General features: G+C 69.5%; 53 protein-coding genes and 3 pseudogenes (1 of these 56 only partly in view). 27 read left to right on the forward strand and 29 right to left on the reverse strand.

The features are described from left to right. From OG714_RS54495 to OG714_RS54520, 6 genes are all read left to right on the forward strand, one after another. Positions 1-228, forward strand: the 3' portion of a protein-coding gene (locus OG714_RS54495) for a hypothetical protein (protein ID WP_406132277.1). 24 nt of this gene lie to the left of the window's left edge; 228 of the gene's 252 nt are visible here — the last part of the coding sequence; the start codon falls outside the window, past its left edge; it ends in the stop codon at positions 226-228. Positions 229-729: 501 nt separating this feature from the next. Beyond that, on the forward strand, positions 730-990 hold the full coding sequence (locus OG714_RS54500; RefSeq protein WP_331732099.1) for a hypothetical protein: 261 nt from the start codon (positions 730-732) through the stop codon (positions 988-990). Between the two features lie 437 nt (positions 991-1427). Beyond that, the gene (locus tag OG714_RS54505) at positions 1428-2726 is read left to right on the forward strand and encodes an integrase (protein WP_331732102.1); all 1299 of its coding nucleotides are present in this window, start codon (positions 1428-1430) and stop codon (positions 2724-2726) included. Next, entirely contained in the window at positions 2723-4456 is a 1734-nt protein-coding gene (locus OG714_RS54510) for a hypothetical protein (RefSeq protein WP_331732105.1), read from the forward strand. The genes OG714_RS54505 and OG714_RS54510 overlap by 4 nt, the downstream gene beginning before the upstream one ends. Next, positions 4453-6597 carry an integrase gene (locus tag OG714_RS54515; protein WP_331732107.1) on the forward strand — a complete coding sequence of 715 codons (2145 nt, stop codon included), beginning with the start codon at positions 4453-4455 and terminating at the stop codon, positions 6595-6597. Before OG714_RS54510 ends, OG714_RS54515 begins: the two co-directional genes overlap by 4 nt. Then, positions 6594-7010 (forward strand): hypothetical protein, encoded by a 417-nt coding sequence (locus OG714_RS54520; protein ID WP_331732110.1) that lies wholly within the window; start codon positions 6594-6596, stop codon positions 7008-7010. Before OG714_RS54515 ends, OG714_RS54520 begins: the two co-directional genes overlap by 4 nt. Before the next feature lie 317 nt (positions 7011-7327). On the opposite strand, the gene OG714_RS54525 is transcribed toward OG714_RS54520, so the two are convergent. The 3 genes and pseudogenes from OG714_RS54525 to OG714_RS54535 form a co-directional block, all read right to left on the reverse strand. Further along, positions 7328-8047, reverse strand: a complete 720-nt coding sequence (locus OG714_RS54525; protein WP_331732113.1) for a hypothetical protein — start codon at positions 8045-8047, stop codon at positions 7328-7330. 490 nt (positions 8048-8537) lie between these two features. Next, positions 8538-8744 carry a hypothetical protein gene (locus OG714_RS54530; protein WP_406132279.1) on the reverse strand — a complete coding sequence of 69 codons (207 nt, stop codon included), beginning with the start codon at positions 8742-8744 and terminating at the stop codon, positions 8538-8540. Positions 8745-9009: 265 nt separating this feature from the next. Continuing rightward, positions 9010-9120, reverse strand: a pseudogene (locus tag OG714_RS54535) (DUF6420 family protein); the annotation flags it as partial. A gap of 683 nt (positions 9121-9803) precedes the next feature. Between OG714_RS54535 and OG714_RS54540 the strand changes: the two are divergent. From OG714_RS54540 to OG714_RS54550, 3 genes are all read left to right on the forward strand, one after another. Further along, positions 9804-10091 (forward strand): hypothetical protein, encoded by a 288-nt coding sequence (locus tag OG714_RS54540; RefSeq protein WP_331732120.1) that lies wholly within the window; start codon positions 9804-9806, stop codon positions 10089-10091. A 46-nt stretch (positions 10092-10137) separates the two neighbouring features. Continuing rightward, on the forward strand, positions 10138-10689 hold the full coding sequence (locus OG714_RS54545) for an RNA polymerase sigma factor (RefSeq protein ID WP_406132280.1): 552 nt from the start codon (positions 10138-10140) through the stop codon (positions 10687-10689). A 238-nt stretch (positions 10690-10927) separates the two neighbouring features. After that, the gene (locus OG714_RS54550) at positions 10928-11839 is read left to right on the forward strand and encodes a hypothetical protein (RefSeq protein WP_331732126.1); all 912 of its coding nucleotides are present in this window, start codon (positions 10928-10930) and stop codon (positions 11837-11839) included. Between the two features lie 261 nt (positions 11840-12100). On the opposite strand, the gene OG714_RS54555 is transcribed toward OG714_RS54550, so the two are convergent. The 3 genes from OG714_RS54555 to OG714_RS54565 all read right to left on the reverse strand — a co-directional run bounded on the left by OG714_RS54555 (position 12101) and on the right by OG714_RS54565 (position 14072). Then, positions 12101-13018, reverse strand: a complete 918-nt coding sequence (locus tag OG714_RS54555) for a recombinase family protein (RefSeq protein ID WP_331732129.1) — start codon at positions 13016-13018, stop codon at positions 12101-12103. A gap of 246 nt (positions 13019-13264) precedes the next feature. Then, positions 13265-13732, reverse strand: a complete 468-nt coding sequence (locus OG714_RS54560) for a hypothetical protein (protein ID WP_331732132.1) — start codon at positions 13730-13732, stop codon at positions 13265-13267. 16 nt (positions 13733-13748) lie between these two features. Beyond that, positions 13749-14072, reverse strand: a complete 324-nt coding sequence (locus OG714_RS54565) for a helix-turn-helix transcriptional regulator (protein ID WP_331732138.1) — start codon at positions 14070-14072, stop codon at positions 13749-13751. Between the two features lie 147 nt (positions 14073-14219). Between OG714_RS54565 and OG714_RS54570 the strand changes: the two genes are divergently transcribed. Then, positions 14220-14411 (forward strand): hypothetical protein, encoded by a 192-nt coding sequence (locus OG714_RS54570; protein WP_406132281.1) that lies wholly within the window; start codon positions 14220-14222, stop codon positions 14409-14411. Between the two features lie 136 nt (positions 14412-14547). On the opposite strand, the gene OG714_RS54575 is transcribed toward OG714_RS54570, so the two are convergent. Further along, positions 14548-15681 (reverse strand): DNA ligase, encoded by a 1134-nt coding sequence (locus OG714_RS54575; RefSeq protein WP_331732141.1) that lies wholly within the window; start codon positions 15679-15681, stop codon positions 14548-14550. Positions 15682-15727: 46 nt separating this feature from the next. Further along, the gene (locus OG714_RS54580) at positions 15728-15961 is read right to left on the reverse strand and encodes a hypothetical protein (RefSeq protein WP_331732144.1); all 234 of its coding nucleotides are present in this window, start codon (positions 15959-15961) and stop codon (positions 15728-15730) included. A gap of 288 nt (positions 15962-16249) precedes the next feature. Here OG714_RS54580 and OG714_RS54585 point away from each other — a divergent pair, with 288 nt between their 5' ends. The 4 genes from OG714_RS54585 (at position 16250) to OG714_RS54600 (ending at position 25957) form a co-directional block, all read left to right on the forward strand. Further along, positions 16250-19687 (forward strand): DNA polymerase III subunit alpha, encoded by a 3438-nt coding sequence (locus OG714_RS54585; RefSeq protein WP_331732713.1) that lies wholly within the window; start codon positions 16250-16252, stop codon positions 19685-19687. A 324-nt stretch (positions 19688-20011) separates the two neighbouring features. Beyond that, complete coding sequence (locus OG714_RS54590; protein ID WP_331732147.1) at positions 20012-23701, forward strand: hypothetical protein; 3690 nt, start codon at positions 20012-20014, stop codon at positions 23699-23701. Between the two features lie 56 nt (positions 23702-23757). Continuing rightward, positions 23758-24348 carry an RICIN domain-containing protein gene (locus tag OG714_RS54595; protein ID WP_331732150.1) on the forward strand — a complete coding sequence of 197 codons (591 nt, stop codon included), beginning with the start codon at positions 23758-23760 and terminating at the stop codon, positions 24346-24348. A 565-nt stretch (positions 24349-24913) separates the two neighbouring features. Continuing rightward, a complete protein-coding gene (locus tag OG714_RS54600; protein WP_331732153.1) occupies positions 24914-25957 on the forward strand; it encodes a DNA polymerase thumb domain-containing protein in 1044 nt (347 codons plus the stop codon). A 200-nt stretch (positions 25958-26157) separates the two neighbouring features. On the opposite strand, the gene OG714_RS54605 is transcribed toward OG714_RS54600, so the two are convergent. The 3 genes from OG714_RS54605 to lexA all read right to left on the reverse strand — a co-directional run bounded on the left by OG714_RS54605 (position 26158) and on the right by lexA (position 28564). Next, positions 26158-26913 (reverse strand): class I SAM-dependent methyltransferase, encoded by a 756-nt coding sequence (locus tag OG714_RS54605; protein WP_331732716.1) that lies wholly within the window; start codon positions 26911-26913, stop codon positions 26158-26160. A gap of 406 nt (positions 26914-27319) precedes the next feature. Beyond that, positions 27320-27679 (reverse strand): hypothetical protein, encoded by a 360-nt coding sequence (locus OG714_RS54610; protein WP_331732156.1) that lies wholly within the window; start codon positions 27677-27679, stop codon positions 27320-27322. 210 nt (positions 27680-27889) lie between these two features. Continuing rightward, positions 27890-28564, reverse strand: coding sequence for a transcriptional repressor LexA (lexA, locus tag OG714_RS54615; protein WP_331732159.1), 675 nt, complete (start codon positions 28562-28564; stop codon positions 27890-27892). Between the two features lie 208 nt (positions 28565-28772). On the opposite strand from lexA, the gene OG714_RS54620 reads away from it, so the two are divergent. Then, positions 28773-29522 carry a hypothetical protein gene (locus tag OG714_RS54620; RefSeq protein ID WP_406132283.1) on the forward strand — a complete coding sequence of 250 codons (750 nt, stop codon included), beginning with the start codon at positions 28773-28775 and terminating at the stop codon, positions 29520-29522. Positions 29523-29537: 15 nt separating this feature from the next. Here OG714_RS54620 and OG714_RS54625 read toward each other — a convergent pair whose 3' ends face one another. Both OG714_RS54625 and OG714_RS54630 read right to left on the reverse strand, forming a co-directional pair. Then, entirely contained in the window at positions 29538-30032 is a 495-nt protein-coding gene (locus tag OG714_RS54625) for a GNAT family N-acetyltransferase (protein WP_331732165.1), read from the reverse strand. Then, the gene (locus OG714_RS54630) at positions 30029-31480 is read right to left on the reverse strand and encodes a hypothetical protein (RefSeq protein WP_406132285.1); all 1452 of its coding nucleotides are present in this window, start codon (positions 31478-31480) and stop codon (positions 30029-30031) included. Before OG714_RS54630 ends, OG714_RS54625 begins: the two co-directional genes overlap by 4 nt. Before the next feature lie 183 nt (positions 31481-31663). On the opposite strand from OG714_RS54630, the gene OG714_RS54635 reads away from it, so the two are divergent. Further along, entirely contained in the window at positions 31664-32155 is a 492-nt protein-coding gene (locus OG714_RS54635; RefSeq protein ID WP_331732171.1) for an NUDIX domain-containing protein, read from the forward strand. Here the strand turns inward: OG714_RS54635 and OG714_RS54640 are convergent. After that, positions 32136-32837: a PIG-L family deacetylase gene (locus tag OG714_RS54640; RefSeq protein ID WP_331732174.1), complete on the reverse strand. Its 702-nt coding sequence runs from the start codon at positions 32835-32837 to the stop codon at positions 32136-32138. The two genes, OG714_RS54635 and OG714_RS54640, sit on opposite strands and share 20 nt — an antisense overlap. Positions 32838-32936: 99 nt before the next feature. On the opposite strand from OG714_RS54640, the gene OG714_RS54645 reads away from it, so the two are divergent. Further along, complete coding sequence (locus tag OG714_RS54645) at positions 32937-33989, forward strand: hypothetical protein (protein WP_331732178.1); 1053 nt, start codon at positions 32937-32939, stop codon at positions 33987-33989. 23 nt (positions 33990-34012) lie between these two features. On the opposite strand, the gene OG714_RS54650 is transcribed toward OG714_RS54645, so the two are convergent. From OG714_RS54650 to OG714_RS54675, 6 genes are read right to left on the reverse strand one after another with little or no spacing between them, the layout of a single operon-like run. After that, the gene (locus tag OG714_RS54650; RefSeq protein WP_331732180.1) at positions 34013-34954 is read right to left on the reverse strand and encodes an aldo/keto reductase; all 942 of its coding nucleotides are present in this window, start codon (positions 34952-34954) and stop codon (positions 34013-34015) included. Then, positions 34951-35868, reverse strand: a complete 918-nt coding sequence (locus tag OG714_RS54655) for an NAD-dependent epimerase/dehydratase family protein (RefSeq protein WP_331732184.1) — start codon at positions 35866-35868, stop codon at positions 34951-34953. The genes OG714_RS54650 and OG714_RS54655 overlap by 4 nt, the downstream gene beginning before the upstream one ends. 28 nt (positions 35869-35896) lie before the next feature. Next, entirely contained in the window at positions 35897-36517 is a 621-nt protein-coding gene (locus OG714_RS54660) for a hypothetical protein (protein ID WP_331732187.1), read from the reverse strand. Further along, positions 36510-38066, reverse strand: a complete 1557-nt coding sequence (locus OG714_RS54665; RefSeq protein WP_331732190.1) for an AMP-binding protein — start codon at positions 38064-38066, stop codon at positions 36510-36512. The genes OG714_RS54660 and OG714_RS54665 overlap by 8 nt, the downstream gene beginning before the upstream one ends. After that, entirely contained in the window at positions 38066-39187 is a 1122-nt protein-coding gene (locus tag OG714_RS54670; protein WP_406132286.1) for a hypothetical protein, read from the reverse strand. The genes OG714_RS54665 and OG714_RS54670 overlap by 1 nt, the downstream gene beginning before the upstream one ends. Before the next feature lie 11 nt (positions 39188-39198). Beyond that, positions 39199-40173 carry an ADP/ATP-dependent (S)-NAD(P)H-hydrate dehydratase gene (locus OG714_RS54675; protein ID WP_331732196.1) on the reverse strand — a complete coding sequence of 325 codons (975 nt, stop codon included), beginning with the start codon at positions 40171-40173 and terminating at the stop codon, positions 39199-39201. Positions 40174-40292: 119 nt separating this feature from the next. On the opposite strand from OG714_RS54675, the gene trpD reads away from it, so the two are divergent. Both trpD and OG714_RS54685 read left to right on the forward strand, forming a co-directional pair. Continuing rightward, a complete protein-coding gene (trpD, locus tag OG714_RS54680) occupies positions 40293-41357 on the forward strand; it encodes an anthranilate phosphoribosyltransferase (protein ID WP_331732199.1) in 1065 nt (354 codons plus the stop codon). 129 nt (positions 41358-41486) lie between these two features. After that, positions 41487-42107: a hypothetical protein gene (locus tag OG714_RS54685; protein ID WP_331732202.1), complete on the forward strand. Its 621-nt coding sequence runs from the start codon at positions 41487-41489 to the stop codon at positions 42105-42107. 209 nt (positions 42108-42316) lie between these two features. Here the strand turns inward: OG714_RS54685 and OG714_RS54690 are convergent, their stop codons facing one another. After that, positions 42317-43111 (reverse strand): class I SAM-dependent methyltransferase, encoded by a 795-nt coding sequence (locus tag OG714_RS54690; RefSeq protein WP_406132288.1) that lies wholly within the window; start codon positions 43109-43111, stop codon positions 42317-42319. Positions 43112-43627: 516 nt separating this feature from the next. Between OG714_RS54690 and OG714_RS54695 the strand changes: the two genes are divergently transcribed. Together OG714_RS54695 and OG714_RS54700 are read left to right on the forward strand one after the other, a co-directional pair. Further along, positions 43628-44944 (forward strand): XRE family transcriptional regulator, encoded by a 1317-nt coding sequence (locus OG714_RS54695; RefSeq protein ID WP_331732208.1) that lies wholly within the window; start codon positions 43628-43630, stop codon positions 44942-44944. Positions 44945-45179: 235 nt separating this feature from the next. Continuing rightward, positions 45180-45704 carry a hypothetical protein gene (locus tag OG714_RS54700; protein ID WP_331732210.1) on the forward strand — a complete coding sequence of 175 codons (525 nt, stop codon included), beginning with the start codon at positions 45180-45182 and terminating at the stop codon, positions 45702-45704. A 47-nt stretch (positions 45705-45751) separates the two neighbouring features. Here OG714_RS54700 and OG714_RS54705 read toward each other — a convergent pair whose 3' ends face one another. The 5 genes from OG714_RS54705 to OG714_RS54725 all read right to left on the reverse strand — a co-directional run bounded on the left by OG714_RS54705 (position 45752) and on the right by OG714_RS54725 (position 48869). Beyond that, entirely contained in the window at positions 45752-45997 is a 246-nt protein-coding gene (locus tag OG714_RS54705) for a hypothetical protein (protein ID WP_406132289.1), read from the reverse strand. A 318-nt stretch (positions 45998-46315) separates the two neighbouring features. Continuing rightward, on the reverse strand, positions 46316-46744 hold the full coding sequence (locus OG714_RS54710) for a DUF6415 family natural product biosynthesis protein (protein WP_331732217.1): 429 nt from the start codon (positions 46742-46744) through the stop codon (positions 46316-46318). Continuing rightward, on the reverse strand, positions 46741-47472 hold the full coding sequence (locus OG714_RS54715) for a methyltransferase domain-containing protein (RefSeq protein WP_331732220.1): 732 nt from the start codon (positions 47470-47472) through the stop codon (positions 46741-46743). The genes OG714_RS54710 and OG714_RS54715 overlap by 4 nt, the downstream gene beginning before the upstream one ends. Positions 47473-47781: 309 nt before the next feature. Beyond that, positions 47782-48606, reverse strand: a complete 825-nt coding sequence (locus OG714_RS54720; protein ID WP_331732223.1) for an ATP-binding protein — start codon at positions 48604-48606, stop codon at positions 47782-47784. Next, a complete protein-coding gene (locus OG714_RS54725) occupies positions 48603-48869 on the reverse strand; it encodes a hypothetical protein (protein WP_331732225.1) in 267 nt (88 codons plus the stop codon). The genes OG714_RS54720 and OG714_RS54725 overlap by 4 nt, the downstream gene beginning before the upstream one ends. 132 nt (positions 48870-49001) lie before the next feature. Here OG714_RS54725 and OG714_RS54730 point away from each other — a divergent pair, with 132 nt between their 5' ends. Further along, positions 49002-49766, forward strand: a complete 765-nt coding sequence (locus tag OG714_RS54730) for a GntR family transcriptional regulator (protein WP_331732228.1) — start codon at positions 49002-49004, stop codon at positions 49764-49766. 560 nt (positions 49767-50326) lie between these two features. Here the strand turns inward: OG714_RS54730 and OG714_RS54735 are convergent. The 3 genes and pseudogenes from OG714_RS54735 to OG714_RS54745 all read right to left on the reverse strand — a co-directional run bounded on the left by OG714_RS54735 (position 50327) and on the right by OG714_RS54745 (position 52884). Beyond that, a complete protein-coding gene (locus OG714_RS54735) occupies positions 50327-51061 on the reverse strand; it encodes a transcriptional regulator (RefSeq protein WP_331732728.1) in 735 nt (244 codons plus the stop codon). Between the two features lie 316 nt (positions 51062-51377). Continuing rightward, positions 51378-51521, reverse strand: a pseudogene (locus OG714_RS54740) (helix-turn-helix domain-containing protein); the annotation flags it as partial. Positions 51522-51708: 187 nt separating this feature from the next. Continuing rightward, on the reverse strand, positions 51709-52884 hold the full coding sequence (locus tag OG714_RS54745) for an RNA-guided endonuclease InsQ/TnpB family protein (protein WP_406132290.1): 1176 nt from the start codon (positions 52882-52884) through the stop codon (positions 51709-51711). Positions 52885-53072: 188 nt separating this feature from the next. Between OG714_RS54745 and OG714_RS54750 the strand changes: the two genes are divergently transcribed. The 5 genes and pseudogenes from OG714_RS54750 to OG714_RS54770 all read left to right on the forward strand — a co-directional run. Further along, positions 53073-53747 carry a haloacid dehalogenase-like hydrolase gene (locus tag OG714_RS54750; protein ID WP_331732231.1) on the forward strand — a complete coding sequence of 225 codons (675 nt, stop codon included), beginning with the start codon at positions 53073-53075 and terminating at the stop codon, positions 53745-53747. 230 nt (positions 53748-53977) lie between these two features. Beyond that, on the forward strand, positions 53978-54130 hold the full coding sequence (locus tag OG714_RS54755; RefSeq protein ID WP_406132291.1) for a hypothetical protein: 153 nt from the start codon (positions 53978-53980) through the stop codon (positions 54128-54130). A 525-nt stretch (positions 54131-54655) separates the two neighbouring features. Further along, complete coding sequence (locus OG714_RS54760) at positions 54656-55657, forward strand: DUF6192 family protein (RefSeq protein WP_331732237.1); 1002 nt, start codon at positions 54656-54658, stop codon at positions 55655-55657. A 5-nt stretch (positions 55658-55662) separates the two neighbouring features. Then, positions 55663-56100, forward strand: coding sequence for a RacP protein (locus OG714_RS54765; protein ID WP_406132293.1), 438 nt, complete (start codon positions 55663-55665; stop codon positions 56098-56100). Positions 56101-56200: 100 nt separating this feature from the next. Beyond that, a pseudogene (locus OG714_RS54770) lies at positions 56201-57001 on the forward strand (IS5 family transposase); the annotation flags it as partial. Positions 57002-57671: the final 670 nt, after the last annotated feature.

The raw sequence follows: 57671 nt of genomic DNA on the forward strand, positions 1-57671 counted from the left end.
GCCGAGTCGATCGTCGCGTACGCCATCGCCATCACCGACACGTCCCGAGCTCGACTCCATTCCCGATGTCGACTTCTACTCCGGGACGATCTACGTGATTCCAACGTCCTGCTGCCGCCCGAGGTCACCGAGGCGATGCTCATCCTCGACAACGCCATCGCCGACGGCGGCACCTCGGCACCGGGGTGCGGTACGCCGAACTGGGTGCGTCCGGTGAACAGGTCCTGATAGAGCCCATGGTCAACGACGTCGCACTGCACGTACCGACGGGGACGCGGCACTCATGGGACGACGGGACAGTGAAGCGCTTGAGCCCCGAACCGCACGGCGTCGACCTTGCGCGTACGGCGCCCGGGGCGGTGTTCGTGCAGCTGAAACACGTGGTCCGGGATACCCGGCTGTCCGCCGGTGTCGTGCCGGGCACGGACACCTCTTTGTCAGTCCCGGCCGGTAGCGTCATGGGTGTCAGGACTCTGTGCGCTCCCAAAGAGCCCTGGAAGTGCGGACTTTGCTTGGCGGCAGCCGCATCCCAGGGCTCTCGGTCGTCCCGAGTCCCCCACCCCTCGTGTACGGGCAGTAGGAGAAACCCTTGACTGACATTCTTGAAGCTACAGCACAGGTAGGACAATCCCTCCGACCTGCGGAAACGGATACGAACGCCCCCGCCGGGTCGAGCGGAGCGCTCGCCACCGACGCAGCCGTCGCTCCGGTGGGGATGCCGGCCTCCCGATGACCGTCTTCCTCATCACTCCCGGCCTGTTGCTCATCTTGATGGTGTCGGGGGCCGTCGGCGTCGCCGTGTACCTCCAGACGAAGAGGCGCAGTACCGAGGTTCCGGGCGCCGGCGACCTGGGCACGGCGATCATGTCGGCCGCGGCCGTCGCGGCGGTCTTGGTGTCGATCGGGATGGCGGCCGTGCCTTCGGGGTCGACCGACCCGCCCAACGGCGGCTCGGTTCCCACGTGTTCGTCCCTCTCCCGCGAATGCTGATGGCGTCTCGTAGTCCTTCCGTGCGGGTGTTGGTGGTCGCGTCACCAACACCCGCACAACGGGTACACGGCCGCCGGTGATGACGTCGACGCGAAGAAGATGCTCGCCTACCGCGGCTGGTGGGTCACGAACTGCGTAGTCGGGTGACCGTGACCACTTCCCTGATGATTGAGCGAGTTCAAGCGTCAGGGGAGATCGTTGTTAGGCACGTGGCAAGTGGTGCGGGTACCGGAGCCGGGCCTGTGGGGTGAGCTGCCCTCGGAGGGGGTCCTGGGGGTGCGGGATCTGCCGGAGGCGGTGGCCGGGATCGGTCTGAAGCCGGGCGATCCGGTGTTCGTACGGCCGGACGGGACGGTTGATGCGGATCTTCTCGATTTCGTCCGGTCGGGCACGTTCAGGAACTTGGAGCGGAGTCGAAGCGCAACTATTCGACGGATATGCGGCTGCTGCTGGATTTCCTGTCCTCGCGGGATGTCCCGTGGCGGCGGGCGACGCAGCAGGATCTGGATGACTTCCGGGACTGGCGGTGCGATGCGCCGCAGAACCCGGAGCGGATCAGCGGAACGAAGTGGGACCGGGAGGCGGCGGCGTTCACCAAGTTGTTCCGGTGGGGGAAGGTGAGCCCGCTGCCGGTGGACGTCTCGCGGCGAGAGGACCGGGCGGCCGATTCGGTCAGCTCGCGGGTGTCGTGGCTGACGCCGCGGACGTGGGGTCTGTGGTCCGACATCGGCCTGCGGGGCCACTCCCGGGCTGGGATGCCGGCTCCGGGGTGGGAGTCGCGGACGGAGATGCGGAATACGAGCTTCGTGCAGTTGCTGCTTTCCTCGGCTCTGCGGAGGCAGGAGGGTGGGTCGCTGCTGACGTTCGAGCTGCCGACCCGGCGTCTTCGGCACGGCCGGTACTGCCACGGCCGGATTGCCGGGGCAGTGACCCGGTCGAAGAACAGCCGGGTGTTTTACGCCTCGGTCGACGCGGTCGGTCAGGTCGAGGCGTACATCCAGTCCGAGCGGGCGTTGGCCGTCCAACGGGCCCAGGCCGCGGGCCGCTACGAGCGGCTGGAGGAGATGCGGCTGATCACCCGGGTGACAGGCGGCCCGCGGACGAAGGTGGAGTGGGTCGACCGGAACGGCGTCCTGGGCGGGCGGGAGCTGAGCCGTCTGGGCTGGGTCGAGCGGCAGTCGTTGTTCCTGGAGGGGCCGGACGGGCCGGAGCCGGCGTATCTGTGGCTGTCCGAGCAGGGCCTGCCGATGGCTCCCGAGCGGTGGAGCGGGGTGTTCCGGGCGGCGAACCTGCGCTGCGAGGAGGTCCTGCTCACCGCGGGGGAGCGGGCGTTCACCCGGGATTTCCGGCTGGCGGAGGTGCGGGGCAAGAGCCCGTACGCCACCCCGCACTCCACCCGGCACTCGGCGGCGCTCTACCTGCTGGTGCTGCTTAACGAGCTGTTCGAGTCCCGTTACGGGCTGTCGAAGGCCGAGCGGCGGGACTTCGCCCTGCTGTTCGGTGATCCGTGGTGGCTGGTGAAGACGATCCTGGGGCACGCGGACGTGGAGACCACGAAACGGCACTACCTCGCGCCGGTCGCGCACCTGCAACTGGAGTCGATCCTGGCCATGGCCGAGACCGACAGCGGCCAGGACCAGCAGGTCGGGGACATGGACGGGATCTTCGCCCGGCTTGCCCGGGAGACGGCCGGGATCCAGGACATCGACGCCCTGCTGGGCACGGCGGCCTCGTGAGCGGGCGTGGACGCAAGGCCGTCCTGCCGCCGGCCGGGCATCGCACCGAGCCCCCGCTGGCGCCGGGCGGCTTCGTCGTGACGGTCACCAACAAGGCCGGCTACGGGAAGGAGTTCGACTTCACCGGGTTGCCGGTCGCGGGGCCGGTGCAGCAATCGCTGGCCGCGGCGTTCGCCGCCCTGTCCCGCGGCTGGACCTGCCACAAGACCGCCGGGTCGTACTGGGGCAGGATCAGGGTGTTCGCGGCGTTCGTGTCCGGGCTGGAGGAGCCGCCCGGTGACCTGGACGCACTGACCGCCGCCACCATGCGGGACTGGCGGGAGCGGCACATCGGCACCAACACCGGCAGGGGCACGCTCCGATCGGTCCGCCTGATGCTGCGGCGGGATCCCCGGCTGGCCGTCGGCCCGGTGGCGGAGGAACTGGCCCGCCGGATATCCGGGCCGACGCCGAGGAGGCAGTCCTACGGACAGGCCGAGCGGGACCGGGTCGTGCTGGCCGCCCAGCGTCAGTTCCGGGCGGCCTGGCTGCGGATCTGCGAGAACACGCGCCTGCTGGACAGGTGGCGGGCGGGCGGGGTCACCGTGGGCAGTCGCGAGTGGAGGATCGGGAGGATCCTGGACCACCTCGCCCGCACCGGCGATGTCCCCCTGACCCTCTGCCCGAGCGGGCGGGCCCAGGCGACGCATTACACGCTGCTGGGCGGCCGCGGTGTGGAGAGGACCTGGGGCAGGCTGTTTGCGACCCGTGGGGAGCTCACCGCGCTGGCGGTGCTCCTGACCGACAGGTTCGGATGGAACCTGTCCCTCTACGACCGTCTGCCGGCGCCGACCACGGCACCGTCGGCCGGCGAGACGGCTTCGGTGACCTACCAGGTCCAGATCGAGAAGCACCGTGCGGGCGGCGGACGGTGGTTCTCCACCGAGAACATCACCGATTCGGGGGCAGACTCGCCCGGCCGGCTCATCACCCAGGCGCTGGAGGTCACCGCTCACGCACGCGCGCTGGCCAACATACTGAAGCCGGGCAGCGATCTGCTGATGGCCGCCCGCGCCTACCAGCGCGAACAGCAGCACCGGCACCTGGACCGGCCCGCCCCGGTGGGGCCGCTGGCCTTCGGGGTCTCCGAGCGCATGGCGCAGCGGTGGGCCCACAACCACGCGCTGGGCGGGTCACCGTTCCAGCGGGCCCGCCGCACGACGGTGACCGACCAGGGCCGGCCCCTGCAGCACACCCGGGGCACCCACGAGAGCGTCTACGTGCTGCCCGACCACCGGGTCCAGCATGCTTCGCGCGAGGTGTTCGAGGCCGGGGCCCGCGAGGCCCTGGAGCAGGCCCACACCGTCGTCTTCGGCGGGACGGTCACCGACGGGCCGGACCCAGGCCATCAGCAGACGGCGACGGTGGACTGCCAGGACGAGCAGACCAGTCCCTGGCCGGCTCCCGGAGGCGGCTGCGCAGCGGACTTCCTGCTCTGCCTGGCCTGCCCCAACGCGCACGTCCATCCCGGCCACCATCCCCGGCTCGCCCACCTGCACCAGCAGATCCTGAGCCTGCGCTCCGCCCTGGACGACCGCACCTTCGGCGCCGGTTGGAACAGCCACCTGCAGCGGCTTCAGGACCTGCGCGGCAGAATCGGCCCGGCCGCCTGGAGCGCCGCCCTGGCCCGCGTCACCGAAACCGACCGCACCGTTGTCCAACTCCTGGTGAACAAGGACCTCGCCCCGTGACCAGCCCCGCCGCTGAGAACGACCCCTACCTCCTGGCACTGCCCGGCCCCGGCAGCCCCGTGGTGCTGCCCCGGTGGATCAGCGACGGCAACACCCACCCGGGCGCCCGCTACGCCGATCCGGTATGGCCGTTGGCCCCGCTCATCGACAACCCCGGCACGCGACTGGTCAAGATCCACTGGAAGAACTGCCCGGCATCCCTGCTCGGCGAGGTGAAACTGGCGGCCTGGACGATGATCAACGGCCAGCTGCGGCCCACCTACCTCCAAGACCGCGGGGCCGCGGCCCGGCCTCGGGCGTCTGCCGGGGAGACGCTGGTGACCTGCGGTGAGTGGATGCGGCTGGCGCGCTGGCTGCATGAGCGGCGCATCACCAGTCTCGGCGAGTGCACCGAGGAGGTGTGGCGGGTCTACCTGTCCGACCGCTGGAAGGGCGGCGTCTCCCGCGGCCACGCGGAGAAAGTGTGCGGCTGGCTGTCGGATCTGTGGGCGTTCGATCAGCTCAGCGCCCGCCCCGCAGGCGTCGCCCGGCCGCCGTGGGAGAACGAGGGCATCGATGACTTCCTGCCCGCGACCGTCACGGCCGCAGGCAGGGAGAACACCACGGAGCCGCTGGACCCGCAGGTCCTCGGTCCGCTGCTGGTCTGGGCGATCCGGTTCACCGACGACTTCGCCGACGACATCCTCGCAGCCTGGGCCGAACGCCGCCGCCTGACCGCGCTGGCCACGCCCGGCGGGGGTACCCCGGAAAGCCGGGCGGCCCTGGAGGAGTTCCTGCTGCCCCTCATCCGGTGCGGCGGGGCGCTTCCCACGGTCCGGATGCACGGCAGGCGACGGCTGGCCAGCACCTACATCTCCGCTCTCACCGGCGCGAGCTTCGGCCAGATCGACGGGTTCGCCGCAGACCACCGGCTCTCGGCCCTGGTCGGCGAACGGCCAGGATCGTGTCCGTTGCAGGTGGAGGTCACCGGACGGATCGGCGGGAAGCCCTGGCGCGAGCACAGGGACTACGGCGAGGCCGCCGAACTGATGCGGCACCTGGGAACAGCCGCAGCCATCTTGTGCCTGTATCTGACGGGTATGCGCCCGCAGGAGGTCCAGGGCCTGCGGGCGGGCTGCTGCCCCGACCCCGAGCCCGCCGCCGATGGCGCACTCGGACGGCACCTGATCCGCAGCCGGCACTACAAGAACGTCTCCGACGACGACGGCAACCACGTCTCAGCGGGCGCCGAACGCGAGATCCCGTGGGTGGCCATCACTCCGGTCGTCCGCGCCATCCGCATCCTGGAACGCATGGTCCCCCCAGGCGAACTCCTCCTGTCCGGCGCCCATCATGACGTCGCTCTCCAGCGCGGCTACCCCGGAGCCTTGAAATATTCCGCGCTGAACAAGCGGATCGAGGATTTCACGGCCTGGGCGAACCGCGAGGCCGAAGCCCGGGGCCTGTCCGGGCAGGCAATCCCCCCGGACCCGCACGGCAGAGTCGGTCTGGTGCGGTTCCGCCGCAGCCTGGCCTGGCACATCGCCCGCCGCCCGGGCGGACTGATCGCGCTCGCGATCCAGTACGGGCACATGCGCACCGTCCTGGACGCCCGGACCTCCAGCGGCTACGGATCCCGCAGCCGCGGCGGTATCCACTCCGTCCTCGACATCGAGACCGCCCTCGCCGCCGCCGACACCGCAGCCAGGCTCCGCGATCAGACAGCCGCCGGCGAGAAGATATCCGGCCCGGCCGCCCGCCGGGCCCTGACCGCCGCCGCGACAACACCCCGGTTCGAGGGCAGGATCGTCCCCGCGACGTTCGCGAAGAAGGCCGCGGCATTCCTCGCCCGCGACGGCATCGTGCTGTTCGACAACCCCGAAGCGCTGCTGATCTGCGCGTTCAAACGGGAGAACGCCCTGTGCGAACCCGACCCGGGGGCGAACGCGCCCAGGCAGTACGACTGCCGGCCCGGCTGCGGGAACGCCGTCCGCACCGACACCCACGCACGCCTCTTGCGGGAACGCGCCGCCGAACTCGACCAGCTCGCCGCCGCAGCACCCGGCCCGCTCGGAGCCCGGCTCACGGCCAACGCCGACCGCCTTCGCGAAACGGCCGCCGCCCACGAGATGACCGCCCAGACCGCAAAGGCCCTGACATGACCCAACAGCCCCGGCACGACGACGAACGGACCCGCATCCACGAAGCGATGAACCGGCTCCTGGCCGGACGGCCCACCGCCTCCGACGGCAGCCTCACCATCGTCGCGCTTGCCGCCGAAGCCGGTGTCCACCGCATGGCCCTCATGAAGCGGCACGCGGACCTGAAGAACACCTTCTACGAACGCGTCCGCACCGAGACCCCACAGACCCCGGAACCCGAGAAACGACTCCGGGAAACCGTCACCCAGCTCAAAAAGACGATCAAGAACCAGAAGATGGAGATCGACGAACTCCGCCAGCAAGTCACCCGCCTCACCCTTGCCAGCGCCGTCCTCGCCCAAACGAAGGACAGCCCGCCACCACCCACCCCGGCCGCCGACAATGTCATCCCGTTCCGGGCACCCACCACCTGACACCCCAGGAATGGACGAGGATGCGGCGCATCGACCGCTCGGCCGAGCACGGCGCCTTCCAGCGACGAGGATGCCCAGCGGCGGCGAGGGGCTGCACCATGAACCTCAAGGCTCCGGGTGGTACCGGCCTTGGTACTGGTGGGCTCGCCTATTCAACTGTCGTCAGTTCCTGAGCGAGCCCACCAGTACCAAGGCCGGCACCCGCCGATCCCTTCGCCCAGGACAAGGGCGACATCACCGACGCTCTGCCGCTGTGCGCGCCCTGCTACGCCGCGATCACCCCGCTCGCCGAACCGCCCGCCGACTAGACCAGACACTTACTTCTTGAGGTTGGACACGTGGAGTCCGAGGGCCAGGCTTGGTGGTTTCTCCCACGTCGGAGGCTGCTCGCCGAGGTGCTGCGCTGCACCATCGGCGGTGAGCCGGACGACAGCCCGGAAGAACTTGACGCAGTCGTCGGCGTCGGTCAGTCGGAGCGTCGGAGCTGCCTTGAGCTTGGCGGACGACTGGGGGTCCCGGACGGCTTCCAGGATCGGAAGCGGGGTGATGGTGTCGTGCCCGTGGGCGACGTCGTGCCGGACACGGAGCCATTGGAAGATCACCTTCTCAACGTGCCAGGGTTCCACCAGAACGTCCTGCTTCCCCTGGCCTCCTCTCTGGTTCCAGGTCCAGTGGGGTCGGGGGTCGTATCCGGCTCTTTTGAGGAGCGACTGGACCTGTCCCGGTTGTGGAGTGGAGAACTTCTCCAGGGCGGCGTTGAAGTCGATCTCCCACTGGTCCATGGCCGCGAGTAGGAGGTGAGTTCCCGTTGCCGCCTTGCGGGCTTCGGTGAGGGCTTCGTCCCGCAGGGACTTGGCGACGTCCTGGATGAACGCCTGCCAGGACGCGACGGCGAGGACTATGGTGCCGCGGTTCACTGACGGCTCGACGCTCCGTTTGCCGGGGCCGCCGCTGCCTGCGGCCCTGTGCACTGCGATCAGGTTGTCGCAGTGCTTCATCGCGCTGGAGTAGTTGTCGACCGCGTTCTGGATGTCCATCTCCGTCAGCTCTCCTCTGCCGTGGCGGGTCCCTGGCAGAGCTGATTGTCACTCAGCTGGGCACGGGGCGAAGGGGGATCTTGCGGAAGATCCGTGCACCGCAGCGAGGGCACCCCGACCAGGACCGGAGGCGTCTCAACGAACCCCAGCGGCAAAGTGGATATAGACGATCATGATCGTTCTCGGCGCCAACCGCTGTACCGATGTTCCATGAGGCCGTAGACCTGTTGCCCCCAACGGGTCCAACTGGTGTCGACCTGGTCCGCGAATCACGGACCGCGCCACGTCCTTCAATCCGAAGGTGGCGGTGACCAGCGGGACGGCGAAGGCCTTCACCGCTTCCTGGTGGGAGGCCCCTTGGTTTCGAAGGCGCCGAGCCTGCCGCCGAGTCGGACCGGGCTCCCGGCACCTCTTAACCCACGTTTTTGAGATCTTGGTCTTCGGGAGCCAGATCCAGGCGGACGCGCCGCATCATGTCGGGACATCGTGGTCACTTCTTCTGTCCCTCGTCCTCGACGTCCCCGGCGGCCTGCTCCACCATCCGTTCGATGTCCGCGTCGATCCGCTGCAGTTCGTTGACCACGAGGCCCCACGCCAGGCCGCGCAGCTCCTCCGGCACCTCGTCGTCGATGAAGTCTGCGAGCCGGGATATCTCCGAGCGGGCCCCCTCCTCGTCGGCCTCCGTCGGGCTACTCATCGCATCCCACACCAACCGGCCCACCGCGAGAGTGCCCCGGCCTATAGCCCCGAACACCGCTCCGAAATCAGGCACTGCCCCCTCCTCACGCTTCGTTTCCCCGTTGCCGCGCATCCCGGCGGTACATCGTTTCTCATCGCTGACCTGCTGGACGCTCCTTAACCCACGTTTTTGAGATCTTGGTCTTCGACGATCCCGGGGCCGGCGGGAACATACGGCGTGCTGTGCTGACGACAGAGCATTACCCCTGTTGGCACTAACAGACCTAACTGGTACTGACCTGGTCTTCCTCGCCACTCTCGCGGACAGGACCAGACAGTGCTTCAGCCTCCTGCAGGAGCCGGTCCACGAGGGTGAAGTCCCCCAGCTCGACCGCGAGCGCAGCGCGCTGTCACCAGCCGCAAACGACGTTCTGCGGTCCTGGAGCCCGGAACGTAGGACCGCTGATCAGCGGGAACGGAGCGAGTCATCGAACCGGAATCAAGATCAGCCAGATGTCGCTACTGACCGTTCCGACCCTCCCCGAGGGCCTGGTGGGCCGTTGAGACCTGGGCTGAGCTGGGATTTCAGCAGCCTGTCTGTGAATGAGCCTGCTCCGGGACATATGTCGTTTGATACTTCATCAGGATCGGAAGCCATGTGCCGAGCTCACCCTTACCGAGCGTTAGTAAAGAGAAGGCAAAAATCCATCGGCGGGGTAAGGCATGGCCGCCGCCCATCAGAGGAGAGGGGTGGAAGGAAGGGCGGCAATAAAACCCCTCTCCTCCCAGAGGTGGACGCAGCTTGCAGTCGGGCTCCCGGCAAAGAGTCACCGAGGACCAAGCCGCCGGACAACCACCGCATGGCCTGGCGCACTTGCCAGACGGTAATGGCCGTCGGCAAGTGCGTTTGGCATGCCCGATTCCGTTACGAAGTCACAGATGCCACCCGCCCATTGCGCAACTCTCCGTGACTGTGCAGATTTGATGCGCGGATCTCTGTCGGTGACTCGCCGGGAGCCCAGAGACCGCACCGGTTGTCCCTTTTGTCCACCTCCAGCGAAATCGGGGTATTCGCCCTATGTCCGAGACAAGCACCACGCCACGCGGCTTGATCCGCCAGGCAAGCAAGTGGACCACCGCCACGGCCGTGGTCGCCACGGAGGCCGTGCAGAATTTCGTGGCCCCCGAGTCCACGGTTGGCGTGGTCAACGAGCACCTGCACACCGGCGCGTACTGGAGCCTCGGTCTCCAGATCGTGACCATGTGCGCGGTGAAGGCGTACAAGTCCCTCAAGCTGCGCGGCTCGGTCACCTTCTCGTGGGGTGACAGCGGCGGCACCCCGACGACCGGTGAGCATGGCTCCTGAGCGTTTGGAGGAACGGCCCGGGACCCCGCTCGGCCGCGGGGCCCCGGTGTCCGGGCTGAACGCGTTCCCCGACGATCAGCCGAGTACCTCGCAGGACGAGTCCATTGCGGTCTCGGAATTCGAGGAGGTCTTCCGCGACCAGTACAAGGTGATGGTGTCGTACGTCGTCCGGCGGGGAGTTCCGGCAACTGACGCTGACACGGTTGTGAACAACGCGTTCTTGGGCCTGTGGAAGTTCTGGAAGCAAAGGGGCCGGCCTCATAATCCGGCGTCGCTCCTCCAGCTGGTGGTGAAACGACGGCTGATTGATTACGTCCGGGAGGAGCACCACCACGCCAAGTTCGCCATCAGCCTGGGCCAAGAGGCCATGACCAAGGCGGTCAGTACCGAAGACTCCTCAAGGTCGTTGGAGGTGGCGGAACAGCTCGGCGAGCTCCTTGCGCTGCTGCCGCACCGGCAGCGCGAGGTACTGACACTGCGGATGGATGGACTCTCAGAGAATGAGATCGGTGCCCGCTTGGGCATCGAGCCGAAGACCGTGTCGGCTCACCTATTTCGGGCTCGGCGTACGGCCCGCGAATTCCTCGGAGTGCGGTGACGGCTGCCGCGTGCGATACGCGCGGCCCGGCGTCGACTCGGTTGCCCGACACGTCGACGCACGTGACCTTCGCCGTTTGCGGCTGGTGACAGCATTCTTACCGGCATCCAACTTGGTCTCTGCGGAGCGATGGCCGGGCGTTCCTTCGTCACGGCCTCGGAGTCCTATCTCCGACACCAGCCGCAAAGCAGGTCGTAAGTAGCCGGAGAAATCGCTGCGAAGCTCTACCGTTCGCCGGATGGTGAGCGAAGACCAGTGGACGCCTCTGTCTGACCGCGATGCTCCTTCTGCTCGTGCCCTGAAGGACGGCGTTCCCGCCGGCCTGGAGACCCCGCTCAGGGGATGGATTGAGAGCACCGCCGAGCAGTACATGGATGTCATCGAGCGGGTTGCCGTTCGGACCGACGTGGATCTACACCCCGAGTCGTACCCGTACCAGTACGAGGGCATTGACATCGTCGCGCGCCTGGCCTACTGGACTCCCACCAAGAAGCTCCTGGACATCACCGACGCGTTGCTCAACCTGGCGCCCATCAGGAGCTTGCGGGATCAACCGGAGATCGCGAGTCTCGCGCCGTGGCAGGCCGCAGATACGCCGCACGACTTGACGCACTGCATTCCGCTGCAGCAACTCCTTGCCGACGCCGGCTCGCTCTATACGATCCGGGCCGACGGGCGGGCCCTGGTACGGCGTCTCGGCCCAGCAGTGGTGGCGGTCACCGACGAGGCCGCCAAGGCGGCGGACCAGCCCGAGCGCGGTTCGGCTACCCGTCACCTGAGGCAGGCCCTTGATGCCGCGTACGCGCTGCATCCCGATCCGGTGAAGGCGTACAGCGAGGCGATCAAGGCGGTGGAGTCGGCTGCGCACGCCACCCTGCAACCCAAGCACGATCAGGCGACGCTGGGCACGATGCTTGGCGAGTTCCGTCAAGTACGGGCCAAGTTGACCGTGCCGATCGCCGGGAAGTCCGGAGCCGAGGGCCTGGCGGTGGTCGAGAGCATGATGGCCCTGCTGTGGACGGGCCAGACCAGCCGTCACGGCAACCTGCAGGAGACTCGGGAGGAGACCGTGCAAGAGGCGGTCATGGCAGTACACCTTGCCGCGAGTCTTGTGCAGTTCTTCGCGTCGGGGGTCGTGCAGCGCTCCTGACCCGCAGGCCGTTCGCCTGCGGGTGCAGTTCCCCATCCAGCCCATCTTGGGAACAGCCACAGGGAACCCCAACCCGCGCGCATGGAACGGTCTCACGAGTTCCACGGATGTTCCTTTCCGCAGTTCAGCACGGTGCGGTCCCGGTCTCACGGCAGGCACGCGAAGACCCCGTCCGCGAATCACGGACGGGACCGGTCGGACCTGTTGGAACTAACGCGGCCTCGGGGAACATCGGTACAGCGGTTAACACTAAGCCGTTGATCATGGTCCGGTCGGGGTGAGGGTGCCGACGCGGTTCTCGTACTCACGGCGGGCCTTGCGCTGGGCCGGGACCGCCGCGGTGCCGTCGAGGGACTGGCAGCGGTCAAGGATCTGGCGGTGGACGGCGGGCACGGCGGTGATGCGCAAGGTGTAGCCCTGGCCGCGTCGTACGGTCACGCCCTGGTCGATCGCGGCCCGCTCGGCGGGCTCCAGGTCGGTCGCACGCAGGAAGTCGCCGACCTTGCCCGGCATGTCGAGGGTGACCGGCAGCTCCGGGGCCGGGGTGTCCTCGTGGCCAGCGGTGTGCTCGGGCATGAGGTCGGCGACGGCGGTACGGATGGCGCCCCGGCTGACGTGGTGGTCGCGGGCCAGACCGGCGATGGACCGGCCGCCCAGAAACGCGGCGCGCACAGCGGTGGCCCTCGCGTCCATGATGGCCGGGCGGCGCCCGCCCTTACTGCCCTTGGCGTCGGCGGCCCGGAGTCCGTCGTAGGTCAGCTCGCGCTGGAGGTCGCGCTGGAGTTCGCCAGCGGCGGCGAGGGTCTGCACCATGAACTTCACGGTGGACAGCAGCTCGCCAGTGCGCGGATGGCGGGCGGTGAGGTCCATCGCCGAGAACGCGCCGTCGTGGATGCGCAGGGCCACCTGCTCGCGGTGGAGGACGTCGAGCACGTCGAGGATGTGCCCTGTGCTTCGTACGAGGCGGAACATCTCGGAGATGTGCACGGTGTCGCCCGGCCGCGCGTACGTCAGCAGCTCGCTGAACTTCGGGCGCTGGAGCGGGTGGAGGCGGCTGGAGGTGCCCGGGTCTTCCTCGAAGACGACCGGGTCCTCGATCCCGGCCTCGTCCAGGACGAGGTTCTGCCGGGCGGTCGACTGCGTGTCGGTCGAGACCCGCTTGTAGACCAGGTTCGCCACCGAGGGCCCCTTCCGTACGGAGGATCGGACCCTATCTGTCGTCAAACCCTGTCATCAATCACCATCGGATCTGATTGGATTCGAGCCGCCGCGAACCCCCGGATTGCGCGGGTTCATTGGACGTCCGCCGTACCTGTCGTCAAACGATCGTTTGACGACAGATGGGAAGCAGTGAACGCCCTACCCGGGTTCAAGCACCGACACCGTAGTCGTATGCGGCGGGGCCCTTCGCTGTATCTGGGGGCTTCAGTCCACTTGTCGGCGGGCGTGGACGCGGCTTTCGTACGACTGGCCGATGGCTCCGAACAGGACAGTCAAGGCCCAGAAGCGCCGTTTGGGGAAAATGCCTCGCCGTATTCCGTTTCGCTCGTCCATCCACTCCTCCAGGTATCGCTCCCGCGCCACGCCCGCTGGTAGCACCAGGCTGATCAGCCTCAGCTTCACCCCCACCCGAGACTCGGGATCCCGCCGTCGCCGAGGCGTGGTCTCAGAAGACGAAGGCTTGCTGAAGAAATGCTCCCTGGACACCCTCTGCACATTGAGAAAGGTCCCGACCAACCGTGCCTTCGTCGTTCTCCACAGCAGAGGAGCCTCCGGATCCTCGTTGAATGCCATCCGGTAAACGATCCAGGCCACTAACCCCATCACGCTGCCAAAGGCCGCCATGAGTTCGATGCGGGAAACCAAAGAAGCACCAGAAACGACGTCTAGCATCAGGTTGTCGATCCGTTCAGGAGTCGGCGATGGGTTTCCCGGTCATCCGCGCAGAGGCCTGGCCGCCCTTGTAGGCGGCTGCGAGCGCTAGCCGGGCTGTCTCGGCACCGTCTTCAGTGAACTTGTAGTAACGCCGACGGGGCCGGGACGGCTCCGCTTGGGCGTGCTCGTCCGCCGCCTCCCAGAAGCTCTCCACGATTCCCGCGCGTTCCAGCCGAGCCAGGATCGGGTGGATCGTGCCGCTGGGCAGGCCCACAGTGGATCCCACTTCGAGCCCGTACTGGGCGCGCGTCGGGTTCTGGAGCAGCTCTCTCATTACCAACTGCGTCTGCAGTGTCATCCGAAGTCCGCTCATACCTGAAGCGTACCCGGAGATCCGAGTAGAACTCTACCTAGGTAGATAGCTTTGATCTGCACACTTCGTTCTCTACCTAGGTAGAGTTCTGGTGTACTCTCGCGACAGGAAGGTTCGGAGAGGACCGGGTGCATGGACGAGCGCGAGTCGAGTGAGGGCCGCATGGGGAACGAACAGAATTGGGATCTGCGGTTGGACCGCTCGGGTCTGGAACTGAGGGCGGGCCGGCATCTGCAGCTGTCCGTGTCCCTGGCAATGATCTGGTGGCTTCTGACCGTGGCAGGAGTGGTATCAAGCCCGTACTGGGGCCCGATCGTTCTCTGACTGCGACTGTGGAGAGAACGAAGGTCCCATCGGCAGGTAAGGCCCTTTGCCGTTCCCGGGTCGTCAGTTCAGTTCGGCGACCGCTGTACCGTCGAGCCGACAGGGTCGTCTCCTCCGAGATCGCGGACCTCTGCCGTCAGACCTGGGGGGAGGGCCCCTGGTACCCGTCGGCTGACCTTGCTTCAGTCGGCGGCCGACTCGTCCTCGTCCAGCTCCGGCGCGTCCGGGTCGCGCAGGGGGCGCAGGGCGCCTTGTGCGCGCGGTCCGCGGCGGCCATGGGCCAGCCTCGTAGCTGCTCGTCGGCGGCGGCGCGACGCAGACTGCACCCTTCCGCAGGATCCAGAGTGACGCAGGCTCGTTGACCGATCGAGGTTCTCCAGACCGCGTCCTTGCAGCTTGAACACACAAACTTGACAGGGAACACCACGGCGTGCCGGGTCGTCCCGGCCAGGACCTCAACCACCAGCCCGGGATCGGACTTGGTGTAGGTCTCCCCTCCGGTGTGTGTGGTTCGGACCGGTGCGCTGGTCGCGAGGTGCGCTGCGACCTGGGCGGCGAGCGGCGCCTTCAGCGCCTGGGTGAGCGCGATACGTCCGCCGGGGAGGCGGACCGCGAGTGTCCGCGGCCGCGTGGCCGGCCCGGTGTAGCCGACGACGTTGGCCTCCACGGTCTCGGAGTGACGGATCTTCTTCCACACGCGCCCGGCTCTGAATACCGAGGTGGCGGGCTTGCAGACGATGCCCTCGACGCCTTGCTCCCGGAGTTGTTGGTACCAGGTCATCGCCACGTCGGGGTCGTCCGTCATCGGGACGGCCTGGATCGGCGGCTGGACGTCGTACTCGTGGAGCAGGTCCACGAGAAGGGCGCGGCGGACGTCGTAGGGACGGGCGCGGACGTCACCGAGCTGCGGATGCAGAAGGATGTCCCACGCCGCGAAATGGGCAGGGAGATCCTCGGCGAGGCGGCGGGCGCGGGCGGGCGTGGAGGCGGCTCTCGACTGCGCGGCCGCGAAATCGATCTTCCCACCCGTGTAGATCACGGCCTCGCCGTCCAGGACCGTGTTCGGCGGGAGCATCTCGAGTCCGGCGAGTGCGAGATCCATCCACACAGGCGTGACGTCCCTGCCGGACCGAGCCTGTAGACGGACCGTGCTCTCCTCTCTCCACATCACCGTCCGATGCCCGTCCAGTTTGGGCTCGTAGCGCCAGTTCGTCCCGACCGGGAGGGTCGGGACGAACTCGGCGAGCGCAACGGCAACGGGGAAGTCCACACGATCAGACTCCGGCCCCCGCGGACGTCGCGCATGCGGACGAGCGCTACCGGAGGAGGGAGATCACCGCCTTCACGAGCAGCGTGAGCGGCGTGTCCTGGGCGGCCAGCGCGGTGCCGTAGGCGATTGAGACGTGCTCGATGGTCTTCAGCGCGGCGCACAGGACGCGGGCCTGGTGCTCGGTGAGCTCGTCGCCGGCGTCGACCGCGAGCGAGGCGAAGGCCATCGCCGTGAGGGCGACCAGCGCGGCGAGCACTACGAGGTGGAGCGGATGGGGCATCTCTGCCTTTCTGGGGCCAGGCGACGGTCGTCGGCCTCACCCCTTCCGCCGAGTTGAAGGCCGCCGTACAGGACCGAGTGCCGAAGTGAGACGCACATCACATAGGCGGTGGCGGCGACCCGTCGATTCAAGGGTGCCCCGCTCCTTGCGGTCACTGCGGCGCGTGGGACACCATCACGTCACCAGTTCGCACACTTGTACGATTCTGGAAAGTGTGGATACCTGGAGAGGTCACAGGTCAGGGAGGGGCACGCGAGAAACGGAGGTGAGCAGCGTGGATTTACTCATCTGCGCGTCGCCTCCGGGTACTCCGCCCGGTACGGCGCCTCCCTCCCCGGCGTCCTCGTGCAGCGCGCCGCCGAGCGCGGGATGACGACGCTCGCGCTGACCGACCGGGACACCGTCGCGGGCACGGTCCGCTTCGCCAAGGCCGCTACGGCCGTCGGCATCCGACCCGTCCTTGGTGTCGACGTCGCCGTCGCCCCCGCCTCCCCGCCCGGCCCGGCAGCCGGCCGGCCGCGTACGCCTGTGCGCGGCGGCGCCCACGTGGTGGAGTCGCCGTTGCGGATCACTCTGCTCGCGCAGTCCGCGGCCGGGTGGGCGCGGCTGTGCCGCCTGGTGTCCGCCGCGCACGCCGAGGCCGACGGTGCGGCGCCGGTCGTCTCCTGGCCCACCCTGCGCGCGTACGCCGACCGGGACCTGGTGGTGCTGCTCGGTCCGTCCTCCGAGCCGGTGCGGGCTCTGTCCTCCGGCCGTCCCGACGTCGCCGGGCAACTGCTCGCACCGTGGCGGGAGTTGGCCGGCGAGCGGCTGCGGCTGGAGACCGTGTTTCTGGGGCGGCAGGGAACCGGCGCCGGTTCCCTGCGGCTGGCCGCGCGCACCCTTGGCCTGGCCGACCAGCACGGCGTCCGCGCGATCCTCTCGAACGCGGTCCGCTACGCCGACCCCGAGCAGCACCGCTTGGCCGACGTGCTCGACGCGGCCCGGCTGCTGCGGCCCATCGACCGTCGCCAACTGGACGGCAAGGAGCGGTGGTTGAAGGACCCGGCGGCCATGATGGCGGTGGCTGAGCGGATCGCGCTGGCCGTCGGCGACGATCCCGCCCGCGCCGTACGCCTGCTTGCCGAGACGGAGGCCACCGGCCAGTCCTGCACCCTCACCCCGGCCGACCTCGGCCTGGGCAGGCCGCACGTCCCCGAACCCTCCGTCGTCGGCGCGGGCCCGGAGGCCGGCTCGGCGCTCCGGCTGCTGCGGCAGCGGTGCGAGGCGGGGATGGTTGCCCGCGGCCTGGACCGTGACGAGCGTGCCGTACGGCAGCTCGACTACGAACTCGACGTCATCAGCCGGCTCCCCGGGTACGAGGCGTACTTCCTCGCCGTGGCCCAGGTGGTCGCCGATACCCGGGCGCTGGGAATCCGGGTCGCCGCCCGTGGATCCGGCGCCGGGAGCATGGTCAACCACGCCTTGTTCATCGCCACGGCCAACCCCCTTGACCACCACCTCTTGTTCGAGCGGTTCGTCAACGAGCGCCGTACGACGCTGCCCGACATCGACCTCGATGTGGAGTCCGAGCGGCGCCTGGAGGTGTATGACGCGATCATCGCCCGGTTCGGGCGGGAGCGGACCGCGGTCACCGGTATGCCCGAGACGTACCGGGCGAGGCACGCCCTTCGCGATGTTGGACTTGCCCTCGGGATTCCGCCCCAGGTCGTGGGAGAGATCGCCAAGAGTTTTCCGCACATCAGGGCCAAGGACATCCGCGGCGCCCTGGCCGAGCTGCCGGAACTGCGGCAACTCGCCTCCCGGGTAAAGGAGTTCGGACCACTGTGGGAGCTCGCCGAGGGTCTGGACGCACTGCCCCGCGGGTACGCCATGCACCCCTGTGGGGTGATCCTGTCCGACGTGAGCCTGCTGGACAGGTTGCCGGTGCAGCCGACTCCGGCCGGCTACCCGATGGTGCAGGCCGACAAGGAAGACATCGAGCTCGGCGGCTACGGACTCCTGAAACTGGACGTCCTGGGCATCCGGATGCAGAGCGCGATGGCGCACGCGGTCGCGGAGATCCACCGGGCCACCGGGCGGGTCCTCGACCTCGACAACCCCGACCACGTCGACCTCAACGACCGGCTGGCCTTCGAGCTCATCCAGGCCTCCGACTCAATTGGTCTATACCAATTGGAGTCGCCGGGGCAGCAAGATCTTTTGTCCCGGCTGCAGCCCCGCCACATGCAGGACGTCATCGCCGACATCTCGCTGTTCCGGCCAGGACCTGTGAGCGGGCGAATGCCCGAACTTTTCATCGCGGCCCGGCACGGCGCTGCGCCGCGCTACGCGCACCCCGACCTGGAACCGATCCTGTCGGACACGTACGGCGTGACCATCTGGCACGAGCAGATCATCGCGACGTTCGCACAGCTGACCGGATGCGATCGCGCTGCCGGCGAGTACGCACGCCGCGCGCTCGCCGACGCCGACCGGATCCCCCGCGTCGAGGAGTGGTTCCGCCGTACGGCCGGTGAGCGCGGCTACAGCACGGCCGTGCTGGACGAGGTCTGGAAGACCATCTCCAGCCACGGAGCATATGGATTCTGCAGGGCGCATGCGGTCGCATTTGCTGTTCCTGCACTTCAGAGCGCCTTTTTGAAGGCAAGATTTCCGGCGTTCCTGTACGCCGGGCTCCTGGAGTACGACCCCGGGATGTGGAGCCGCCGCTTGATCGTCGCCGATGCCCGCCGCCACGGCGTGCCGATCCTGCCCGTCGACATCAACCACTCCCGCGCGGCGCACCTCGTCGAACAGACCGACCAGGGCTGGGGCGTGCGCCTCGCCTTCTCCACCGTCAAGGGGATCAACGAAGGCGAGGTCGCACGCCTCGTGGCCGGCCAGCCCTACACCGGCCTGCAGGACCTGTGGCAGCGCGCCCGGCCCTCCCTGCCGGTTGCCCAGCGGCTGATCCGTGTCGGCGCGCTCGGCCCGCTCCCCGGGGACCTCACCCGGCGGGATCTCCTGCTGCAGGCGGCCGAACTCCACCAGCAGTCCCGCTCGCGCGCCGCCACCGACGGCCAACTGCCGCTCGGCGGCGAGCTGGTGACCGCCACGCCGAGCGGACTGCCTGAGATGACCGGACGGGACAAGCTCGGCGCGGAACTGGACACGCTCCAGATCGACGTCACCCATCACCTGATGGAACATCACCACCGGCTGCTGAATGAGCTCGGCGCCACCACTGCCGCGCATCTTCGCGGCATGGTCCCCGGCCAGACGGTCCTGGTCGCCGGGGTACGCGCCTCCACCCAGACGCCGCCGATCCCGTCCGGGAAGAGGATCATCTTCGTCACTCTGGAGGACGGCACCGGCCTCGTCGACCTCGCGTTCTTCGAGGACTCCCACGAGGCCTGCGCGCACACCGTCTTCCACTCCGGCCTGCTGCTGGTGCGCGGCACCGTCACAGCCCGCGGCGCACGCCGCACCGTGGTCGGCGAGCAGGCGTGGGATCTGGACGACGTCGCCGCGGCCCGCCGCGACCACGGCCCCCAGGCCGCCCTCGACCTCCTCGGCCGCGCCGCCCCCTCCCCCACCCCGGCCCAACCAGCCCCGCCGCAGCGCACCCTCGCCGACGGCACCACCGGAGCCCGCCTCCACCCGTACGCCGACCTCCAGCCCGCCGGCACCCGCTCGGCCGACCTGCGCCGTCTCGGCCACCGCAGCCCGGGTTCTCCAGGCTGATGCGTGTCTCACGTGACACAACAGCGGACCCTGGGAGGACGGGGTTCGGATGGCGGACCGGTCCGTTTTGGATAGCTCCGCCCAACTCGCTGCTTCTGCAGGTCAGTTCCTGTTGATTAGCGCCTTTGAAAGAGCTGCCAATCAACTGTCGGCCCGGTGGACTCGGTGCGGTGAGGGAGGTCGTCCCGCGTCCCCTTGGGGGAGGGGCGCGGGACGTTCGGCCGGCCCGCGGTTCCGCGGGTGACGTCCTCAGGAACGGGAATCTCCGTTCGAACGGGCCGTCCGAGGGAGACGGACGGTGTCGTCGCGTAGAGGGGGAGTGGCATGGGGCGTCCGGAGAGTTGGCTGGATCCTGAGGCGGGGCCGGTGCAGCGGTTCGCGTACGAGTTGCGTCAACTGCGGCGGGAGGCAGGGGGGGTCACGTATCGGGCGATGGCCGAGCGGGTGGACTTCTCCGCGGCCACGCTGTCGGAGTCGGCGGCCGGCGAACGCCTCCCGTCCCTGGCCGTCGTCCTCGCCTACGTACGGGCCTGCGGCGCGGACACCGGTGGCTGGGAAGAGCGCTGGCGGCGGGCGGTCGAGGAGGAGGCCGGGCGGCCGGCCGAGGACGAGGAGGGGGTGATGCCGCCGTACCGGGGGCTGGCGCGATTCGAGCCGGGTGACAGTGACCGCTTCTTCGGCCGGGACCAACTGGTCGCCGATCTGGCGGAGTTGGCCCTGGGCAACCGCTTCGTGGCCGTCGTCGGCACCTCGGGCAGCGGCAAGTCGTCCCTGCTGCGGGCCGGACTGGTCCCGGCGCTGCGCGGCGACGCGTGGCCGGGCGCCCGCCCGGCGGCCGTACGCATCCTCACCCCCGGCGAGCATCCGGCCCGTACCCATGCCCGAGCGCTCGCTCCCGCCGAGATCACCTCCAGCGGCACCGCCGCCACGGGGGCCGGGGACACCTGGGTCATCGTGGACCAGTTCGAGGAGGTATTCACGCTCTGCCCAGACCCCGCCGAGCGCACCCGCTTCCTCGACCGGCTGCTGGCGGCCTCCGCGCCCGACGGCCGGATGCGGGTGGTGATCGCGGTGCGCGCGGACCTTTACGGCCGGCTCGGCGAACACCGCGGTCTCGCGGCCGCCCTGTTGGGCACGAGCCTGCTCGTCGCGCCGATGAGCGCGGACGAACTGCGTGAGGCCATCGTCAAACCCGCCACGGCCCAGGGCCTCACAGTGGAGCGGGCCCTGACCGACCGGATCGTCGCGGACGTCACCGATCAGCCCGGCGGCCTGCCGCTGATGTCCCACGCGCTCCTGGAGACCTGGCGCCGCCGCCGCGTCCGCACGCTGACCCTCAAGGGCTACGAGGCCGCCGGCGGCGTGCGGGGCGCGATCACCCAGACCGCCGAGGACCTCTACGCCAGTCTCTCCCCGCAGGAGGCCGCACTTGCCCGGCAGGTGATGCTCCGGCTCATCGCCCCCGGCGAGGACAGTGACGACACCAGCCGTCCCGCCCGCCGCGCCGAACTCGATGCCGACGGCAGCGGTGACACGGCCGTCGTCCTGGACCGGCTGGCCCGGGCGCGGCTGATCACCCTCGACGACGACACCGTCGACCTCGCCCACGAGGCGCTGATCACCGCCTGGCCCCGGCTGCGCGAATGGATCGACCGCGACCGCGAGTTGCTGCGCCGGCGCCGATTACTCACCGAAGCCGCCACCGCCTGGGAGCAGTTGGACCGCGACGCCGGAGCCCTGTACCGCGGGGCGCGGCTGACCGCGGCGGAGGAGGTCTTCGCCGACCCGGCCCGGCCCGACCGGCTCACGCTGCTGGAGCGGGCCTTCCTCACCGCGAGCCTCCAGGCCCGGGACGACGAGCAACGCGACCTGGCCCGTACCAACCGCCGGCTGCGCTCGCTGACCGCGGCGCTGGCCGCTCTGCTCGTGATGGCCGTCGTCGCCGCCGGGCTGGCATTCACCCTGCAGCACCGCGCCGTCACCGCACAGGACCGAGCCGTCACCGCACAGCACACGGCGTTGTCCCGGCAACTCGCCGCCCAGTCCGCGGCGTTGCTGGACACCAACCCCGACCTGGCAGCGCTGCTCGCGGTCCAGGCATACCGCACGAAACCCACCACCGAGGCCGTCAGCAGCCTCTACACGGCTGCCGCACTGCCGTTGCGTCACCGCCTGGCCGTCGGCAGTCAGGTGTTGACGGTGGCGTTCAGCCCGGACGGCCGCACCCTGGCCACCGCATGCATCGACGGGAGCATCCGCCTGTGGGACACCGCCACCGGCAGGCGGCGGGCCACGTTTGCCGGCCGGGGTCCGGACGTCCAGGGGGCGGTGGCCTTCAGCCCGGACGGCCGGACCCTGGCCGACGGCGGGGAGCGCGGTCTTCAGCTCTGGGACGTGACCACGGGAAAGGTCCGCGCCCAGTTCACCAGCCACGGCGCGGTGACCGCGGTGGCGTTCAGTCCGGACGGCCGGACGCTCGCGGCCGCGCAGGACAGAGCGGTGGGGCTGTGGGACGTGGCCTCGCACAGACTGCGTGCGACGGTGAAGGTCCACACCCTGGTCCCCTGGTCGGTGGCGTTCAGCCCGGACGGCCGTCTGCTGGCCGCCGGCGGCGCGGACGGCACCGTCCGGCTGTGGGACGCGGCGACCAGACGGCCGCGGGCCACCGTGCCCGGCCACACCGACGAGGTGACATCGGTGGCCTTCAGCCCCGACGGGCAGGCCCTCGCCAGCGCCGGCGGAGACACCGTCCAGCTGTACGACCCGTCCAGCGGCGCCGGCCGGATCCTGCGCACCGGCCACACCGGCCAGGTGACGTCGGTGGCCTACAGCCCGGACGGCCACACCCTGGCCACCATAGGAAACGACAAGACGCTGCGGCTGACGGACCTGGCCACCGGCGAGGGCCAGACCATCGCCACCGGACACACGGACTGGATGAAGTCGGTGGCGTTCAGCCCGGACGGCCGCACCCTGGCCACCGGCAGCGGAGACGGCACGGCACGCCTGTGGCAGCCGGACACCGGCCAGTCCCCCACCACCCTCAACAGCCGTACGGGGCCCATCTTTTCAGTGGCCCTCAGTCCCGACGGCCACACCCTGGCCACCGGCGGCAGCGACGGGAAAGTCCGCCTGTGGAACACCGCCAGCGGAACACTCCAGGCCATGCTCAACGGCCACACCGGCCTGGTGATGTCGGTGGCGTTCAGTCCGGACGGCCGCACCCTGGCCACTGGCAGCGTCGGGACCGTACATCTGTGGAACGTGGCCACGGCGACCGTGCGCCACGTGCTGCGGTCGCCGTCAGCCGCCGGGGCGTTCTCCTTCACCTCCGACAGCAGCGGCCTGTTCACCGGATACGAGGACGGCACGGTGCGCGAGTGGAACACCGTCACCGGCTCTGTCCGTCTCACCGCCCTCCGGCACGCCCAACCGGTGTGGTCCCTCGCCGTCAGCCCCGATGGCCGCACCCTCGCAATCGGCGCGCGCGACTTTACGGTCCAGCTCCAGGACGTCGCCACCGGCGCCACGCGGGCCACCCTCGCCGGCCGCATCAGCCTCAACGACGCGCTCGCCTTCAGCCCCGACGGACGGACCCTCGCCAGCGCCAGCGAGGACCAGACCGTACGGCTGTGGGACACCACGACCGGGATGCGGCGGGCCCTCCTGACCGGCTCCGGCGACCACGTGTGGTCGGTGGCCTTCAGCGCTGATGGCCGCACCGTGGCCACCGGCAGCGGCGACGGCACGGTACGCCTGTGGGACACGGCCACCGGACGAGTGCGGACCACCCTCACTGGACACACCGAACCCGTACGGTCCCTGGCCTTCAGTCGCGACGGCCGCACCCTCGCCACCGGCAGCATGGACGGGACCGCGCGCCTGTGGAACCTCACGCTGCTCGACCCGAAGCAGGCCATCGACAGAGTCTGCGCCGCCGTGCACCGCGACTTCACAGGGCCGGAACGCGCCACGTACCTCGGCGGCCGCCGAGACGCGGCCTGCCCCTCCTGACCACCCCGAGCCTCCCTCCCTATCAGCCGAATTTCCACAACCAGAAGGAGAAGAACATGTCCATGTCCGTCTTCAAACGGGTCTTCGCCATGGCGGCTGCCGCGGCAGCCGCGGCGGTGGTCTTCGTGACGCCGAGCGCGAGCGCGGCCCCGTCCACTCCGTCGGGATTCACCCTGGTCACGCACGGCGACGTGTCGGCCAACGTGGTGGACGGCCTGTACTACTGGGAGAACGCCGCGAGCGGCCAGTGCCTGAACCAGGACTACAGCGGCGGCACCGCGCAGCACGACGTCCTCGCGTGGGCCTGCGACACCGCCGCGGACAACCAGTGGTGGTGGCTCTCTGGCGACTCCAGCAACAGCGCTCTGTGGATTCTGGAGAACTACAAGAGCGGCCAGTGCCTGAACCAGGACTACAGCGGCGGGACCGCCAACCACGACATGCTCGCCTGGACCTGCGACAGCTCGGCGCTCAACGAGAAGTGGTACCTCTACGCGAACACGGCCAGGACCGTGTTCTATCTCCAGAACGCCAAGAGCGGGTGGTACCTGAACCAGGACTACAGCGGCGGGACCGCGCACCACGACGTCCTCGCCTGGCCCTGGGGCGGCGGCACCGCCAACGAGCGGTGGTACCGAGAGCAGTAGGCCACCGATCGCCACCAGGCAGTGCACGCGGCCGTGTGTCCGGCGGACACACGGCCGCGTACGACCGTCCGGACCTGCCGCGATCTGAGCGCGAACTCTCAAGCCATCGTGCTCCGCTCGTAGCAAACGGTGCGTCGCCACAACTGCGTGTGACGGAGCACCGTAGGTTGCGAGTGATCGTTCGGAACCCGCTGGTCAGGACCGCGATGGTGCGCTGCAGTTTGCGAGGCTGGAGCACGGCACCTTGCGAGCGCCGCCGGCCGGGCAACCCGTATCGACGGTAAACCCCCAGGTCAGGCGACCCTCGCTGGTCGCTTGCAAACCACTGTGCTCCACTCGCAAACAAGGCTGCACCGTCACACTGCGTACGGCGTCCCAAGACTCGTCATGTTCGATTTATGTTCGATATATTGGCGACGGATCCGACGATGGATCCGAGTCCTGTCCGAGGCACCTGGGAGGTGATCCGCTTGAAAGAGGCGGTACGTCCGGGGACAGCCTCCCGAAGCCATCAACGAGACACTCTGACGCGTCTGGTGAACCAGGGTTCTCCGGTGTGATCGCCGTGAGCCGCCCTATCCTCCACCTCCGCCTCGACCTCCCCGCCGACCACGACATCGGTCTGCCCGAAGGGCTGCGCCGCCTGCTAGAGACCGTTACGCCCCGCGTGCAGATGATCGAGCAGGACGCGGCCGCGGTGCTCGATCTGACGGGCGCGCTCGCATACTGGCGGCGTGACGCCCGCGGCCTGACCGACATGGTTCAGTTGCGCGTGCTCGCCCACTTCGGCCTGAGGACCGCTGCGGGGTGCGCGGGCAACCGGATGCTCGCCGCGATGGCCTGCGCCCTCACTCCCCTCGACCGCCGTACGGTCGTCGACGACTCTCCCGAGGCGATCGCGGCGTTCCTGCGGACGCGGCCGGCACGGGAACTGCCCGGGGTGGGAACGAAGACCGCCACGCTGCTCGCCGAGTACGGCCTGCACACCGTCGGCGACATCGTCGCCGTCCCCCAACTCACCCTCCAACGACTCCTTGGCGCCCGCGCCGGCCGCACCCTCCACGAGTACGCCCAAGGCCACGACACCCAGATCGTCGACCCCACCCCGGTGTCGGCAAGCATGAGCGCCGAGCACCGCTTCGGCCGCGACGAACTCGACCCCGCCCAGCACCGGCGCGCGCTGCTCGCCCTGGCCGCCGACCTCGGCGCCCGCCTCCGGAGCTCCGGCCAGATCGCGACAGGGCTGACCTGTACCGTCCGCTACGCCGACGCGAGCGGCACCCGGCGCAGCCGCACCCTGCCCGAGGCCACCCAGCACACCGTGCTCCTGGCCCGCACCGCATACGGCGTGTACGACTCTCTCGCGCTCCAGCGCGCCCGGGTCCGCAGTATCGCGCTGCGCGCCGACGCCCTTCGCCCTGCCGACCACGCCGTCCGACAGCTCACTCTCGACGCGGAGGACGACAAGCCGCTCGCGATCGAAGCCGTCGCCGACCGTGCCCGTGCCCGCTACGGCCACCACGTGCTCTATCCCGCCGCCCTCGCCGTCAACTCCCCACCCTCGTCCGCTCATTGGCCGGGCCGGAGCGGCTGTAGGGGGTCGATTTAGTTCAGCAATCGCGCCTGTATCTCAGCAGTACATCAGCAACGTCGGGTAGTTCAACACCGTCACCCGGATCTACCGCCGTCTGATCGACGAGCACTCCTCGTCCGAGGCGTTGCGTTGACCACTTGAACCCGCACCGATGAGAGGGCGCAAGCGTCCTGCGAGCAACCGCGCGGTCCGGCCAGGGACTGAGAGTCCGGTGTTTATACCTTGCTCGCGACCACCATGTAGTTCTCGGCCTCAAGATCGAACGTGCTCAGTTCCGTTTGGAGTCCGACCCGGTGCAGCTCGACTTCGAGTTCCTCGTACCGGTAGGGCCAGCAGGACAGCAGTTCCGAGCGGACAAGAACCAGCCCGGTCGCATCAACTTGCGCGATCGCAATCTCGATGTGGTGCTCCTGCTCCCAATGCGGCGCAATCTCCCAGCGGTAGACCACGACGGCATCGCGACCGTTCCGGCGGACGAGTCGGTCACTGATCTCCAGCCGGGAACCTCCAGCCCTCACGAGTTCCCAAGTGCGGGATGTGAGTACCAAGCGCCCGCCGGGGCGCAGAAGCCGTGACATCGACTCCAGAGCAGCACCTCTGCCTGTCGCGCCCGCGGCATGGTGAAGCGAGTTGCCAACGCAGAACACCATGTCGAACGTGTTGTCCTGGAAATGGTTGGGCAACTCTTCCCAGTTCGCCCGTACGGCCCGGACGGATGCCCCGAACTCCTCAGACAACTCTGCGGTCCGACGAACCATCGCCTCGCTGGCGTCAGTTGCGACAACCTGCATGCCACGACCGGCGAGGCCAACCGCCAACTGTCCGGTTCCGCACGAACAGTCGAGGACGTGAGCGTTCGACGGCAGGAGATTGAGGACGTCGTTGAACGACGCAGCGAACTCGGCTGGAGGCAACTTTGCATCCGAGATGAGCCATTCGTACACCTCGGCAAGCACGTCATAGCCTGTCACAACCACTACCTCCGTCACGCGGCAGACTCACGGTAGGACGTCAGTCCATCAGCGGAGCAAGCCGGGCACCAATGGTTTTCGCAAGGATCTCGGCGCCAGCCCCAGAGTGCTGAACTAGCCGCGACAGCGACCCTGATGCGTGTGCTGAACCACAGGAACGTCGCAGGTCGTCATGCCAGTCTGGAGTGATTCCCTACAGGCCTCTCAGACGGCTCGCTGCGACATAAGCGCGACAGCAGCGGGCGATGGTAAGCCACCCCTGCCGATGAGCGCGGACGGCCGACACCTGAGGAAGTTGCCCGGCCGATCTACGACTTCGGCGCCGTCGCGGACGAACGTCACACCCGTGCGGACTATCTCCAGGCCGCCGATAGCGTCCTCGAAGTCCCCATCCGACCCGGGCTGATCAAGCCAGAGGCAACTGACCGAGCGGCCGTCCGCCCTCGGTCCGCGCCCGCACAACGGCGGCCGCGTCCGGATACTCCGTGAAGGTGGGGCCCTCCCAGTGCTCCGGGACAGCCGCGGGCGCGAGGAACACCTCGGTGCCGTGGGCGCTCGCCATGTCGAAGAGGGTCTGCAACGTCTGCACGCCGGCCAGGTCGAGCGCGCCGAGGCGCGTACGCCACGTCTGAGTCTCCGGGTCGTACGAGGCGATCGGGCGGAGCCTGTCCAACTGCTCGCGCCATTGGTGATCGGCGGCCGGTGCAGTCCGGATGGTGGCCTCCAACACCCATGCGCTGTCACGGGAGTTCGGCGAGCTGGTCATGTCAGGACGGTAGCCGCCACGTCTGACAACCCCCGCCGAACCAGGACCCGGCCTTCGACTCGACGTCTTCTTCGCCGAAGCGGGCGCTGGGTCCCGGTACGCAGGTGAGGCCTGGTCCGCCACCACGGGGGGAGGCGGCGGACCAGGCCTGAGGTCCACGGTGCCACACTCGCCCCCGACGCGTGTGGTCTGCGGGCGAAGTCGGCGCTTCTAGAGCAGCCGCAGGACCCCGACGACCTTGCCCAGGATCTGTGCCCCGTCACCGGGGATCGGCTCGTATGCAGGGTTGCGGGGCATGAGCCACACCTGCCCGTCCTGTCGGCGCAACGTTTTGACAGTGGCGGCTTCGTCGTCCAGGAGCGCGGCGACGATGTCTCCGTGGTCGGCGCTGTCCTGGCGCCGTACGGTCACGATGTCGCCGTCACAGATCGCGGCGCCGATCATGCTGTCACCGGTGACCGTCAGGGCGAACAGGTCGCCGTCGCCCACGACTTGGCGGGGCATGGCGTAGACGTCCTCGACCATCTCCTCGGCGAGCAGGGGTGCGCCGGCGGCGATGCGTCCGACGAGCGGCACGTCGACCTGTGCCGCGCTCCTGCTGTCCAGCTCGGGTGCCCACGTGGGCCGGATCCGGTAGGCGCGGGGACGGTGCGGGTCGCGGTAGAGGACGCCCTTGCTCTCCAGGGCCATCAACTGGTGGGCGACCGAGGATGTGCTGGCGAGGTGGACGGCTTGGCCGATCTCCCGCATCGACGGCGGGTAGCCCTGCCGGTCGACCGCTTCCCTGATGTAGCGGACGATGTCCGACTGGCGGTCGGTCAGCTCACCGTCGGCGGTCCGGGGGCCCGGTGGACGGCCTCTGCGGGCCGGCACGCTGCTGTCCATTGGGGGCACCTCCGTACAAGATCTCTTAGATCGCGACTTTAACCCGCACCCTCCTGGAAATGGAACACTGTTTCGACTTCATCCGGGGAGTGCGGACCGGCGCAACGGACTCGCCGACCGGGCAAAGATCTCGATTCGGCGATACCGGGGCGTAATCGCATCGGATTGCATCAGCATGTCCCTCTGCGCATGAGACACAGGGGGACTGATGAGTCGTCATGTACTGGACTGCACAAAGGACTTGGACTGGAATCCCCTGATCACTGCAGTTCAGCATTCCCAGTTCTCCGGAGTGGTCGCGGGCCTCGTCTTCACCGTTCTGGCCGTTCTGATCGTGAGCCGCGCCAACCAAGACTTATCGTCGACGCTCCAGATCTTCATCGCGACCCTGTTCGCGTTCGCCTACGACTCCTATGGATTCGGGGTCATATCAGGCGAACAGACATGCGGGCGCGCCTACGTCGAGAGCGTCATGTGCGGTGCCGTGCTGGGCATCGGCAGCACCGGCCTGATGACGGGCCTCGCGTGGCTTGTGAACTCCTACGGCTACACGGGCGAGCCCCTGAAGTTCGTCAACCTCGTCAGTGCCGCCGTGTCCGCCATCGTTGCCCTCATGGTCATGGTGAGTGCGCAGGGCTACGCACAAGCCGTCCTCTACCCCACCGCATGGCGCGACCCGGTGACCGACGCCGTATACGCCCTGATCGGCGCGGCGACACTCGCCGGCATCTGGGTTTGGATGAAGCCCACCGCCAATCGCCACGGTGCTGCGCGATGGGCCACCCGCAGTTCCGTCCTGTTCGTGCTCATCAGCGCGCTCACGGCTGGCGCGGCGGCGGCTTTCCCGGCCAAGGACTGGGCGACCACCCCGAGTTGGCTCGTGCTCACCGTGGTTGGTCTCTCCGTGCTTCTGCCGGCCGCGACCGTCGTCCTCCACGTCAGATCCCTGCCCCGCTAGGCCTGGGCCGATGGCTCATAGAGCTTTGCGCAGTGCCCGGTTGATGTCCGGGTTGCGGCCAGGCCGGTAGGGCGAGATGGGCTGGTAGCCGTTGGCGCTGTAGAGCGCGAGAGCTGCGTGGTTGGCAACGCCGGTCTCAAGTTGCATGTGCGTCAGCCCGTGCCTGCGGGCGTCGTCTTCCAGGTGTCCGAGTATCTGCCGTCCGAGGGTGCGTCCTCGGGCGTCCGGGTGCACGTACATGCGCTTGATCTCTCCGGTGGCCGAGGTGAGGAGGCGCCAACCGCCGCATCCCAGAGGCCGGCTGGCGGGATCTCGGGCCAGGAGAAAGAGCCCGTGGGGTGGTTCGTAGTCCGTGCCGGGGGTGTCGGCCGGATTGTCGGCGTACCCGTAGATGTCGGCCTGGGCGGCCTGGAACTGCAGCAGCAGTTGTTGTACGTCCGGAGAGTCGTACGGAGCGGCTGTGATGTCCCAAGTGCGGGGAATCTGGGGGCTGGTGGGATGCGAGGTCATGCTGCTGATAGTGCCTGGTCGACTGCCTCGATGGCATCGGTGCGGTGGGCGGAGCGCAGCGGCCGGCCGGCGCTGCGGCGGACGTTGATGAGGAGGTCTCGGCAGCGCAGCGACTGGACGCCGGGCAGCTGGCCTGCGAGGGAGGTGAGGATGTGGGCGGTGGCGTCCGTGTCCTTGGCCAGGAGGCGGGCCCGGGCGAGGTGGATTCCGTGGAGGACGGCTGAGCGTTTGTATTCGCCGTCGGTTCCCTCGCTGACCATGGGCGAGAGGAGGTCTGCCGCCTCGGCGAGCAGTTTGCGGGTGAAGCGCGGGTTGGACGAGGCGAGTTCGACGAGGGCGTGACCGGACTCTGCGGCGAGTTGGTCGTCGGTGAAGTAGTAGAGGGCGGCGGGATCGTCGGGCGTCCGCTGTGCGATGAGGTGACGGCATTGGTCTGCGGCACAGCGGAAGGCGTCGATGTCGCCGGCGCTCGCGTGTGCGGTGGCCAGGCGTCCGAGGGCGCGGGCGCGGACGAGTGGAAGCCCGTGGGAGGAGTACTCGACCGCGCTGGTCGCGAAGCGCAGGGCCTCCGCCGGTCGGGCATGTGCGGCGTGCTGGTAGGCAAGCATGCCGAGGACGTTCGCGACCGTGTCGTGGTCGCCCGCGGCCTGGGCGAAGCGGAGCGCGAGAAGCTGGTAGCGCTGGGCGGCGGCGGCGAGGCTGCCGTCGAAGGCCATCCATCCACCGAGCTGGGCGAGACCGGCCGCGGTACGCAGGAGCCGGGTCCGGATGTCCGGTGTGTAACTGCTGGTCCGCAGCAGGGTGATGACGTCGAAGAGGGCGATGCGGACTTGCCGCTGGGACAGCGGGCCGCCGCCGGTCTTGTCGTCCAACCGGCGCAGGGACTTCAGATGTTCTTCGTGGACGGTCATCAGCGGAGGGTCGACGCGTTCGGCGTGATCGCCGCCGGAGCCCAAGACGCGCCTGTCCTGTTGGCGCATGGCGTCCCAGACGGCCGCAGACAGCTGGTCCGGGGTGGCGGCTCGCATCGTGGCGACATTGGTCGAGCCGCTGCTCCACGAGGCGGCGCTGTCGAGTACGTCCGGAAGGTCGCGGGGACCAACCAGGTCATCTGTTGCCCACTGCGACTGCAGCGGATCCGCAACCCCGGCTGGTGCCTGCCCCCAGAGGTTCTCGACGGTGTATCCGGTGTTGGAGACGTCGCTGAGGACGGCGGCTGCCACATGTCGTACGAGCGGAGACCGTGGTACGGCGCCGCGGCACCAGTTGTAGCCGGCGGTGACGTCGAGGCGGCGATGGCCCACGGCTACGACGCGGTCGTTGATGGCACGTACGAATTCTCGCGGTGAGAGGCCCACGCAGCTCAGCGCCGAAACCAGCGCAGGGTTGCCGGTGTCTTGGGAGGGTGCGGCCGACGGATACGGCCGCGGACCGCTGACAGTGGTCACCCGGGTGAGAGTAGGCGAGTCCCCACAAGGTCGTTCGAGTTCACGCATTCTCACGTTTTCAGGCCACCTATCACGACTGTCTCACCAGGAACGGTTGTGCCCGCAGCCGGTGTGAGCTGGGCTGTTGGAGGTTCGTGGGTCCATACGTGGAGGGGAGCCGTCCGTGTCCGAGGTGGTGCTGCCGTGATTCCCGAGTACGTGCAGGCTCTTCGTGAGCTGGTGGGAAGTGACCACCTGCTGTGGCTGCCCGGAGTGAACATGGTGGTGCACGACTCCTCCTGTGGACGGGTCCTGCTGCACCGTCGTTCCGATACGGGCGAGTGGTCGTTGCTGTCCGGGATCCTCAACCCCGGTGAGGATCCAGCCGTCGGTGCGGTGCGTGAGGTGCTGGAGGAGACCGGTGTCCACGTGGTGCCCGAGCGGCTGGTGGGCGTGACGGTTTCTCCGAGGATCACGCATCCCAACGGTGATCTCGCGCAGTACCTGGAGGTGCTGTTCCTGTGCCGCCCGCGCGAGGCTGGTGCCCGACCGCGGGTCAACGACGATGAGTCGCTCGCCGTGGACTGGTTCGCGACCGATGCGCTTCCTGACATGCGCCCCTACGTCGCCGATCGGATCGCGATGGCCGTTGAGAGCGGGAGCCAGCCGACGTGGTTCACGCCGGCTGGCGGGTGAGCAGGTGCTGGTGGCGGACCACTTCGAAGGCCTCGGCGGCGTGCACGCCGATCTGCGCTCCGCGCGTGAGGAGCTCGGCGTCCAGAGCTTCGAGGGAGCGGCTGTGCGGCCACGGCCGCAGCTCCGACCGGTAGATGTCGAGCGCCTGGCGGCGCAGGGCGACGGCGTCGGTGGACAAGGGCTGGAACCACGCGGGGCGGAAGGACCTCTCGGTGCCCCATTCGGTGGCGGAGCGCACTTCCCAGGCGAGGACGGTCCGCACGCTGGATCCGGGATGGGGGCGGGTCGCGGCCGCGGTGGCCTCGGCGACGATGCGGTGATCGCGGCTGAGGTCGGCGGTGCTGTGGCTGTAGACGATGGTCGGGTTCCGCTCGTGGACCACGTCCTCGATCGTCTGGGTGACGCGCAGTTGCGGGACGGTCTCGAAGGCGTTGTCGGAGAAGTCCTTGAGGACGAGGTCGGCCTCGTACAGCGCCGCGACCTTCCGGGCGCATTCGACACGGTGCGCCTGGACGTCGGCGCCGTTGGTACCGGGCCGGCTGGTCACCGAGGAACTGAGCAGCAGGAGCGTCACGGCGTGGCCGGCGGCGCGGTGTTCGGCCAGGGTGCCGCCCGCGCCGAGGATCTCGTCGTCGATGTGTGCGCCCACGGCGAGGACGCGCTCGGCGGTCTGCTGGGTCATGTGGATCTGCCTCTCTCACACGGAGGACGGCCGCCACGGTCACGGGCCGTCGGATGGGTGGGGGTCGAAGGTGTCGGTCGATGACGAAGGAGATGGGTGATGACGGACGAGTTTCCTGACGTGGAGTTACGGGTGAAGCGGCGTCGGATCGGGGACGGCGTGCGGATCGCCCCGGGAACGGTGATCGTGGCCGATGAGCTGGTGCTCGGTGACGGTGCCGTCGTGGAGGAGGGGTGTGATCTGCGATCCGCGCGGATCGAGTTGGCCGCCGGCGCACAGGTCGGGGCCGACAGCCGGGTCCTGGTCGCCGACGGCGTCGCCTTGGGCGAGGGAACACGGCTGGACTCGGGCGCGGACGTGGTGTGCCGCGAGCTGACCGTGGGGGCCGGCACCTATATCGGCAGCCGGTGGCGGGTTGGCGCGGGCGCGACGATGGAGGAACGCTCCCTGGTGGTCGTCGGTGACGACTGCCAGATCGCCCCCGACGTCATCTTCAATGCCACCGAGCCGATCACCATCGGGTCGTCGGTCGGGATCAGCGCCGAGGTCGTGATCCTCACGCACGGCTATCACGCCGGGCACGCCGTGCGCGACGGCCATCCCGCCGTCTTCGCGGGAGTCGTCGTCGACGACGGCGTGTGGCTGGGGTTCCGGACGACGGTGCTGGCGGGGGTCCGTATCGGCTCGGGCACCGTGGTCGCCGCCACGGCGACGGTAACCGCGTCGTTGCCGACCGGTGTGCTGGCCGCCGGCGTGCCGGCGCGGGTCAAGCGCACGCTCGCACCGCAGGCCCTGGATACCGTGCAGCGGCGGCAGGCGGTGAGCTCGCTCGTCGACGACTGGATCAGGCGCCTGGCGTACAAGGGCCTGGATGTGTCCTGTGGTGCGGACGGCGCCTGGTCGCTCGCGGACGGATCGGGCGGAGCGTGGCGAGTGCGTCCAGTGGATCCGGACGGCATGGTGGAGGTCCGTGTCGAGGGTCCCGGGGGCGTGGTGGTGTTCGACTTCGGCGAACCGCTCGATCTGCGGGGGGAGTTGGATGCGGTCACGCACGATCTTCGAGACTTCTGCCGCCGCGGAACGTGGTCCTTCCCCTACGACCGCAACTCGGTCGGCCTCGTACCGCGGCGCTTCGCTCGCCTTCTGGACTGAGCCGCCGGGGCGGGCCGGCGCCGTCACCGGCCCGCCCCGGCGAGATGGGTGTACAGGCCGGCGGCCACCTGGTCGGCGGCGGCCGCACCGCTCATGGTCTCCCGCAACTGCCGTACGGTGCGTGCCCCGGTGACCGGAAGAACGTGCGCACCGGTACCCACGCGCAGGCAGGCCAGGGCGAGTTGCTCGACGGGGACATCGAGGGCGGTGGCCGCGGCACGGAGCTGGTCGCGGCGGCCGGCGTTGGCGGGTGTGTCGTAGGTGGCGGTGTGGTGGGCCGTGTGACGGCCGCTGTGATGGGCGGCGAGGTAGCCGGCGGCCAGGGTGCGGTACGGCATGACGGTCAGTTGCTCGCGTACGGCGAGGGCGAGATGGTCGTCGTCGGCCTCGACCAGCCAGGGCTCGGGGCACGGGTCGGCGCGGCATGCCAGGCTCCACAGCGGCTGCGTGATCTGCGGCCGGGCGAGCCCGTGGGCTCTCGCGTGAGCGATCCAGGTGCCGAGGCGGGGCGTGGTCCAGTTGGAGGCGCCGAGACAGTGCGTGGTGCCGTCGGCGACGAGGCGGTCGCAGGCGTCGGCGAGCTCGTCCACCGGTACGTCGGGGTCGTCGCGGTGCAGGACGAAGCCGGCCAGCGGTGTTCCCAGCCGTTCGGCGGACTCGTGCGCGGAGCGGATGAGTCCGGCCGGGGCCAGATCGGCGCACTCGGGGCGCGCGGGATTCAGGCCTGCTTTCGTCACGATCCCGGCCGGGACCCGACGGGAGCGGAGCCAGCGGCTGATGACCTCCTCGGATCGGCAGCCGAGCGCGGTGGGGCCGTAGGTGGGGGCCGTGTCGATGATCCGGCCGCCGAGGTGGTGGTGGACGTCCAGCAGTTCCATGGCCGTGCCGGCGGGGATGGAACTGCCGAACTCGAAGGTGCCCAGGGCCACATGCCCCGGCGCCGCCCACACCGTGTCCGCGTTCATGAGGCGGCTGTCGCGGACTGCGGGCGGACTGCATCGCGCCGTAGGCGGGTGTCGGCCAGGGCCTGGACGAGGTCGCGCTCGGGCACCGGCCCGTACAGCCGCCGGTACAGGCTCATGTCGGCGGTGAAGCAGGTGATCTCGTTCGGACGCGGGTCGTCGTGGCGGATGGTGCCGCGGCCGGTGAGGGCGATGACCGTATCGGCCAGTTCGAGCACGGTGGTGGTGCGGCCCGTGCCGAGGTTGAGGACGGCCGGCAGGGGGCGTCGTTGCAGGATGGTGGTGAGCATCGTGGTGGTGTCGTCGATGTGCGTCAGGTCCCGGGCCTGGGAGCCGTCTCCCTCGATGACGAGGGGGCGTCCCTCGGCGGCGGCGTCGAGGAAGGCGGGGACCACGGCGTCGGAGCCTTCCAGCGGGCCGAAGGTGTTGAAGAAGCGGAGCGTGGTGAGCTGCTGCTCCGGGCCGAGCAGGGGCCGGTAGACGAGGGCGAGGTGTTCGGTGGCGGCCTTGCCCGCGGCGTACGGGGAGCGCGGCTGCAACGGTGTCTGCTCGCTGAGCGGCCCGTGCCGTTGGCCGTAGACCTCGCAGCTGGTGGCGAGCAGCAGCCGACGGGCCGAGGACGCGGTGAAGACTTCGAGGAGGTGGCGGTCGGCGGAGGTGTTGTGCTCGAAGGTCTGGTCTCGGAAGCTGCCGGGCACGGACTTGTGCGCGGCGAGGTGGACCACCGTGTCCGTCCCCTCCAGGTCCTGCGGGGTCAGGGTGCGTACGTCGCGGATCTGCAGGCCGGCCGGGTGGGGCCGCCAGAAAGGGACGGACAGGTCGTCGACGGCGGTGACGTGCACGCCGACGGCCCGCAGGGCGGCGGTCAGGGCGGAGCCGATGAAGCCGGCCGCGCCGGTGATCAGAACATCGTCCACGGCAGGGTGTCCTTGAAGTCCGGTGCGGTCAAAGGGAGTTGAGGAAGTCGCTCAGCGCGGCGACGCTGGTGTAGGTGTGAGCGGTCAGGCCCAGTTCGGTGGCCCGGGCAGTGACCTCGGGGATGTCGTCCACGAGCACCAGGTCCTCGCGCCCTACGTGGTACTCGCCGGCGATGTGGTCGAAGAAGCCGGGTTCGGGCTTGGTGATGCCGATCGTGTGGGAGCACACGAGGTCGTCGAAGGACTTCAGGTGCTCGCCGAAGAGCGTCGGCCACACCTGGGCGTGCAGCTGGTTGGTGTTGGACACGCCCACCACGGCCGCGAACCGGGATCGCAGGTCAGGGTCTCGGAGCAGGTCGGTGAGAGTGGTGTTGAACTGGCCGTAGATGGCGTTCCAGCCTTCCGCCAGCTGCGCGTTGGAAAGGTCGACGCCGAGCAGGCTCCGCAGGTGCTGGAGGTAGGCGGCGGGGGTGATCTCGCCGCGCTCGAACGCGTCGAACGGTGCGTCGATCCGCCAGGCCGCCTCCAGCCGTTCGGTACTGGTGCCGGCCGCGGCCGCCCAGTGGGCGAGGGCCTGGGCGAAGGAGTAGGCGAAGGACACTCCGCCCATGTCGATCAGCAGGACCGGCCGCGCGGTGGTGTCAGACATGCTGCTCCTCTCGGGGTGGGATTCGCGGAGTTGCGGTGAGCAGGCCGGCGTAGCGGGTGGTGATGGCGTCGCGGCGTGGCTTGCCCGTGGGCGTGACCAGTGCTTCGTCGGACCACGAGTCGGTGACGATGTGCACCTGGCCGAGGTCGGTCCACGGCACCCGGCCGTCGCGTTGCGCCTGGTCGATGGTCTTGGCCAGGTCGTCTTCCAGAGCGCGGGTCTGGTCCGCGGTCCAGGAGCCGGTTGCGGGGGCGCTGACGAGGGCGATGGTGGCGGGCAGGCCGTCGCCGAGGAGGCACGCGCCGTCCACCAAGGGGTGTCCGGTGAGGAGGGCCTCGGCGGGCTCGGGGTGCACGAGGCGTCCCTTGCCGGTCTTGAAGGCCGCCGATGCCCGGCCGGCCAGCACGAGTTGCCCGTCCTCTCTCTGGTGGGCGCGGTCTCCGGTGTGCAGCCAGCCGTCGCCGCCGCTGATCGGGTCGAGGGTTGGCCAGGTGGCGACGTAGCCCGCGGCCTCGTGCGGGCTGCGCAGGAGTAGTTCGCCCTCTTCGGTGAGGCGGTACTCGATGCCGATGGGCGTGCCCAACGTCGGTTGGCGCAGGTCGGGTTGGTGGAAGGCGGGGATCGTGGTTTCGGTCGCGCCGTACGCTCCGGCGACGCGAAGGCCCCTGCGGGCGAGCCGTCCGGCGAGCTGCGTGTCGAGGGCGGCTCCCCCGTTGACGGCCAGGCCGATCGTGCCGAGTGCGGCGGCCAGATGGTGGTCGTGGTCCGCGGCGGTGTCCAGCCCAGACCAGGTGTGGGGAACGCCAAGGAGGATGTCGGGCCGGTACAGGGTGATGTCGCTGCTCAGGCGCTCGGGCGTGGAAGTACAGACGGTGGTGCCGAACAGGCACATCAGGTAGTACCCCATGATCCTCTGGGCGATGTGCGCCACGGGCAGGTGGGCCACGGTGCGGGCGGGCCGTACGGCGGCGGTGGGCCAGTGCGCCGTCCAGGCGGTGATGCCGTCGACGAGGTCGCGGTCGCGCAGGACGACTCCGCGGGGTGCTCCGGTGGTGCCGGAGGTGAAAACGACCGCGGCGGCCGCCTCGGTGCGCTTGTCCGCCCAGCACGCGGCAGCCGCCCGGTGCGAGCTGGAGTTGGAGAAGACCGGATGGGCGGACGTGGCCGGTGTAATGACCGGCAGGTCCAGGTGACGGGCCTTGGCCAGAAGGGCGTGGCCGATTCCGGGAGCGGTGTCGACGACGGCGGCCGGCTGTAGGGCGTGCAGGACGTCGGCACTGTGGGTGTCGGTGAGGTGCTCGGGGATGACGGCGGGCACGCCGTGGGCTAGGAGGACCGCGAGGTCGGCGACCGCGAAAGCGGGGCCGCCCGCGCCGCGGGCATGGATCAGGACCGTACGGCCCGCGCAGCCCAGCGGGCGGAGCAGGTCGGCGGTGCGGCAGGCCGCGGCCAGCAGCCGGTCGAACGTCCAGGGGTCACCGTCCGTGCCGATGACGGCCGTACGCCGGGGCGGGTGGCCCAGGAACCGGTGCAGGAGCGATCCGGGCATCACAGGTCGCCCGCCGCCGTGCCGGTGAGCAGCTGCGCGCCGGCCAGTTGGCGGCCGCGCGCCGCGACGAGGGCGTGCCGGGAAGCCACCGCAGTATCTCGCCAGCAGCTCTCCATGAGGTTGGCGCGGTGGACTCCGGCCGAGCCCGCCACCTCGAACAGGTCCTGGCACACCGTCGCGGCGGTCTGCGACAAGTGGGCGCAGGCGGCCCGCAGTTGGGCGCGCTCGGCATCCGGGACCGGGCCGCGCAGCGCGCCCGTCCAGGCGGCGGCGACGGCGGTGTCGGCTAAGCGGGCGGCGGCGTCCAGGCGGGTGACCGCGAGGGCGTAGGCGGCCTGGACCGGGGCGAGGTGGGCGAGGGTGGCGTGGGCGTGCCGGGGCTGCGTGGTGTGGGTGAGCTCTCTGAACGAGGCGATGGCGCGGTCCGCGATGGCGCGGGTGACGGCCGCGATACAGGCGGACATCAGGCCGTAGAGCGGGAAGCGGTACAGCGGCAGGTCGAGGCGAGCCGGTTCGGTGAGGCGGACGCTGTGGCCGGCGGGCACGAGCGTCTCGCAGGTGACCGAGCACGACGCGCTGCCGCGCAGCCCGACCGCGTCCCAGTCGTCCTCGACGCGTACGGCGCTGCGGGGTACGAACCACCACCGGGGCTTGCCGTCCTGGGGGTCGGGCGCGGCGAGCGCCGCCACGGTCATCTCCGGAGCCGAGGTGACCAGCGGCCACGTGCCGCACAGTCGCACGTGGCCGCCGGTCACCTCCGCGCTTCCGACGGGGGCGGAGGACCCGGCGATGAGCGGCGGGAGGCCGTCGCTGGTGGCGCAGACGAGCAGGGCGGTCTCGGTCTCCAGGCGGGCGATGAACGCGCCCGCCGGCGCGTGGATCGCGGCCGCCCACCCCAGCGACGGGTCGGCCATCGACAGGGCGTGCACCGCGTCGACGATCTGCGGGACGTCCCACTCCAGGCCTCCGCAGTAACTCGGCAGGGCGGCCCGCGGCAGCGGCGAGTTGCGTAGGGCCGTCCAGATGTCCGGGTGGAGGGTGCTGTGCTCCTCCCCGTAAAGGCGGTGGGTGCGAGCGGCTCGGCACAAGTCTTCGAGCTGATGGGATTCGGATTCGGTCACGTGTAGGGCGGTCACCATCGGTGAAGACCTCCTTGTATCGGTCGGGTGATCTGGTGCCGGGCGAGCCGGCGCAGGACGGAGCCGTGCACGGTGCGTACGGGATGCGGCAGGGCGTCGAGGAGTTCGCTGGGCAGCCACCCCGGTCCGGTCCGGGCAGCGAGCCGGCGACCGGTCGTGCCGACGAGGTAGCAGGCGAGCGCGGCGGCTTGGGCGGAGGGAACGCGCTGGGCGAGCAGGCCGGCCGCGACTCCGGCCAGGACGTCGCCGCTGGAGCTCTTGGCAAGGGAGGGATGTCCGGCCGGAACGCGGTACACCGTCTCGGGCGCCACGACGACGTCGACCTCCCCCTTGGCCGTCACCGCAGGTACGGCGGCGCGGGCCGCCAGCGTCGTGAGGTCCTCGATGCGCGCGCCGGGACCTCGCTCGGCCAGAGGACAGCTGTCCGTCAGTGACGCTGCCTCAACCCGGTTGAGCAGCAGGATCTGGGCGTTCAGGGCGGCGATGAAGTCGATGCCGCTCTCGCCGCCGCCGAGCGATCCGTCGATGACGACCGCCGGCCGGGACTCGGCCGCCCGGGCTTCGGCCAGGGCCTCCAGCACGGATCGCGCCGCGGGATGTCCGCCCAGGCCGGGGCCGATCAGCCACACCAGCTGGCCCGCCGCGCCGGTGCGGGCCAGCTGGTCGCTCAGATGCCCCGACAGAGGGAGGAGGTCCTTGACGGAGGACAGCTGCAGTTCGGGGCCGGGATTGGGCAGCAGGTGCATTTCCAGCCCGGCCGCCATAGCTGCGGGACCGTGCGGCGCGAGGACGTAGACACGGTGCGCCCCGGCGCGCAAGGCGCCCAGCCCCGCGAGATACGGGGGTGCGCCGTAGGCCTGGGAGCCGCCGACGACGATCACTATGCCGCCGTCCCCCTTGACGCCCTGCGCGGCACCGTTCAGGTGGGTCGCGGCCGTACGACGGGCCCAGGCACGGTCCACGGTCATCACGTCCACCGCGTCACCCCCGCTGGCGGGATGCGGCCGTACGGTGCGGCGGGAGCCGATACGCTCGAACCCACCGGCCAGGCGCCTTCGGCGCGGGCCGCCACATCGAGAGGACGACCGTGACTGCCCCCGCTCGCTCCTGGCCCCGACTCATCGCCGCTCTGCTGTCCGGCACCGATCTGGACGCCGAGGACACCGCGTGGGCGATGCGACAGGTCATGGACGACGACGCCGAGCCCGCCCAACTCGCCGGGTTCCTCGTCGCGTTGCGCGCCAAGGGCGAGAGCGCCGGCGAGCTGCGCGGCCTGCTCGACGCGTTGATGGAACGGGTGATCCCGCTGCCCGTCGACGGCAGCCGCGTCGCCGACATCGTCGGCACCGGCGGCGACGGAGCACACACGGTCAACGTGTCCACGATGGCCGCGATCGTGCTGGCCGCCACCGGCGTGCCCGTCGTCAAACACGGCGGGAGGTCGGTCAGCAGCAAGGCCGGTTCCGCCGACGTCCTCGAAGCCCTCGGCCTCTCGCTGAGCCTCTCGCCCGACGCCGTGGCCCAGTGCGTCACCGAGGCCGGCATCGGCTTCACCTTCGCGCCCGTCTTCCACCACGGCCTGCGTCACGCCGTGCCCGCCCGCAAGGCCCTGGGCGTGCCCACCGCCATCAACTACCTGGCTCCGCTGACCAACCCGGCAGACCCGGGCACCACGCTGGTCGGCTGCTCCAACCTCTCCCTGGCCCCGGTTCTGGCCACCGTCCTGGCCGAACGCGGCACCCGGGCGCTCGTCGTCCGCGGCGACGACGGCCTCGATGAGATCACCACCGCCGCGCCCACCAGCGTCTGGACCGTCGGCCCGGACGGTGTCCGCGCGCTCACTCTCGACACCGCGGACTTCGGCCTCGCCCGCGCCACTGCGGACGAGCTGCGCGGCGGCGACGCCGCCTACAACGCCAAGGCCGTGCACCGCATCCTCGGCGGGGACAAGACGCCCGCTCTCGATGCCGTCCTCGCCAACGCCGCCGGGGCTCTCGCCGCCTACCGCGGCATCGGCGACGACTTCCCCACCGCCTTCGCCGACGCACTGGTCACCGTGCGGGACGCCGTCGAATCCGGCGCCGCCGTCGCAACCCTCCACACGTGGCTCAAGCTCGCAGACACCCTCGCCACCAGCGGCACTCCTCGCTGAGGCACTCCACGCGTTGACCGCGGGCACGCAACCCGCCCACGCGCGCACCGCACCCCAGCGCCGAGCCACGTCCGGATCCGCCACGTCGGCGAGAAGCCGCTGCAACCGCTCCCCTCGCTCACCAGCGGCATGAACCACGGCGGCGGGACCCGGGCCCGGCGGATACGCGGCCCGCACGGTCGCGGCGGCGCGGTTCAGCTCCTCGGTGGCCGCCGCGCCACGGAGTCGGCGGAGTTCCGCCTGCGCCACCAGTGCCAGCCGTTCCTTCCAAGGCAGGAACACCGCCAGCTCGCGCACGACATCGGCACCGTCGTCACTGCTGTGCACCATCGTCAGGATGCGGTTCTCACTTCCGGCCAGCGTCCGCAGACTGCCGGGGCCGCGCTGGGCAGGGTCGTTGCTGCCTTTCAATTGCGTGAGTACCTGCGGGGGTTGTGTGTTCGGGTGCGCGTAGAGGACCAGCAGACCCGCGCCGAGGTCCACCACGGCGTCCAGGAGCATGAGGCGTTCGATCGTGGCGCGCTTCAACTGCCACCACCACAAGGTCCGGGCGTCGGCGCGATCAAGCTGTGCGGGGATCGCGGCGAGCGGCACGAAGCCCGCCTCCGCAGTCCGCCGGAGAACCGCATCCATGTGTCCGCCGGCCATGAGGTCAGGGCGCATCCACATCAGCGCGGTCTGGTTCGCAAAGTCGTAGGCCCCCTGCTCACCGAGGAGCAGCCGCAGCGAGGCCCAGCCCTCAGCCAGTGACGGATCGATCAGGTAGTGGGCGCGCTTGTCGGCGCTGTCGGTCAGACGCTCCAGGTCCGGCAAGGACAAGTCGGCCCACGATGGGCGCGGTTCGCCGGTCACATCTCCTCCAGTACGTCGTAGATCGCTGCCGTGGCAGCCCGTTGCCCTCGGGAGCCCGGGGCCGAGGTGAGCTCCCGCCTGCATCCGCATAGGGCGGGCTGGGGTGTTCACTCCGGGCGGCCGGGGATGGATGCGCCGGGACCGGTCGGATGGGGTGTAGGGGGCAGTGCGGAGGCTTCGGTGCCCGCGATGACGACGGTGCGCTTCGCTGGGTCGACCGGCCCGAGCTGGAAGTCGCCCCACAGCGACACTGCCGCGAACCCCGCCTCGTGCAGGGCGAGTTCCAGGTCGGGGCGGGAGTAGAGGCGGGTCCGGGACGGGCGGGACCATCCGTCGCGGCTGTAGCGGACGTAGGAGATTCCCTCAGCCCAGTCGTACCGGGCCTCCGTGGTGACACCCTCATGGGTGACCCGCTTGGTGCTGATCTGCTCACGGCCCGTGCGGTTGAGGTGTTCGGCGCGCTCACGCGTGGTCAGATCCATGATCAAGATGCCGCCGGGGGCCAGGACGCTCCGCCACGCGGTCAGCGCCGCCAGGTCGTCCGCTCCGGTGGGCAACAGCCCGAACGAGGTCCACAGGTTCAAAACCACGTCGTACGGGCCGGGCGGCGGCTGTCGCATGTCGGCGACGACGAACCGCGTCTGCGGATACAACTGCCGGGCCCGGGCGATCTGTTCAGGAGAAGAATCGATACCCACGACGCGGTATCCGCGTTCGGTCAAGGGCCCGGCGTGCCTGCCGGACCCGCAGGCCACGTCGAGGACACGGGTTCCGTGGCCGTGAGGCATCGCGGTGGAGCACAGGGCGTCAAGGTCGTCTTGCGTGGAGCCGTAGGCGCCGCGAAGCCGGAACGTCTCCTCGAAGCCCTCGTCGAAGAAGGATCGTGCCCATTCGTCAGGCACGGCATCAAGATCGTTACTGTTCTCGCTACCCACGACTCTCCCTGACAGACGGCCAGTTCACCAACTGCGCGAGACCGGCCGGTCGACGGACCTGCGCGATGGGATCAGGACAACGCGTGGACCCCGCTCGCCGCATCGGGGCTGAGCGAGAGCCTTGTGAGCTTCGATCCACGTACGTGAGATTCCGTGATTTGGGCCCCAACCGCGGGACGGTCTCCTCCAGGTCCAGCAGGGCGACGTCCGCGCCCGAGCGGGCGATCGCGAACCGGCCGGGCGCCGGGCCCGGGGCGACGAGCCACGTGCTGTTGCCTTGGACGGACGCGCTGTGGCTGATGCTGGGGAGAGGCCGGGAGCGCTGCACGCCACCTCCTGAGGTCTTCTGCCATCCCATCTGCTGTGACTCCACGAGGATGGGCTCAACTGTTCGACCCGGTCGACCTGTTGGAGGGGGTCCCGAGGGGGTCCCGCTCCACGAAACAGTCACCGGGCGAGTGCGCTGAGTGATTGGATGGAGGAGTGGAAGAGAGCACCCGCCACCCACTGGTGGTCGCACGCCTCGCGGCCGGCATGACGATGGAGGACCTCGTCTCCGGTATCCGTGCCGCGGCCGCCCGGCGCGGTCTGCGCTCCGGCACCGACGAAGCGCGGGTGCGTAAATGGCAGCGAGGTGTCGAGCCCAGCGAGGAATCCCAGGTCTACATCGCGGAAGCGCTCGGCTGGCCCGCGGGCATCGTCCGCGTCGGCGACTGGCCGAACTGGCTGCCGCTCACCGCTGACGGCGTGGTCCCGCTCAGCCCCCACAGCTCCGTTCCCGCCCTGAGAGAGGCTCTGCGAACCGCGATGGACCGCCGCGCGCTATTCACGATTTCCGGGGCCGCCCTGTCCGGCCTGGCCGCGGACTGGGCCATCGGCCCCTCCACCGCCCTCGCCCGGGCCCACGGCGGCAAACCCATCGGCGAGGACCTCGTCGCGTTCTTAGAGAACTCGGCCCAGCACCTCTCCACTCTCCCCACCGAGCAGCGGCAGCACACGGCCATACTGCTGGATGCCCACCTGTCCACGGTGACCGACCTGCTCGAACACGGCCGCTACAGCCCAGCCGTCAGACTTCGCCTCCACACCCTGGCCGCCTCTCTGTCCCAGACCGTGGCCTGGCACCGCTTCGACCTCGGCAGCCACACCCACGCCAGCCAGAACTGGGTCGCCGCCCTGCACAACGCGCACGCCGCCGGCGATCACGACATGGGTGCTGGCCTCTTGGGCGACCTCGCCTACCAGGCCGCCTGGCGGCGCGATCACACCACCGCAGCCAGCATCCTCAACCACGCCCTGACGCGCGCCCACAACCCCGCCGCCCGCTGCCTTCTCCAACTACGCCTCGCACGGACCCTCGCAGCGCGAGGCGACCGAGGGGAACGGCGCACCGTTCTGCGCGCCCTCGCCGCAGCCGAGAAACACCTCAACGACGCCGGCGCCGACCGGCCCGCCTGGTGCGCCTGGGTATCCGAGGCTGACCTTGCCGTCGACTCCGGGCAGGCGCTCCTGGACCTCGGCGACACCGCACGCGCCCACCAGCTCATCACCGAGGGCGAGCGTCTGCTGCCCACAGCCCGGGACAAGACGAAGAGTGTGTTCCACGCGTACCGCGCGGCGAGTTACCTCGATCTGAAGGAACCCGAGCCCGCCGCGGCCGCCGCCACTCAGTCCCTGCTCCTGGCCCGCCGCATCGGCGCACCCCGCTGTGTCAGCCTCGTCAACGACCTACTCCCCCGCTTCCAGCCCTATACCCGCGCCCAAGGTGTTCCGGAACTCCTCCAACTCGCCGCCGCCTAGCGCGAAAACCACGTGGGTTCGTACGGGGCGCGACAACGTGGGCTGTGCGCCTGCCTCTTCGGGCGCCTCCGGTCAGCCGGTCCAGTCGTCCAACGCCATGTCGCACGGCCGGCACCCCGGTGACCTCGGAGTCTGAAGGCCGTTCAAATACCGTCGCCTCGCTCGGGCAGCGGACCATACTGGGGGAATGCCAGCACGAACGGCCCGCGTTTCGCACGACGCGCAGTGGAGGTCCTTGCCCGACACATCCCGGGCCTTGGTGATCCGCAATCTGGCCGACAAGCAGTTCCTTGCCGTCGAGCAGCAGCACGACCGGATCGTCGCCTTCTGCCGATCGGCGGTCGGGCTGGCGTTCTTGCCCGTCTCGGACATCGCCCGCGGCCAGAGCGACATCGACTTCTTCCTGCTCTCGCTGCGACGACTGCACAGGGTGTGTCAACTCGTGCGCAGGAGCGCACTGCCCACGAGTTCCCTGCGCCAGGCCATGACCACGTTCGACCGGCAGGTCTTGCCCGTGACCGGTGTGCGCAACGCGCTGGAGCACCTCGACAGCACCGCCGTCAGCGGAAATGCGGGCTTCGGCTACGGCATCGGGGAGGACAAGGTGCTCATCACCCACAACGGCACTCGCCTCGACACCAAGACGCTGTTCCTCGCCGCTCAGGATGTCCATACAGCCATCCGGCTCGCCGTCGATCCGATCGCGGCCGCAGATGTCCACGGTCAGTACCCGATCGTCGAACTACCTGGATCCGCCTGACCTTCTGCCGCCGACCGCTTGTCGCCCGGAACGGTCCCAGGCCGTTGTCAGTCCTGCGGACCGGAGCCCTGCTGGCCACTGCCGGAACCACTGGCCGGCCCGCCGCTGCTCGGCGGACGGTTGAGCACCTTGGAAGTGACCGCGCCCGCGACGCCGCTGGCGATACCGCTCAGCACCTGCTGCACGGCGGCGTTCGCCGCCAGGTCCTGCACGGTCTGCAGCGCGCCGCTGCCGGTGAGTGCACCGCCCGGCTGCGGATTCGGCGGGAGCGCATTGGAATCCTTCGTGGCCATGACGACCATGATCCGTTCAACCGGGGTGCTGTGGAAGGCCCGCCCGGACACGTCATCCGGATGGCCCACGTCGGCGGTGACGTGGAGTAACGCGGCTCCGGCCGGCGCCGTCGCTGGCCGGAGCCGCTCAACCCGGCGCCGGAGCCAGCCCCTCGGGGGAAAAGGGCGTAGCCGCCGGAGCCGGGAGTCTGTCGGTCTCACCTGGGACGTTGTCGCCGTTCGACGTCCCGGTGGATCCTGCGTGGGATCAGGCGTGGCGTGTACGGAGCGGTTCTCCAGTTTCCGCCTGGGCCGGCGTCCGGCCAGGGTGGTTGGACTTCACGGCTCGGCCGTAAGGCACTGGTGCTTCACCAGCAGTTCGAGCAGCTCGTTCAACGTCCACGCCATCCGTCGTATGTGCCCGACAGCCTGCGCATGGTCACCAGGCAGTTCCTGGGACCGGAGTTCACGGCCCCGCTCGACGAGGTCAGCCACCTCCCGATCCCGCTGGTCGCCCCTGGAGGCGACGGCGAGGTTCACCAAGCGCATCAGGTGGCTGCCGAGCCGCTGAGCGTGCTCGACGACCTCGTCCTCGTCCGGCACATGGTCGTCCAGGACGGCGGCGACGTCGTCGAGCAGCAGGCCGTCGACGTAGGGCGCCCAGTTCTGGACCCTCTCAAGGAGTCTCTCGAGTCCCTGCGTGGAACCGGGCAGCACCGCTTCCCGTACGGGATGGGTCCAGCCCGGTTCCGGCATCGTGTCGGTCATCGCGCTCGCCTCTCCACAAGGGCAGGGGATGTGGCCGCCGGCGTGAGGAGCCTGCTGGTCTCACCCGCGGCGTGCCGGGGCGTGAGGGCGGTGTCGCCGTAGCCGCGCAGCACGATCCCGCAGTTGTGGGCGCTGAGCCTGTAGGCCGTGCGGTGGGCCCAGCCGATGCCGAGTTCGTCGATCTGCGCCTCGGTGAAGCCGCGGTGGAAGGGTTCCTGGGCGGAGTCGTTCTGTGTCGCGGCACCCTCGTTGTCCTGGTCGGCGGTGACTCGGACCAGGGCGTAGAAGGTGCCGGATGGTTTGAGCCAGCGCCCCACGTCGGTCAGCGCACGCGCGTAGTCAAGGAACGGAAGCGCGTGACGGCACGTCACCAGGTCGAGGGTGCCGGGCAGGAGGGCGGCGGGGATCGCCTCGGCGTCGATGTCCCACCGCGTGTACGACAGTCCGTCCTGCAGCCCGGCCGCGGCTGCCTGCCGCAGGCCTTCGGTGGAGAAGTCGTAGCCGGTCACGAGCGTGCCCCAGGCCGCGAGTTGCCGCGTCCACTGGCCGTTACCACAGCCCAGATCCGCGGCGGTCATTCCGGGGCGCGGCCGGACAGTCCGGTGGAAGTACTCGGATTCCTTGTCGGTGATGAGGGCGGGCCATCCGGCGGTGTACAAGGCGGGCCATCTGGCCGTGTACCAGGAGTCCCAGTCGGCGGCCGTGAGCCTCGGCGTGGTCGTAATCACGGTGTACCGCCCGGGTCTTCAGAGGGCCGGCTTCGGCGCAGTCGGCCCGGGGCGAGCCGCCGGTCGACCGCCTCCCCGTGCCGCACACCAGAGCGGTTCACCTCAGTGCGGTGGCCGGGGAAGGCGGGCAGCGCAGCCGGCGCGTCCTGGGGCTCACGAGTGGGGAGCGGTGTTTCCGGCAGATGCTCCGGTACCTCGGCCATGGGGGTCAGCTTCCGTAGGCGATGACGATGGGGACGATGAGTGCGGCGACGGCCATGACGGTCAGGAGCTGCGGGCACCACTGGCGCCAGCCGCCCGGCAGGCGGGTCATGCGGGGACCTCCCCCGGTGGCAGAGTGGCCCGGATCGTCTTGCTGCGCCCGTCTTCGGCGAGGAACCAGGTCAGATCCGCGCCGAACCGCCGGACGTCGCGCAGGCCGCGGCCTCTCTCACCGCGGAGGGCGGCCTGTGCGTCGGGGAAGCCGGGCGAGGGATCCTCGACGTCGATGCGCAAGCCTCCGTCGTCGGTGAAGGCGAGGTGCACGTGCATCCAGGCATCTGCCCCGTCGGCGGGCTGTGCGTGGACGACGGCATTGAATGCGAGTCGTGCGAGCACCGCGGACGCGGAGTCGATGTCCCCGGACCACTGCCGGAGCGTCAAGTGGGTGCGTGCCGTTCCCGCCACCTGCCGCACGCTGACCGGAACGAGGGCGTACGAGTGGGACCACACGGCGGCGGGGTCTGTGGGGCGGTTCTTCGGCCGGGGGTAGACGGCGAAGGCCGGGAGGTCAATGAGCCAGCAGCGCAGCGCGGTCCAGTCTGCGGGATGGGAGGCGATCTCCTGCTCGGACGGGGCGATGAAGCCCGTGGCCTCGCCGCGGGTCAGGGCGTCCTCGACCGTGCGCCAGCCGGTACGGCGGTTGCGTGGGGTGGTGAGCGGCGCCAGGTCGTACGCCTCAAGGACGGACGTCCAGCCCTGCGCGGAGGCGAAGTCGCGCAGCACGGTCAGCGTCGCGCCCGCGATGTGCGAGTCGATGGTGCAGGTGTAAAGCGCGACGCTGGCTCCGGCAGCGGCTCTGCCGACGATGCCGTACGCGGGCGGCATGGGGGCGATACGCGCGGGGACGTTGTCCTGCGGGCGTAGGAGGGTCACGACTCACCTCGGTGATCTTGCGTGTCGTCGGTATCGACTTCGGCCCAGATGACCGAGGTGCCGTCCTTTTGGAGACTGTGCCCGAAGCGGTCGGAGGCGCGGAGGAGGAGGTGGAGGAGGTCCACCAGGGCGGCCTCGCCGAGCGTGGGCGGCACTTCGGCCTCGATCCGGACGCACGCCTGCGTCTCGTCTTTGACCGGGGTCGCGCCGAGCGCAGTGAGCATCGAGGCGATCGCGGTGGCCTGGAGTGTCGGCGACTTCACGGATCTCCCCCGCGCACAACTGATCACGTACCGTAGTTTTAATGCATTAGCTTGAACCTGATGCATTAAATTGTCAATCGGGTCGTTCGAACCCGTCGATCCGGGAGCCGCTGACCAGTACGGAGTCCTTGCATGGGCCACGACGAGCCGCCGCAGCAAGAGGTGATCGCCAACGACCTGCGCCGCCGACTCGACGACAACGAATGGGGTGTTGGTGACAGGCTCCCCTCGCGCGCCCAACTCGCCGAGGAGTACGGCGTCGGCCCCAATGTGGTGCAGAAGGCCCAGGAACGTCTGATCATTGAAGGCCGGCTGGAGGGCCGTGTCGGATCCGGCACCTTCGTCGCCAAGCCGCGGCAGCGGCGGCGCATGATCCGGTCCCGGCACCGGGAACGCCGTGGTGGAAGCCCCTTCCGCGCGGACATGGCCGAACTCGGCCGCGCCGGCACCTGGGAGGCGCATTCCCAGGCACGGACGCCCGCTCCGAACCAGATCGCCCAGCGACTCGGCATCGAACCCGGCGCCCTGTGCGTCCGTACCAGCTACGAGTTCTTCGCGGACGCCCAGCCCGCCCAGCTCTCGGTCAGCTGGGAACCGATGTCCATCACCGGCGACTCCCCCGTCATGCTGCCCGAGATGGGCCCGCTCGCCGGCACGGGCGTCGTAGCCCGGATGCGGTCCATCGGCATCGACATCGTCACCGCGCTGGAAGTGCCCCGCCCCGCCCGGGCCACCCAGGAGCAGGCCAACCTCCTCGGCATCAACCGCGGGGATCTGGTCCTCGTGATCGAGCGGAGCTACTTCGACGGCGACGGTCGCGCGGTCGAGACCGCCGACATCACCGTCCCGGACTCGCGTTGGGAAGTCGCCTACGAATTCGCGGTCCTCGCACCGTAGGGTTTCGTCGTTCGCCACGCTGTCACCGGCCCTCACCGAGAGGAACCCGGCTTCGTACGGAGCGCGCCGACCGTAGACGGCCCGGGACCCACAACTCGCGCACCGTGGCGGCACAACCCGGATCCCGTACGGACAGCCGCCTCCCGGCAGCCTCCAGCGCCGCGCTCAAGGCGTGCGCCGACGTCAGACCCTGCGATCGCCCAATCGGCCAGTACGGCCCGGGCGGCGCCTCCTTGCCGTCCGGAGGCAACGGCACCCGGAGCGGGGATCCGCAGCCGGTGATGTGCGGCAACCGCCAGCCGACAGTGGCACCGGCGGCCACGAGGAAGGACAAGGACGGAGCAGGCGGATACGGATCCACGGTGACCGCGCCGGGGGCCATGATCCTCTCCAGGGCCTGCAGCGCGAGGAACCGGCAGCCATCACCCCGCCAGAAGAGCGAGCGGTGAGCCGGCGGGACTCCTGCTTCGCAATCCCAGGTTCAGATGCGGATTGTCACCGTTTACGGCTGGTGTCCGCGTTCATGCCGGTACCCCAACTGCGGGTGCCGTAGGGGATGTTCAGGCGATCTGTAGGCGTTCGGCGAGCGCGTCCACCGGCCGGCGGAAGGTGGGCCGTACCCGCTGCTGCAGGTTCTTGACCATGTTCCTGGCCAGAGGGCTGCGGGAGAGGTCCTCGGGAGCGAGGTCTTCCAGGCTGAGCAGGTGCACCAGGACGGCGGCGTCGTCACGGCGCAGGTCGTAGCAGCGGGCCACCTCAAGTCCGAAGGTGAACTGCCGCTCGCGGCTTGGTAGTTGGCTGATGTCGACCTGGTCGGCCACACGCAGTCCCTCGGCGGCATCGCCGGCGAGCATCTCAATGCTCATCGCGTGCAGCGCCACGTTGGTGAGGCCGAACACCGTCCACTGGACATTGCCCTCCCCCGCGTTCCGGGCGAGCGGGACGGCCTGCCGCTCCAGGCGCCGCCGGGCTTCCCGCCAACTGCGGCGCCGGGCATCGGAGACCACAGCGACCAGCTCCAGAGCTCCTTCGACGGCCTGGGAAGCGGGAGTTGCCGGGACCGTCCGCAACTGCTCGGCGGCCTGGAGCGCGATCTCCTTCGCTTCCTCCACCGCGGCGGGTTCGTTGTGGGAGAGCAGAACGTGGCCCAGGTTCCATGCTGCGGCGGCCCGCCGCACGGGATCGTCGGCTTCCTCGGCCGCGTGCTTGGCCCGGTCGGCGACCATGAGTGCCAGGTCGAGGCGGCCGACCCGGCGACAGTACGAGCGCAGCAGCCCGTACAGATCGGCGGCCACCCTCAACACCTCGCGGCGCGCCCGGGGATCGCTGCCGTGACGGTGACGGCGCACGGCGCAGGAAGAGGGCCGCCTGCGTGAACCGGTCCTTTGAGGCCTGCCACGAGTACCACGCCCGCTCGATCCTTTCCCGTAGTTGTGCCGGATCCGCAGGCGCGGGCCGGATCGCCCCCGTGTGGCCCAGCAGAGCCCGGGCGACAGCCGGCGCCACGCTGACGGGGACCGCGGCTTCCTCGATCGGGTCCTCGGACAGCAGCGCGGCCAGGGGCACGCCCAGCACCGCAGCGATCCGGTCCAGCACGTCTACGGACGGGACCTTCGTTCCGTCCTCGATCATGTGCAAGTAGCGCGGGGAGATGCCGCACAGCCCGGCGACTGCGGCGACCGGCCGGTCGCCCTTCTCTTGGCGGTACCGCCGGATCTTGCGGCCCACGGACAGGTGCGGCGGAGTCGACGTCATATCCGTCGCCCCCTTCCCGGGCCGTGCTCGTACCGTCAGCGTAGAGGCCGGGACCCGGCAAGCACCTACGGTCCGACCACGTTCGAGTGACACGCTTTGACTCCTCCCCCTGGTAAACGAAGCGAGGGGGATTCCTAGCTCACGTCGCCTGCGGCCCGGCGGGCGCGCAGGTCTTACACGATCAGCGCTAGCCGGGTACGAGACCAGCCCGGACCAGCATCACACGGGCGGAGTTCTTGTCCCGGGGGGATTCGGCTCCGCACGCGGTGCAGGCATATGTTCGTTCGGAGAGGGGAAGTGCGTGCTTGGTTCTCGCTCCGCACTGCGCACAGTCCATCGTGGTGTGCATGGGGTGGACCAGGTGCACGGTCCGGCCGTGCTTGCGGCACATCTCGACCAGGGCGCGTTTCGTCGTGGCGATGGCGGCGTCGGCGGCCTTGCGGGCCATGGTGGACTTGGCGAGGAACTTCGGGCGGAAGTCCTCCACAGCCAGGACGTCGTGGTCACGGACGACCTTCTTGGCCCACTTGCGGCCGGTGTCCTCACGCTGCCGGGCGACCTTCCTGTGCAGCTTCGCGGCCTGCCGCTTCGCCTCGCGGTATCTGCCCGAGGTGGCCTGCCCTCTCTTCGGCTTACGCCGGGCCATCATCCGCTGGTAGCGGGCAAGCTTCTGCGCGGCCGTCTTCCCGTGCTGGGCGTGGGGAAGGTCGTGGTCGGCGGATGTTGTGGTCGCGGTCTGCTTGACACCCCAGTCGATCCCGATGACACGGCCGGTGGCGGGAAGCTGCACGGTAGTCGTGGCGACCACAAACGACACGTACCAATGCCCGATGCTGTCTCGGTAGACCCTCACGCTGGACGGCGGCCTGGGAAGATCCCGCGACCACACGACCGTCAGGACGATACCGCCGGCGAGGTGCAGACGGCCGTCTTTGAGACGGAAGCCGCGCTGGGTGTAGTTCAGCGTCGGCAGCGCCTCGCGCTTCTTCTTGTGCTTCGGCAACCCGGCACGCTGCCGCATCGGCAACCGCGCCTTGATGTCCTTCAATGCCTTGGCACGGGATTTCGCGAAGTCGCGTATGAGTTGCTGCTGAGGAACGCTTGCACCCTCGGCCAGCCATGGCGTCACGCGCCGTGCCTCGGTCAGCATCTTGTCGAACTGGGCCGGACCACAGGTCAGCTTCTCGCCGGTCGCCTTGCTGAGCTGGTGGACCTGCTTGGACTTAGCAACGCACTCGTTCCAAATCCATCGACACCGGTCCCACTCGGCTTCGAGTGCGGCCCTGGCGGTGGATGACACACGAACGCGGAAGGCGTACCGGGCATGCCCGGAGCCTTCCGCGACCTGGGCTGGTGTCGTCATGATCCTGAACCTACCTGGGAGGACTGACAGTTGAAGCTCTTGGTCGTTACGGGCTGACCCACCTCGTCTCGGGAGTAGGCCGGATCACCCTCCTCCCCTGCCCCGCTCCATAGTTCGACTTCAGCCGGTGGCATCCTCGAAGGAGATTCCGTGACCCAGTGAGGGCTGGGTAGTTGGGGAGGCACCTAATGACCCGGCTGGTCCTGTGGGACGTCGACCACACCCTGATCGACACGCGCGGTGTGGGCCGCGAGTTGTCGGCCGTCGCGTTCTCGCAGACCACCGGGCAGCCCATGCGTCAGCAGGCACGGATCGACGGCATCACGGAGCCGGTGATCTTCCGGGAGACGGCGAAACTCCACGGCCTGGCCACGGACCGCACGGACTTCGAGCGGTTCGCCCGTGCCCTCGCCGCTGCGCACCTGGACCGCGCCGCCGAGCTCCGGGAGCGTGGCCATGCGCTGCCGGGCGCGGCCGCTGTCCTCGACGCGCTCACCGACGTGGGCGTGCGGCAGACCGTGGTCAGCGGGAACATCCGGGCCGTCGCTGAGCTCAAGCTGCAGGTCTTCGGTCTCGACGCCCCGATCCTGTGGGAGTTGGGCGCCTACGGGGAGGACCACGACGTGCGCGCCGACCTCGTCGATCTGTCCCTGCACCGCGCGCACACCGCGGCGGCCGACGCGGTGCTGATCGGTGATACCCCGGCGGACGTCGAGGGCGCCCACGCCAACGGAGTGCGCGTGATCGCCGTCGCGACCGGCCGGAGCGACGAAGCCGCGCTCCGCGAGGCCGGCGCAGAGGTGGTCCTCCCCGGCCTGAGGGACACCGAACTGCTCGTCAAACTCGTATGCAGTGGCGGCTGACCAGGTGTGTGATCGTCTCGTTCAGATAGACCAGGAGCTCAGGAGGATCCCGGCGACCGCACAAGCCAGGAGGAACGGGCCGAACGGGATCGTCACCTTCCGTCCCGCGCGTCGCGCGAGGATGAGACCGACGCCGTACAGCGCGCCGAGCAGGTACCCGGCGACGGTGCGGAGCCCGCCGGAGCCGCATGGTGGGTGCTTTGTCAGTGCTGGCGGCGATGATGGCCCGTATGACGATCACGATGAAGAACTACGGGCTGACCTGGACGGCAACCGACGGCACGCACTGCTCCTCGGCAGTTGCATACGACGAGCCCAGCGGCGAACGGCGGAAACAGGAGCTCGAAGACGCCGAGTGCAAGGACGTCAGAGCCTGTGTCTGATCCCCTGATATGGACCTTCAGTCGGGTCTAGCCTGGTGAGGTGTCCGGGTTCGTCGGGCTGCCGTTTCAGCGGTGTTGTCCGGTGTGTGACTCTCCGCTGGAGGTGGGGGCCGCGCCGAGGGCGGTGTACTGCTCAGCGGCATGTCGGGCCAGGCAGTGGCGGCGTGCGCGGCGGATTCGACGTCGGGTGGCGGCTGAGCGTGGCGGTGAGGGGCGGCGGGTCTGCCCGGTCTGCCAGACGGTGTGGGTGGCCGGGGTGGATCATCGCAGCAACGCGGTGTACTGCTCGGCGAAGTGCCGTGGCCGGGCTTCGTACCAGCGGAAGAAAGCGTTCGCCGAAGCGCCGAATAGACGCTTGAGCGAACGGCTCATCTGACCGTTTCGGGTTCCGTTCGGTCATTTCCGGTCAGTGCTGGTCGGTGCTGGTGTTCGATCTCCGGACGGATGGACGCTGTCTCGTATCGCGGGTCCGGCCTTGTCGCCGGCGCTGTGCCGCCCCCGGGTCCGTGGCAGGTGGTGAGGGCGATGCCCACCATGGTCGGCAGGGTGACCCAGGAGCGCTACGACGAGCTCGTGGCGGAGTCGAAGAGCCTGGTCGAGACCGAGCGGGACACGCATTTCAAGTTAGGTGACAACGCTTTGGAGATTGAACCCCTCCAGATGCGAGGGGGTGCACGGCCCGCGGCGGGCGAGGATGTCCAGACGGTCGAGGAGACTCTGGCCCGGTTCGCGGACGATGTCGGGGTGTCGACGTCGAGCGTGATGAGCTACCGCAGCACGGCGGCCCACTGGCCGCCGAAGCAGCGGGTGAAAGGGGTGTCGTTGGACATCCACCGGATCCTGACGGGGCGCTCGGACCGGTTCGAGCTGATCCGCAAGCCGCCCTTCAACGAGCACTACGGAACATGCCGGTGGACCCAGGACGCCGCGAAGCGGGAGATGGGCTGGCAGGTCCAAAATCCGCGGTCGGTACAGGAGAAGGTCACTGCGATCCACGGCCTGGCGACCGACGACCGGGTTGCCGCCCGGGTCGCCTCGGACCTGCTGCAACGCCCGGCGGTCGCCGAGAACGTGCCGGTGAAGGCACGGATCGAGGCGATCGGGGGGCTCGCCCACGACGAGCAGGTCGCCGCCGAGGCCGCACGCAGGCTGCTGCACCGTCCCGATGTCGCATTCAAAGCGATGGGAGACGACCGGGCCAGGCAGTCGGTCAACCACGCCCAGGTCGAACGCGGTCGCCAGGCCCGCGAAGAGTACGAGCGCACCAGCGAACTCGCCCCGGCCATCCGTCATTTCGAGCGGACAGGTGAGTTCCTCGACCTCGTCGGGGCCTGTCACTCGTTCGTGGCCACGACGAACCGGATCGTTCCCGGCCTGCGCGGACGCACCCTGAGCGAGGACGAACGGGCGGTTCTGCGCGAGAACGTAGCCCGGGTGCGGGGCGCGCTGGAGTGGATCGAGCACGCCGCCGAGACCGGCGACGTGGACGTGGACGAGGCGCTGGCCCGGCTCCTGCGGGGCGAATAGCCGTGGTGCGCTCCAGCAGGGAGCGTGACCGGCGCCGCTCTCCGACCTCCGCCCGTCACGCCGAAGCGATCCGCCTGGCGTTGATGGAGACCGCGCCGGCCGGGCTGAAGAAGCCGAGGCTGATGGTGGTCACCGAGCTCTCCCGGTCGCAGGTCGTGCGCGGGCTCGCCGCCTACCACGAAGTTGCCGGCGAGAAACGGTGGCCGCCGCTGCTGTGGTCGTTCCGGGACGGCTACCACTTCTGCGAGGACGCCGTCGAGCTGGAGGAGTGGGAGCGGCACTGGGCCGAGGTGAAGGCCACGCAGATCAGCAGCGTGATCAACGGGATTCTGGCCGGGCATGCGCGGCTCTTCCCCAAAAGCCGCTGGGTGTCCTACATCGGCGCCCAGATGAACGCCATCCAGAGCTCCCTCGACATGATCGCCCACCCGCAGAACCAATAGCCCCGCAAGAGAGGGGGTCGCCATCATGCACAGGAGGCCTGGAGGCCGGTCCGGTTCGTCCATCCGCACTCCCCACGGGCCGGTCTCCTGGCCTTCTCCCGTGCGTGCTTCCCGCTATCCCTCGGACATGAGTGACGCGGAATGGGCCCTCGTCGAGCCTCTTCTTCCCATCCCGGCCTGCCGGACGTCCAGGGGCGGAGCGCCCGAGCGGTGGCCCCGCCGGGAGATCGTCGACGGCATCCGCTATCTAGTCGATAACGGCATAAAGTGGAGGGCGATGCCTGCCGACTACCCTCCCTGGCGCACGATTTACGGATTCGCCAGGCGATGGGCCGCCGCCGGGGTCCTCGGTGTCATCCGTGACCACCTCCGGCGCCGCATCCGTCTCGCCGCGGGCAAGACACCCCAGACCGCATCGGTCATCGTCGACTCCCAGTCGGTCAAGGCGTCCGAGACCGTCGGCCAGGCGACCCGGGGGTGGGACGGCGGGAAGAAGATCAATGGCAGGAAACGGCATCTGATCTGCGATCATCGCAGCCTCGTGCTGCTGGTCATGGTCACTCCCGCCGACGCCCAGGACTCTCTGGTCGCACGCGAGTTGCTGTTCCGTCTCGCGCTCATGCACCCGGAGATCGCCATCGTCTGGGCCGACTCCGCCTACGCCAAGAACGGCCTCATCCCCTGGGCGAAGAAGTACCTCGACATCACCGTCAAAACGGTGCGCAGGCCGCCACAGGCCAAGGGTTTCATCGTGTTACCGCGGCGCTGGGCAGTGGAACGGTCCTGGTCGTGGATCATGCGAGCCCGTCGGCACTGCCGGGACCACGAACGGCTCCCCGAGATGAGCGAAGCACTCATCACCTGGTCCTGCATCACCCTCATGACCCGACGCTTGACCCGCCGCCAGGCCCGTCCCGCCGAACGCCGCGACGTCGCCCACGGCTACGTGATGCCGCAGGCCGCCTGAGCACCACAGCCGACTGCCCGCACCCGGTCCGATACCGTCACGAAGGCCGGAAGCCGGGGGTGTTGCCCACCCGCTGCCTGGTTCTATCCTGATCCCAGGGCAGTCGTCCGCTTCACCGGCACCAGCCGGCCACCGGACGCCGAGCCCGCATGCATGGCCCCCAGCCCCCGGGGCGAGTGACGGTCGGAGCCGTATCGCCGACAACACGGCTCCGACCCCGTCCTCCCAGCTTTTCGAGCCGGGGTGAACTCCCGCTCCCCCCGGACGCTGGTGAGGACGATCGGTGCGAGGACACCGCGGAGGGGAGCCGCCCGTCCCCGCGCCACGGCCGCCGCCGGGGACGCCGATGCCCCGGCGGCGGCCACACACTCCGGCCGGGCTTCAGGCCCGGAGTTCGTCCTCGTACTCCGACACTACGCCGCACGGGCTTGCGAGGAACCCCTTCCGTGCCAGGCCGATTACGGACCAGACAGCCAAGGCTGAGAAGCCGCCAGATCAGCGTCACCGTTCTGGCAGGTCCCGACATCCTCCGCCGCTCCGGCAGGTCGACGCCGCAGACGACAGCTCTCGTCAAGCAGCCCCTGGCACTCCTCGGTCAACAAGC

The sequence above is a fragment of the Streptomyces sp. NBC_00989 genome (assembly GCF_045162655.1).
In the GTDB taxonomy this organism is placed as follows: domain Bacteria; phylum Actinomycetota; class Actinomycetes; order Streptomycetales; family Streptomycetaceae; genus Streptomyces.

Coding starts and splice junctions, on each gene's coding strand:
- OG714_RS54500 (WP_331732099.1), top strand. CDS start 730: ATGACCGTCTTCCTCATCACTCCCGGCCTGTTGCTCATCTTGATGGTG.
- OG714_RS54505 (WP_331732102.1), top strand. CDS start 1,428: ATGCGGCTGCTGCTGGATTTCCTGTCCTCGCGGGATGTCCCGTGGCGG.
- OG714_RS54520 (WP_331732110.1), top strand. CDS start 6,594: ATGACCCAACAGCCCCGGCACGACGACGAACGGACCCGCATCCACGAA.
- OG714_RS54525 (WP_331732113.1), bottom strand. CDS start 8,047: ATGGACATCCAGAACGCGGTCGACAACTACTCCAGCGCGATGAAGCAC.
- OG714_RS54530 (WP_406132279.1), bottom strand. CDS start 8,744: ATGAGTAGCCCGACGGAGGCCGACGAGGAGGGGGCCCGCTCGGAGATA.
- OG714_RS54540 (WP_331732120.1), top strand. CDS start 9,804: ATGTCCGAGACAAGCACCACGCCACGCGGCTTGATCCGCCAGGCAAGC.
- OG714_RS54550 (WP_331732126.1), top strand. CDS start 10,928: ATGGTGAGCGAAGACCAGTGGACGCCTCTGTCTGACCGCGATGCTCCT.
- OG714_RS54560 (WP_331732132.1), bottom strand. CDS start 13,732: ATGCTAGACGTCGTTTCTGGTGCTTCTTTGGTTTCCCGCATCGAACTC.
- OG714_RS54565 (WP_331732138.1), bottom strand. CDS start 14,072: ATGACACTGCAGACGCAGTTGGTAATGAGAGAGCTGCTCCAGAACCCG.
- OG714_RS54570 (WP_406132281.1), top strand. CDS start 14,220: ATGGACGAGCGCGAGTCGAGTGAGGGCCGCATGGGGAACGAACAGAAT.
- OG714_RS54580 (WP_331732144.1), bottom strand. CDS start 15,961: ATGCCCCATCCGCTCCACCTCGTAGTGCTCGCCGCGCTGGTCGCCCTC.
- OG714_RS54590 (WP_331732147.1), top strand. CDS start 20,012: ATGGGGCGTCCGGAGAGTTGGCTGGATCCTGAGGCGGGGCCGGTGCAG.
- OG714_RS54595 (WP_331732150.1), top strand. CDS start 23,758: ATGTCCATGTCCGTCTTCAAACGGGTCTTCGCCATGGCGGCTGCCGCG.
- OG714_RS54610 (WP_331732156.1), bottom strand. CDS start 27,679: ATGACCAGCTCGCCGAACTCCCGTGACAGCGCATGGGTGTTGGAGGCC.
- lexA (WP_331732159.1), bottom strand. CDS start 28,564: ATGGACAGCAGCGTGCCGGCCCGCAGAGGCCGTCCACCGGGCCCCCGG.
- OG714_RS54620 (WP_406132283.1), top strand. CDS start 28,773: ATGAGTCGTCATGTACTGGACTGCACAAAGGACTTGGACTGGAATCCC.
- OG714_RS54625 (WP_331732165.1), bottom strand. CDS start 30,032: ATGACCTCGCATCCCACCAGCCCCCAGATTCCCCGCACTTGGGACATC.
- OG714_RS54640 (WP_331732174.1), bottom strand. CDS start 32,837: ATGACCCAGCAGACCGCCGAGCGCGTCCTCGCCGTGGGCGCACACATC.
- OG714_RS54645 (WP_331732178.1), top strand. CDS start 32,937: ATGACGGACGAGTTTCCTGACGTGGAGTTACGGGTGAAGCGGCGTCGG.
- OG714_RS54650 (WP_331732180.1), bottom strand. CDS start 34,954: ATGAACGCGGACACGGTGTGGGCGGCGCCGGGGCATGTGGCCCTGGGC.
- OG714_RS54660 (WP_331732187.1), bottom strand. CDS start 36,517: ATGTCTGACACCACCGCGCGGCCGGTCCTGCTGATCGACATGGGCGGA.
- OG714_RS54665 (WP_331732190.1), bottom strand. CDS start 38,066: ATGCCCGGATCGCTCCTGCACCGGTTCCTGGGCCACCCGCCCCGGCGT.
- OG714_RS54675 (WP_331732196.1), bottom strand. CDS start 40,173: ATGACCGTGGACCGTGCCTGGGCCCGTCGTACGGCCGCGACCCACCTG.
- OG714_RS54685 (WP_331732202.1), top strand. CDS start 41,487: ATGAACCACGGCGGCGGGACCCGGGCCCGGCGGATACGCGGCCCGCAC.
- OG714_RS54705 (WP_406132289.1), bottom strand. CDS start 45,997: ATGGCCACGAAGGATTCCAATGCGCTCCCGCCGAATCCGCAGCCGGGC.
- OG714_RS54710 (WP_331732217.1), bottom strand. CDS start 46,744: ATGACCGACACGATGCCGGAACCGGGCTGGACCCATCCCGTACGGGAA.
- OG714_RS54730 (WP_331732228.1), top strand. CDS start 49,002: ATGGGCCACGACGAGCCGCCGCAGCAAGAGGTGATCGCCAACGACCTG.
- OG714_RS54745 (WP_406132290.1), bottom strand. CDS start 52,884: ATGACGACACCAGCCCAGGTCGCGGAAGGCTCCGGGCATGCCCGGTAC.
- OG714_RS54750 (WP_331732231.1), top strand. CDS start 53,073: ATGACCCGGCTGGTCCTGTGGGACGTCGACCACACCCTGATCGACACG.
- OG714_RS54755 (WP_406132291.1), top strand. CDS start 53,978: ATGACGATCACGATGAAGAACTACGGGCTGACCTGGACGGCAACCGAC.
- OG714_RS54760 (WP_331732237.1), top strand. CDS start 54,656: ATGCCCACCATGGTCGGCAGGGTGACCCAGGAGCGCTACGACGAGCTC.